This window comes from Kitasatospora sp. NPDC092286, assembly GCF_044755565.1.
Taxonomy (GTDB): Bacteria; Actinomycetota; Actinomycetes; order Streptomycetales; family Streptomycetaceae; genus Kitasatospora.
Window position 1 is genome coordinate 76,516 of record NZ_JBIVRD010000021.1, and the last position, 57,245, is coordinate 133,760.

At 69.8% G+C, this 57,245-nt stretch carries 49 protein-coding genes and 4 pseudogenes (1 of these 53 running past the window's edge); 26 read left to right on the plus strand and 27 right to left on the minus strand.

The window, feature by feature from the left end; genetic code table 11:
• Positions 1-161 precede the first annotated feature (161 nt).
• The gene (locus tag ACIQIB_RS22040; protein ID WP_400759901.1) at positions 162-2,906 is read right to left on the minus strand and encodes a M4 family metallopeptidase; all 2,745 of its coding nucleotides are present in this window, start codon (positions 2,904-2,906) and stop codon (positions 162-164) included.
• A 369-nt stretch (positions 2,907-3,275) separates the two neighbouring features.
• On the opposite strand from ACIQIB_RS22040, the gene ACIQIB_RS22045 reads away from it, so the two are divergent.
• The 3 genes from ACIQIB_RS22045 (at position 3,276) to ACIQIB_RS22055 (ending at position 6,598) form a co-directional block, all read left to right on the plus strand.
• On the plus strand, positions 3,276-4,310 hold the full coding sequence (locus ACIQIB_RS22045) for a DsbA family protein (RefSeq protein ID WP_400759904.1): 1,035 nt from the start codon (positions 3,276-3,278) through the stop codon (positions 4,308-4,310).
• A gap of 234 nt (positions 4,311-4,544) precedes the next feature.
• Positions 4,545-5,408, plus strand: coding sequence for a DsbA family protein (locus ACIQIB_RS22050; RefSeq protein ID WP_400759907.1), 864 nt, complete (start codon positions 4,545-4,547; stop codon positions 5,406-5,408).
• A gap of 626 nt (positions 5,409-6,034) precedes the next feature.
• Positions 6,035-6,598: a DoxX family membrane protein gene (locus ACIQIB_RS22055; RefSeq protein ID WP_400658166.1), complete on the plus strand. Its 564-nt coding sequence runs from the start codon at positions 6,035-6,037 to the stop codon at positions 6,596-6,598.
• A gap of 76 nt (positions 6,599-6,674) precedes the next feature.
• Here ACIQIB_RS22055 and ACIQIB_RS22060 read toward each other — a convergent pair whose 3' ends face one another.
• The 3 genes from ACIQIB_RS22060 to ACIQIB_RS22070 form a co-directional block, all read right to left on the minus strand.
• Positions 6,675-7,517: a hypothetical protein gene (locus ACIQIB_RS22060; RefSeq protein WP_400658164.1), complete on the minus strand. Its 843-nt coding sequence runs from the start codon at positions 7,515-7,517 to the stop codon at positions 6,675-6,677.
• Positions 7,518-7,799: 282 nt separating this feature from the next.
• A complete protein-coding gene (locus ACIQIB_RS22065; RefSeq protein WP_400759910.1) occupies positions 7,800-8,369 on the minus strand; it encodes a DinB family protein in 570 nt (189 codons plus the stop codon).
• 95 nt (positions 8,370-8,464) lie between these two features.
• Positions 8,465-9,118, minus strand: a complete 654-nt coding sequence (locus ACIQIB_RS22070; RefSeq protein ID WP_400658162.1) for a TetR/AcrR family transcriptional regulator — start codon at positions 9,116-9,118, stop codon at positions 8,465-8,467.
• A gap of 191 nt (positions 9,119-9,309) precedes the next feature.
• On the opposite strand from ACIQIB_RS22070, the gene ACIQIB_RS22075 reads away from it, so the two are divergent.
• Positions 9,310-9,954: an SRPBCC family protein gene (locus ACIQIB_RS22075; protein WP_400759912.1), complete on the plus strand. Its 645-nt coding sequence runs from the start codon at positions 9,310-9,312 to the stop codon at positions 9,952-9,954.
• Between the two features lie 167 nt (positions 9,955-10,121).
• Complete coding sequence (locus tag ACIQIB_RS22080) at positions 10,122-12,158, plus strand: transglycosylase domain-containing protein (protein ID WP_400759915.1); 2,037 nt, start codon at positions 10,122-10,124, stop codon at positions 12,156-12,158.
• A gap of 55 nt (positions 12,159-12,213) precedes the next feature.
• On the opposite strand, the gene ACIQIB_RS22085 is transcribed toward ACIQIB_RS22080, so the two are convergent.
• Complete coding sequence (locus ACIQIB_RS22085) at positions 12,214-13,476, minus strand: hypothetical protein (protein ID WP_400759917.1); 1,263 nt, start codon at positions 13,474-13,476, stop codon at positions 12,214-12,216.
• Positions 13,477-14,032: 556 nt separating this feature from the next.
• Between ACIQIB_RS22085 and ACIQIB_RS22090 the strand changes: the two are divergent.
• From ACIQIB_RS22090 to ACIQIB_RS22115, 6 genes and pseudogenes are all read left to right on the plus strand, one after another.
• Positions 14,033-14,308, plus strand: a pseudogene (locus tag ACIQIB_RS22090) (hypothetical protein); the annotation flags it as partial.
• A gap of 605 nt (positions 14,309-14,913) precedes the next feature.
• The gene (locus ACIQIB_RS22095) at positions 14,914-15,459 is read left to right on the plus strand and encodes an AAA family ATPase (RefSeq protein ID WP_400759920.1); all 546 of its coding nucleotides are present in this window, start codon (positions 14,914-14,916) and stop codon (positions 15,457-15,459) included.
• A 95-nt stretch (positions 15,460-15,554) separates the two neighbouring features.
• Positions 15,555-16,175, plus strand: a complete 621-nt coding sequence (locus tag ACIQIB_RS22100; protein ID WP_363612130.1) for a DJ-1/PfpI family protein — start codon at positions 15,555-15,557, stop codon at positions 16,173-16,175.
• A gap of 496 nt (positions 16,176-16,671) precedes the next feature.
• Positions 16,672-17,676 carry a trypsin-like serine peptidase gene (locus ACIQIB_RS22105; protein ID WP_400658142.1) on the plus strand — a complete coding sequence of 335 codons (1,005 nt, stop codon included), beginning with the start codon at positions 16,672-16,674 and terminating at the stop codon, positions 17,674-17,676.
• 993 nt (positions 17,677-18,669) lie between these two features.
• On the plus strand, positions 18,670-19,230 hold the full coding sequence (locus ACIQIB_RS22110) for a hypothetical protein (protein WP_363612134.1): 561 nt from the start codon (positions 18,670-18,672) through the stop codon (positions 19,228-19,230).
• 326 nt (positions 19,231-19,556) lie between these two features.
• Positions 19,557-19,631: a hypothetical protein gene (locus tag ACIQIB_RS22115; protein ID WP_400760002.1), complete on the plus strand. Its 75-nt coding sequence runs from the start codon at positions 19,557-19,559 to the stop codon at positions 19,629-19,631.
• Positions 19,632-19,654: 23 nt separating this feature from the next.
• Here the strand turns inward: ACIQIB_RS22115 and ACIQIB_RS22120 are convergent, their stop codons facing one another.
• The gene (locus ACIQIB_RS22120) at positions 19,655-20,527 is read right to left on the minus strand and encodes a glycosyltransferase (RefSeq protein ID WP_363612138.1); all 873 of its coding nucleotides are present in this window, start codon (positions 20,525-20,527) and stop codon (positions 19,655-19,657) included.
• Positions 20,528-20,702: 175 nt separating this feature from the next.
• Between ACIQIB_RS22120 and ACIQIB_RS22125 the strand changes: the two genes are divergently transcribed.
• From ACIQIB_RS22125 to ACIQIB_RS22135, 3 genes and pseudogenes are all read left to right on the plus strand, one after another.
• Entirely contained in the window at positions 20,703-21,026 is a 324-nt protein-coding gene (locus ACIQIB_RS22125) for a hypothetical protein (protein WP_400759924.1), read from the plus strand.
• A 306-nt stretch (positions 21,027-21,332) separates the two neighbouring features.
• Positions 21,333-21,767 carry an NUDIX domain-containing protein gene (locus ACIQIB_RS22130; RefSeq protein ID WP_400759926.1) on the plus strand — a complete coding sequence of 145 codons (435 nt, stop codon included), beginning with the start codon at positions 21,333-21,335 and terminating at the stop codon, positions 21,765-21,767.
• A 126-nt stretch (positions 21,768-21,893) separates the two neighbouring features.
• Positions 21,894-22,526: pseudogene (locus ACIQIB_RS22135) on the plus strand (helix-turn-helix domain-containing protein); the annotation flags it as partial.
• Positions 22,527-22,530: 4 nt separating this feature from the next.
• Here the strand turns inward: ACIQIB_RS22135 and ACIQIB_RS22140 are convergent.
• The 3 genes from ACIQIB_RS22140 to ACIQIB_RS22150 all read right to left on the minus strand — a co-directional run bounded on the left by ACIQIB_RS22140 (position 22,531) and on the right by ACIQIB_RS22150 (position 24,073).
• Positions 22,531-22,947, minus strand: a complete 417-nt coding sequence (locus tag ACIQIB_RS22140; RefSeq protein WP_400759929.1) for a VOC family protein — start codon at positions 22,945-22,947, stop codon at positions 22,531-22,533.
• Positions 22,948-23,134: 187 nt separating this feature from the next.
• Complete coding sequence (locus ACIQIB_RS22145) at positions 23,135-23,518, minus strand: ASCH domain-containing protein (RefSeq protein ID WP_400759932.1); 384 nt, start codon at positions 23,516-23,518, stop codon at positions 23,135-23,137.
• Between the two features lie 144 nt (positions 23,519-23,662).
• Complete coding sequence (locus ACIQIB_RS22150) at positions 23,663-24,073, minus strand: GNAT family N-acetyltransferase (RefSeq protein WP_400760003.1); 411 nt, start codon at positions 24,071-24,073, stop codon at positions 23,663-23,665.
• On the opposite strand from ACIQIB_RS22150, the pseudogene ACIQIB_RS22155 reads away from it, so the two are divergent.
• Positions 23,975-24,337 (plus strand): annotated as a pseudogene (locus ACIQIB_RS22155) (threonine/serine dehydratase); the annotation flags it as partial. The gene ACIQIB_RS22150 and the pseudogene ACIQIB_RS22155 sit on opposite strands and share 99 nt — an antisense overlap.
• 121 nt (positions 24,338-24,458) lie before the next feature.
• Here ACIQIB_RS22155 and ACIQIB_RS22160 read toward each other — a convergent pair.
• From ACIQIB_RS22160 to ACIQIB_RS22220, 13 genes and pseudogenes are all read right to left on the minus strand, one after another.
• Entirely contained in the window at positions 24,459-25,628 is a 1,170-nt protein-coding gene (locus tag ACIQIB_RS22160; protein ID WP_400759934.1) for a JmjC domain-containing protein, read from the minus strand.
• Positions 25,628-26,677: a hypothetical protein gene (locus ACIQIB_RS22165; RefSeq protein WP_400759936.1), complete on the minus strand. Its 1,050-nt coding sequence runs from the start codon at positions 26,675-26,677 to the stop codon at positions 25,628-25,630. Before ACIQIB_RS22165 ends, ACIQIB_RS22160 begins: the two co-directional genes overlap by 1 nt.
• Entirely contained in the window at positions 26,670-28,547 is a 1,878-nt protein-coding gene (locus ACIQIB_RS22170; RefSeq protein WP_400759938.1) for a hypothetical protein, read from the minus strand. The genes ACIQIB_RS22165 and ACIQIB_RS22170 overlap by 8 nt, the downstream gene beginning before the upstream one ends.
• A 116-nt stretch (positions 28,548-28,663) precedes the next feature.
• Positions 28,664-29,035: a hypothetical protein gene (locus tag ACIQIB_RS22175; protein WP_400660182.1), complete on the minus strand. Its 372-nt coding sequence runs from the start codon at positions 29,033-29,035 to the stop codon at positions 28,664-28,666.
• Between the two features lie 446 nt (positions 29,036-29,481).
• Complete coding sequence (gene valS, locus ACIQIB_RS22180; RefSeq protein ID WP_400660185.1) at positions 29,482-32,034, minus strand: valine--tRNA ligase; 2,553 nt, start codon at positions 32,032-32,034, stop codon at positions 29,482-29,484.
• Between the two features lie 130 nt (positions 32,035-32,164).
• Positions 32,165-32,845 carry a GNAT family N-acetyltransferase gene (locus ACIQIB_RS22185; protein ID WP_400660188.1) on the minus strand — a complete coding sequence of 227 codons (681 nt, stop codon included), beginning with the start codon at positions 32,843-32,845 and terminating at the stop codon, positions 32,165-32,167.
• A gap of 426 nt (positions 32,846-33,271) precedes the next feature.
• Positions 33,272-33,616, minus strand: a pseudogene (locus ACIQIB_RS22190) (hypothetical protein); the annotation flags it as partial.
• A complete protein-coding gene (locus ACIQIB_RS22195) occupies positions 33,510-34,316 on the minus strand; it encodes a GNAT family N-acetyltransferase (RefSeq protein ID WP_400658122.1) in 807 nt (268 codons plus the stop codon). The pseudogene ACIQIB_RS22190 and the gene ACIQIB_RS22195, both read right to left, overlap by 107 nt.
• Positions 34,317-34,439: 123 nt before the next feature.
• Entirely contained in the window at positions 34,440-34,799 is a 360-nt protein-coding gene (locus ACIQIB_RS22200; protein WP_400658120.1) for a hypothetical protein, read from the minus strand.
• On the minus strand, positions 34,796-35,182 hold the full coding sequence (locus ACIQIB_RS22205) for a pentapeptide repeat-containing protein (RefSeq protein ID WP_400658118.1): 387 nt from the start codon (positions 35,180-35,182) through the stop codon (positions 34,796-34,798). The genes ACIQIB_RS22200 and ACIQIB_RS22205 overlap by 4 nt, the downstream gene beginning before the upstream one ends.
• 446 nt (positions 35,183-35,628) lie before the next feature.
• Positions 35,629-35,862, minus strand: coding sequence for a DUF397 domain-containing protein (locus ACIQIB_RS22210; protein WP_400759939.1), 234 nt, complete (start codon positions 35,860-35,862; stop codon positions 35,629-35,631).
• 65 nt (positions 35,863-35,927) lie between these two features.
• Positions 35,928-36,161 (minus strand): DUF397 domain-containing protein, encoded by a 234-nt coding sequence (locus ACIQIB_RS22215; RefSeq protein ID WP_400759941.1) that lies wholly within the window; start codon positions 36,159-36,161, stop codon positions 35,928-35,930.
• The gene (locus ACIQIB_RS22220; RefSeq protein ID WP_400759943.1) at positions 36,158-37,018 is read right to left on the minus strand and encodes a helix-turn-helix domain-containing protein; all 861 of its coding nucleotides are present in this window, start codon (positions 37,016-37,018) and stop codon (positions 36,158-36,160) included. The genes ACIQIB_RS22215 and ACIQIB_RS22220 overlap by 4 nt, the downstream gene beginning before the upstream one ends.
• A gap of 222 nt (positions 37,019-37,240) precedes the next feature.
• Between ACIQIB_RS22220 and ACIQIB_RS22225 the strand changes: the two genes are divergently transcribed.
• The 8 genes from ACIQIB_RS22225 (at position 37,241) to fxlM (ending at position 46,937) form a co-directional block, all read left to right on the plus strand.
• Complete coding sequence (locus ACIQIB_RS22225) at positions 37,241-37,687, plus strand: ATP-binding protein (RefSeq protein WP_363612172.1); 447 nt, start codon at positions 37,241-37,243, stop codon at positions 37,685-37,687.
• A gap of 5 nt (positions 37,688-37,692) precedes the next feature.
• Positions 37,693-38,115, plus strand: coding sequence for a hypothetical protein (locus ACIQIB_RS22230; protein WP_400759947.1), 423 nt, complete (start codon positions 37,693-37,695; stop codon positions 38,113-38,115).
• A gap of 30 nt (positions 38,116-38,145) precedes the next feature.
• Positions 38,146-38,868, plus strand: coding sequence for a hypothetical protein (locus ACIQIB_RS22235; protein ID WP_400658106.1), 723 nt, complete (start codon positions 38,146-38,148; stop codon positions 38,866-38,868).
• Positions 38,869-38,971: 103 nt separating this feature from the next.
• Entirely contained in the window at positions 38,972-39,781 is an 810-nt protein-coding gene (locus ACIQIB_RS22240; RefSeq protein ID WP_363612178.1) for an alpha/beta hydrolase, read from the plus strand.
• A 464-nt stretch (positions 39,782-40,245) separates the two neighbouring features.
• Positions 40,246-40,404: an FxLD family lanthipeptide gene (locus ACIQIB_RS22245; RefSeq protein WP_363612180.1), complete on the plus strand. Its 159-nt coding sequence runs from the start codon at positions 40,246-40,248 to the stop codon at positions 40,402-40,404.
• Positions 40,405-40,556: 152 nt separating this feature from the next.
• On the plus strand, positions 40,557-43,577 hold the full coding sequence (locus ACIQIB_RS22250; protein ID WP_400759950.1) for a lantibiotic dehydratase: 3,021 nt from the start codon (positions 40,557-40,559) through the stop codon (positions 43,575-43,577).
• Entirely contained in the window at positions 43,574-44,854 is a 1,281-nt protein-coding gene (locus ACIQIB_RS22255; protein WP_400759952.1) for a lanthionine synthetase C family protein, read from the plus strand. Before ACIQIB_RS22250 ends, ACIQIB_RS22255 begins: the two co-directional genes overlap by 4 nt.
• Before the next feature lie 13 nt (positions 44,855-44,867).
• Positions 44,868-46,937: a methyltransferase, FxLD system gene (fxlM, locus tag ACIQIB_RS22260; RefSeq protein WP_400759955.1), complete on the plus strand. Its 2,070-nt coding sequence runs from the start codon at positions 44,868-44,870 to the stop codon at positions 46,935-46,937.
• A gap of 236 nt (positions 46,938-47,173) precedes the next feature.
• On the opposite strand, the gene ACIQIB_RS22265 is transcribed toward fxlM, so the two are convergent.
• Complete coding sequence (locus ACIQIB_RS22265; protein ID WP_400759956.1) at positions 47,174-47,806, minus strand: HEAT repeat domain-containing protein; 633 nt, start codon at positions 47,804-47,806, stop codon at positions 47,174-47,176.
• Positions 47,807-47,851: 45 nt separating this feature from the next.
• Between ACIQIB_RS22265 and ACIQIB_RS22270 the strand changes: the two genes are divergently transcribed.
• Positions 47,852-48,406: an HNH endonuclease gene (locus ACIQIB_RS22270; protein ID WP_400759959.1), complete on the plus strand. Its 555-nt coding sequence runs from the start codon at positions 47,852-47,854 to the stop codon at positions 48,404-48,406.
• 223 nt (positions 48,407-48,629) lie between these two features.
• Here ACIQIB_RS22270 and ACIQIB_RS22275 read toward each other — a convergent pair whose 3' ends face one another.
• The 4 genes from ACIQIB_RS22275 to ACIQIB_RS22290 all read right to left on the minus strand — a co-directional run bounded on the left by ACIQIB_RS22275 (position 48,630) and on the right by ACIQIB_RS22290 (position 56,489).
• Positions 48,630-49,265, minus strand: a complete 636-nt coding sequence (locus ACIQIB_RS22275) for a hypothetical protein (RefSeq protein ID WP_400759962.1) — start codon at positions 49,263-49,265, stop codon at positions 48,630-48,632.
• 6 nt (positions 49,266-49,271) lie between these two features.
• Positions 49,272-53,825 carry a polymorphic toxin-type HINT domain-containing protein gene (locus ACIQIB_RS22280; protein WP_400759964.1) on the minus strand — a complete coding sequence of 1,518 codons (4,554 nt, stop codon included), beginning with the start codon at positions 53,823-53,825 and terminating at the stop codon, positions 49,272-49,274.
• Positions 53,826-53,928: 103 nt separating this feature from the next.
• Positions 53,929-54,171 carry a hypothetical protein gene (locus tag ACIQIB_RS22285; protein WP_400759967.1) on the minus strand — a complete coding sequence of 81 codons (243 nt, stop codon included), beginning with the start codon at positions 54,169-54,171 and terminating at the stop codon, positions 53,929-53,931.
• A gap of 194 nt (positions 54,172-54,365) precedes the next feature.
• On the minus strand, positions 54,366-56,489 hold the full coding sequence (locus ACIQIB_RS22290) for a trypsin-like serine protease (protein WP_400759969.1): 2,124 nt from the start codon (positions 56,487-56,489) through the stop codon (positions 54,366-54,368).
• A gap of 222 nt (positions 56,490-56,711) precedes the next feature.
• Between ACIQIB_RS22290 and ACIQIB_RS22295 the strand changes: the two genes are divergently transcribed.
• Positions 56,712-56,867, plus strand: coding sequence for a hypothetical protein (locus tag ACIQIB_RS22295; protein WP_400759972.1), 156 nt, complete (start codon positions 56,712-56,714; stop codon positions 56,865-56,867).
• Positions 56,868-57,241: 374 nt separating this feature from the next.
• Positions 57,242-57,245, plus strand: the 5' portion of a protein-coding gene (locus ACIQIB_RS22300) for a GNAT family N-acetyltransferase (RefSeq protein WP_400759974.1). Its footprint extends 506 nt past the window's final position; only the first 4 of its 510 coding nucleotides appear in the window; the start codon lies at positions 57,242-57,244; its stop codon lies off the right edge, out of view.

The following is a 57,245-nucleotide window of genomic DNA, read 5'->3' on the forward strand; positions in this document are numbered from 1 at the left end:
GGGCGGTGGCTCCGCACGGGCGGTCGCGGCCCGGCGCCCGGCGGGGGGGGGGGGCCCCCGGGGGGCGGGGCGGGGGGGGCCGCGGGGCCCCCCCCCCCCCCCCCCCCCCGCCCCGGCCGGCCACCGGAGGGGTGGCGGGCCGGGCCGGGGGGTGAGGGGGATCAGCAGGAGCCGGCCGGGCGGTTGCGGACCACCAGGTCGGTGCGGCCGGCGGTGGCGTCCAGCCAGATCACCCGGGTGCCCTGGTCGGCCGCGGCCTTCTCCTGGCCGCCGCGGTTGCAGGAGAGCCGCTCGGGGGTGCCGCCGGTGAGCGGGAGCTGCCAGAGCTTGGGCAGCGCGGCGTTGGTCCAGCCGCCGGCGGGCTTGCTGCCCGGCGCCGCGAAGGTGACGGCCCGGTCGGAGGCGGTGATGGTGGTCCACGACGGGGCGTACGGCGAGGTGCCGGACAGCACGTCGGTCACACCGGAGCCGTCCAGGGCGCCGGAGCGGATGGAGCTCCGCTTGGTCCGGTCGCCGGGTGTCTCCACCCAGAGCAGCCGTCCGCCCGCGAGCACGGTGGACGTGGCCTCGGTCCCGGTGCTGCCGCTCGGGTCGCCCACCAGGTACTGGGCGGTGACCTTGCCGGCGGCGATCGAGTAGACGGTCGGTGCGGAGACCCGCTTCTCGCCGACCGTCCAGGTCTCGGACCAGCCGAGGACGCCGTCCTTGAGGGTGACGCCCGACAGGTCGTGGCCGTCGGGCAGCGGGAGTTCCACCGCCGGGGCGCCGTTGTGGGAGAGGTGGAGCCTGCTTCGGCCGGTGGCGAAGTCGGTCACCTTGTAGGCCACGTCGTCGCCCGAGATCTGGACGTCGCTGGGCTGCTGGGTCGAGGAGCGGAACAGGCTGCGGACCGGGCCGCCGGACAGCGGGCGGGTCAGCACCTCCATCCCCCACGCGCCCTGGGCGTCGGGGCCGATGGCCAGCCACGCGGCGGACCTGCCGTCGGTGGCGGCCCAGCCGTGCAGGCGGCCGTCCTCCGGGCTGATCCGGGTGGGGGCGTCGGGGGCAGTGGTGGAGCCGGTGTACAGCGCGGTCGGGGTCTTGCCGGCCGGGTCGCTGTTGGTCATCACCCAGCGGCCGTTGGCGGCGGCGGGGGCGACCGGGGTGGAGGCGTCGCGCAGCAGCGTGCGGCTGTCCAGGCCGAGCCGGTTCTCCCAGCCGGCGCGGATGCCGTGGGCGTCGAACGCGGCTGCCACCGTGCGGAGTTGGTCCCGGGTGAGCTTGAGCGAGTGGCCGGCGGCGAGCACCGCGTTGCGGCCGTCGACGAAGTCGTCCAGCGGGGTGAGGTAGTCGGCGAGCGCGCGGTAGACCAGCCGGTCGGCGGTGAGCGGGTCGAGGGTGCGCCGGATGTCCCACAGCGCGCCGCCGATGATGGTGGAGTTGAGGTGCACCCCGCCGTTGTCGACACCGCCCCCCGCGCCGAGGTAGTCGTCCACGGTGGTGCGGCGGTCGTCCAGCCGGCGCTGCGCGCAGTCCTCCGGGGTGCCGGTGCGGCAGAGGCTCTCGCCGAGCAGGGCGGCCTTCGGGTCGCTCATCGACATCCCGTGGGTGGTCACCTCGATGGCGTTGCCGAAGTAGTCGGCCAGTGCCTCGTTCATGGCGCCGGGCTGGCCGACGTAGACCAGGTCGGCGGTGTGCTCGATGACGCCGTGGGTCATCTCGTGCCCGGCCACGTCGAGTGCGACGGAGAACGGGTGGTACGTGGTGCCGCCGTCGCCGTAGACCATCTTCTTCCCGTCCCAGAAGGCGTTCGGGAAGGGGGCGCCGCCGTTGGTCACGTTGACCACGGAGGTGATCGGGCCGCCCTTGCCGTCCAGGCCGTCCCGGCCGAGCCGGTCGCGGTAGAAGTCGTACACGGCGGCGGCGTTGAGGTGGGCGTCGGTGGCGCCGCTGCTGCCGGTGGAGGCCGGGAAGTCCGGGCCCGGGGAACGGGCCGGGAGGCTGTCGGCGGGTATGCCGCCCCGGAAGTCGTTGTAGTCCCGGCCGGCCGCGTCGTGGGTGGCGATGGTGGCGGGGCGGGTGAGGTCGGTGAGCTGGTAACTCCCGTCCGGGAGACGGCCGATGTTCACCTTGACGGAGCGGCCGAAGGCGTCCGGGGCGGTGCCGGTGGCGGGTTCGGTCCCGGCCTCGGCGCGGGCGGTGGCGGCCGCGGTGGGGGCGGTGGTGCCGTCGCCGGCCGTGTACGGGGTGCGGGCGTCGTGGGCAAGGGCGATCGCGCCGGCGGTGGCGTCCAGGTAGACCTCGCGGACCAGTGGGCCGCCGGTGTCCGGGTCGGTGCCGCGCAGGGTGAAGTGCTGGGCCAGCCGGCCGGTGCCGCCGGGCAGGATCACCTGGCCGTGGTCCTCGGCGGTGGCCCCGGCCCGGGCGCGCCGGTCCGTGAGCGAGCCGAGCGCCAGGTTGCGCAGTGTCCCGGCCGGGACGGCGGGAGTGGTCGGCGCGGTGAGGCCGGTGAAGTACTTGCCGCCGACCGACTCGACCCGCTGCTCGGCGCCTTCGCCGGTGAGGTGGACCAGGTACTGCGCGCCGAGCACCGGTATACCGCCGTGGTACTGCTGGAACCTGACGGTACGTCGGCCGTCGGCGGTGCGCTCGGCGCCGATCTCGGCGAGCTGCCCGGGGTCGATCCGGTAGCGGTCCGGGTGGGCCGCGAGATGGGCCAGGGCGGCGGCCGCCGGGTCGCCGGGGGCCGGCTCGGCCAGGCCCGTGACCAACTGCGGGGCGGCGGTGTCCTGGCCGGACACCAGGCCGGGGACGGGGTCGGGGTCGGCGGCCGGTCCGGCCAGGGCGGGCGGCGCGGCCAGGACCAGGCCCAGGACGGCGGTTATGCCGACGCCGAGCACCTTGGGCGCGCGGGAACGATGGTGCACTGCGGTCCTCCCATGGAACACGGAACACGGAACACGGAATGCGGAACATGGAACGCGGAGTACTGGATGCGGGATCGGCGGTGACGGCACGCGAGGGAGCCGATGGGCCGTCCGATGGCGTCGACGAGCACCTTGGTCCGGCCTGCGGAGACGGCAGGGACCTTGCCGAGGGCAGCGGCTGACGCAGCATACGACGCTTGCCGACTCCTGCGGCCGGCGTCCCGCCGTGCAACGACCATAGGTCATCGACCGAGATATGTCGATGACCTGTCTATGGGTGCGCGGGGGAGGGGCCGGCCCCGACCGGTGGCCCGGGAACACCCTGTTCCCGGGCCACCGCCCTGTCGCGGCGTTGCTACGTTCGCATGATTGCTGATTGACGATCGGTACGGTGAGAAACCCATCGCTCGGCTCGTGTCTATAAACGGGGGAAGCCGACAATCACTCGACAGCCAGCCGGCGAGTGCCGACCCGATTGGAGCGAATCCCATGGCCTCCTGGGGCGACGAGGATTTCCCGAATCCGACAGATGACTCTCCCGCGCCGTCCGGTCGGAGGCGATTCCTCCGGACCGGGTCCACGCACCGGACCCGCAAGCGCCTCCTGCCGGCCGTCACCGTGGTGGCCGTGGTCGTCGGCAGCGGATTCCTGTTCCGTTCGGGGTTCGGACCCGATCGCGTCGAACCCCCGTCCGGGTCCAGCGGAGATTCGATCTCGGTGGGCTATCAGAAGGCACCCGCCACGCTGGTGGTCTACGAGGACTACGACTGCGCCGCCTGCCGGAAGTTCGCCGAGGGGTTCGGCCCGACGCTTCGCCAGCTGGTCGTCGAGAATCGCCTGATCATCCAGTACCACCCGGTGGCGACCGACGGCCGCAAGACCTCGGCCCGGGCCGCCAACGCGGCGGCGTGCGCCCAGGACGCGGGAAAGTTCACCGCCTTCCGCGAGGTGCTCGTCGCGGCCGGCAAGCAGAACCCGGACACGAAGCAGGACCTGCTCTCGCTGGCCGACCGGGTGGGTGAGCTGCGGTCCGCGGCGTTCGACCGGTGCGTCGACGACGGCGCGCACGCGGGCTGGGTGACCCGCGGGACCGATACGTTCACGAAGCAGTTCCACGCGGACGCGCCGGTGGTCGTGCTCAACGGCGACCGGGTCGACATCGACGGTGACGGGGCCGTCACCAAGCTGTGGAAGACGGTCGAGGACCTCGCGCTGAAGGACCCGGGCTTCCACCCGCCGGTGAACACCCCGCCGCACCCGCCTGCCTCGACGGGCTCGGCCGCCACCGTCTCGCACTCGGCCTCGGCGTCCGCCTCGCCCAGCAGGGTGAGGGCGGCAGAGGCGTCCGAGCGCACGGCTGCGGCTTCCGGCACCAGGGAGCCGGCACACGCTTCCGGCGGCTGACGACCGGTCGGCTCGGCCGGGGCTCCGCAGCGGGGACTCCGGGCAGGCCGTCCACGTCGGCGGGTGCGCGCAGGACCGGCCCGGGGGCTGAGGGCGGCTGGGAAACGGCGGCCCGGGGCGAATTCGGCCGTGGGCGCAGAGGGGCGGAGAGATATTCCGTGTCGTCGACGGAAAAAACCCGTACCGAATACTGCGGGGCCAACGCGCAAAAAACAACCAGCGAACGAGGGGAACATGAGCCGGGCGAATCGGAATGGAAAGCTGGTCGCACATGAGCGCAGGCGCGCGGAACGCGCGGCGCGAGAGATTCTCGCGAAACGTCGACGCCGTTTCATGGTGTTCGGCCTCGTGCCCGCCGTCGTGACCTCTGCGGTGATCACAGGGATCGCCGTGCAGACGTACCGCTCCCAGGACGACGGACCCGCACTGGCGCCCCTCGGAACCGTGGCCGACAGCAAGGCCATCGAGGTGGGAGCGGAGAAGGCTCCGGCAGTCCTGGAGGTCTACGAGGATTTCCGCTGCCCCGCCTGCCGGGCGGCCGAGGCGCGCCTCGGCGAGGTGCTGCAGAGGTACATCCAGTCCGGCCGGCTGCGCCTGGAGTACCACCCCCTCGCGGCCATCGACGCCGGCCTTGGCGGAAAGGGGTCCCTGCGAGCGGCGAACGCCGTCGCGTGCGCGCAGGACCTGGCCAAATTCGCCCATTACCATGCCGTCCTCTTCTCCAACCAGCCCGAGGAGAAGAACGACAGGTTCGCCGACCGGGCGGAACTCCTTCGGCTCGCCGAAAATGTCCCCGGACTGCGGACGCCGGCTTTTGAGCAATGCGTCAACAAGGGAACGCACGAGGCTTGGGTGCGCACTGTCACGGAGGAGTTCCGCCACCACAAATTCCAGGGGACGCCGGCCATGCTGCTCAACGGCAGGCAACTCGACCCGCACGCCGGTGGGGCCATGGCCTCGAAGGAGGCGTTCGAGGGCGCGGTGCTCGAAGCCATCGCCGAGGCCGACCGGGCCTCGCAGGCCCCCTCGCCGACGCCCTCCTCTTCGCCGGCGCAATCGCCCGAGCACGCGGCGTCGCCTTCGGCCCAGTCGTCCTGATCCGTACCGGGGGGAAGTGAGGTTTCCCCGGGGTGCGGAAGGCTGTCGGACCTGGACTGCCCCGCTGCTTCAGGAGGTCGCCGACCGGCCCTGCCCGTAGCCGGATCCGCCACGCGCACGTCCGTGATCGTGACCCTGCTGGGGCCGGCGGCGTGATCTGTCCTGGATGTGAAAGACACCTTTCAAGGTGGCATCGGAGGGGTGTGCTTCGCAAGCCCGAGTGGGCCGTGAACCGGAGTGAACTGGGGAGATCAGGCCCCGGCGGTTGAGGGGCCGCAGGTGGGGGTGAGGGTCCTTCGGAACTCATGAAACATAGTTTTCACGATTCCGGCCGCTGCGGCGCCCCTAGCGGCAGCCCGCACGGGAGGTGCGGGAACGGATGGCGGAGACCGCCCCCCCGGCCGCTGCGTAGAGTGGATACAGACGGTGCTGGATCACGGCTTCCCTTCTCGGAGGGTTACCGGTGAGACGTGCGGATGCCTCCGGTGAGGCGGTGTCGGTCCGGCTGTTCCTGGACCAGGTCGACGGCGGCGCGAGCCGCGCCCGGCCGACCCGATCTGCGCGCCGACGCCTCGGGAGGCGACCCTGCTCGCGGCGGTGGCGGCGCGCGGGAGGTGAACCTCGCCATGAAAATGACCGCCGAGCGGCTGCGGGCCTCTGCCCGCTGCTCCGCCCCGGCCTCCGTGCACGCGCCGCCGGTGTCCGCCGCCGATGTCGGCCTGCTGGTGCTCCGGCTGGCCGGTCTGCTGCTGGCCGGCCACGGCGCCCAGAAACTCTTCGGCCTGTTCGGTGGCGCCGGTCTGAGTGCGACCGGCAAGGGCTTCGAGGCCCTGGGCTACCGCCCCGGTACCCTCTTCGCCGCGCTGGGGGGCGCCTCGGAACTGTGCGGCGGCCTGGGCCTCGCCCTCGGGCTGCTCACCCCGCTGGCGGCCGCCACCGTGGTCGGGGTGATGATCAACGCGATGTCCGTCAGTTCGAGCGGCGGCCTGTGGGCCGACAAGGGCGGTTTGGAGTACCCGCTGTGCCTGTCGCTGATCGCGATCGCGGTCTCCGCCCTCGGCCCCGGACGCCTGGCGCTGGACCGCCCGTTCCGCTGGGGCCGGGGCGGGTGGTGGAGTATGGCCATCGCCCTGGGAATGGGTGGCATCGGCGCGGCCATCGTGCTGTCCCTGAAAGGGGTGACCCTCTGACCGAGGGGCAACAGGCTGAGGGGACGTCCGGAGTCGGACGTCCCCTCAGCCTGTGGTGCGCGGTCGCGTCGGGCGGTTACTTCAGGAAGTGCAGGCAGAGCGTGAACTGGTCGCTGCCCTGTTCCTCCGTGTAGTAGCCGTCGGCGTCGCTGAACTGCCTGCAGGCGGTCTCGCCGTTGGAGCTGTCCTTCACCTTGCCCACGATCCTGGCGTCGGCGTCAGGGTCGGAGCAGGAGAGCACCACGACGTCCGGGTGGTTGTCCGTGACCCCGGTGACGATCGCGTTCTTGTTGTGCACGCAGTCGCCGACCGAGGCGAACGAAGGGTCGGACTGCACGTTGTAGACGATCGCGCCGATCACGAGCAACGGGACCAGCAGGCCCAGGACGGCGACGCGCTGGAAGAGCGGCTTGCCCGGGTTCATCGGCTGGCCGGGGGCGCCCGGCAGTGGTGGGGCGAGCTTGTTGATCTTCGCGCGCTGCGGCAGGTTGAGCAGCATGGTGGCCGGGTTGATCAGCAGGGAGGCGATGCCCCACCAGCCCTGCCAGAGGCTCTTCGCGGTCATGCTGCGGTGGGCGGCGATGCCGCAGCTGCGGCAGAACGGGCCCTGGAGCTTCAGGAATCGCATGATCACCAGGAAGCCCTGGTGGCCACGGATGGTCGCCTCCACCGCGGGGACCGAGCCGCAGAAACGGCAGGAGAGCGCCGCTTCGCCGTACCCGGGGTAGCCGGCCGGACCCGCCGCGGCATAGCCGTCGGGGCCGGCGGCGGGGTGGCCGTAGGCCTGCTGGCCCGGGACCGGCCCGGCCTGCGGCGCACCGCCGTTGGGGCCGGCATACGCGTACGGGCTGGGCGCGGTGGGAGCCGCGGTCCCGTCGGCGTACGGGTTGGCGCCGACCGGGCCGGCGCTTTGGGGCACCTGGGGAGGCACAGTGGACAAAGGGATCCCCCGGAGAAAATCGAGATCGGTTTCGTGAAGGCTGAAACCTATCGGTCCCGGGGTTTGAAGCGAAAGTCAGTTCGAGTCAGGTGGAAGGATGGTCGCCCAACCGTGATGGAAGGCCGATCCTGCCGAGGGGCGTCCGGCGGGTCGGTGACGGTGCGGGCCGGGGGCGTTGATCGCCTGCGTCGACGACCGCTCAGGCGCACCGTCCCGGGTGCGGCTCGGCGCGCCAGGGCTCGTCAGACAAGCCCTGGCCCCTTACTGGCCCACCCGTCCGTCGATGCACTCGCGCAACAGGTCGGCGTGCCCGCAGTGACGGGCGTACTCGTCGATCCTGTGCACCATCAGCTCCCGCGCGACGATCCCGTCCTTCCCCAGGCGCTCGCCCAGATCCGGGTGTTCGGCCAGCGCGGCGTCGGTCGCGGCCTGCTCGCGCGCCAGATCGGAGTACGCGGCGTCGACCTCGGCCTGCTCGGCGACGGCTCCGTCGAAGTCCGCGTCACGTTTGCCGTACAGCTTCGGCAGTGGATCGCCGGGGCTGATCCAGTTGCGCCAGTCCCGTTCCACTTCGGCGAGGTGCCGAACCAGGCCGAGCAGCGACATCGTCGACGGCGGAACCGACCGACGGGCCAGTTGCTCCGCGTCCAGGCCCTCGCACTTCATCCGCAGGGTCATGCGGTAGTTCGTCAGGAAGTCCTGCAGCGTCGCGAGTTCGCCGTCCGGACTGACTCCTTCGCTGTTGCGGGGGTCGTCGTCCGGGTCGGCCCACATGTCGGGGTGGACGGTGGCCTGGCTCCATCGCGCGGGTTGATCGCTCATGCGTTCCATGGTGGTTCGTGAGGGCCCGGGCTCGCCAGTGAGTTTCTCCACGGTGATCGCTTCGGGCCGTTGGCGGGGGTGGCCCCGTCGTGCCGCGTGCGACCTCAGGCCCGGGGTGCCAGCAGGTCGTCCAGTTCGGCCGCGAAGAGCAGGGCGGGGTCGAGGCCCATGCCGGTGAAGTGGCCGGCGAGCTCCAACGACAGGACGCCGTGCAGGCGGGTCCAGAAGGTCAGGAACCGGTGGAGGGCCTCGGGCGGGGCGGAGTGGCCGGCGGCCCAGTCCCGGTGGTCCTCCAGGTAGGTGCCGAAGGGGGTCACGGCGCTGTCCGGGGCGAGCGCCGCGCACGCGTCGACCAGGGTCGTCATGATCTCGGAGGAGATGGCGGTGATGTCCGCGGGCGCGTGGTAGCCGGGGACGGGGGTGCCGTAGACGAGGAAGTACCGCTGAGGGTCCGCCAGGGCCCAGCCGCGCAGGGTGTGTGCCAGCCCGGCCAGGTCGGCACCGGTGGCGGAGGCCGTGCGGAGGGTCTCGGCGAGGCTTCGGTACGCCTCCCGGACGAGTTCGGTGATCAGGTCGTCGCGGCTGGCGAAGTAGCGGTAGAGCGCTGGTCCGCTCATGCCCATCTGCTTGGCGATCGCGTTGAGGGAGAGCGCGGACGCCCCCGCCGTGGCGATCTGCTCCCAGGCGCGTTCCGTGATCTCGGCCCGGACCTGGGTCCGGTAGCGCTCCCGCGAGGCGTTCGCGCCCTTCGTCGCCATGGCCTGCCACCGTCCCCATTCATTCGGCTACACCCTCAAGGGTTCGTTAGAGGCTATCACGCAACCCATTGACCCGCCGTTCCGCATCGCGTTATAACTTCTAACGAACACGTGAGCATCTAACTCGGTGCGGCCGCGCGGTGCGGCCGACCGGTCGCGCTCACACCCCCCGACCGACGGAGGAGAACTCCATGTCCGGCATCCGTGGCACCGGCGTCCGCGCCGCTCTGTTCACCGTCCCGCTCGTCCTCGGCCTCCTCGGCGCCGCTGCCGCGCCCGCCGGGGCCGCCGGCTCCCACACCCCCCGGCCCGGCGCGTCCCTCACCTGCCGCGGGAAGGGCGTCGACCCCGACGCCCTCGTCCGTCACCGGGCCGAGATCGTGATCAACGCCCCGCTGCGCACCGTCTGGAAGCTGCAGACCGACGTGGAGCGCTGGCCGTCCTGGCAGGCCCCCGTCGAGACCGTGGAGCGCCTCGACCATGGCCCCTTCCGCAAGGGTTCGGCATTCCGGTGGACGACCCCGGTGCCCCCCAACCCCTCAACTCCCGCCACCAGGCTGGAGATCACCTCGACCGTCCGGCAGATCGAGCCCAACTCGTGCATCCGCTGGACCGGCCCCGCGATCGGCGAAGGACTGCGCATCGACGGCGTCCATGTGTGGAACTTCACCGAGGTCAAGGGTGGCGTCCGCGTGAGCACCGAGGAGACCCACACCGGCGCCCAGGTCGAAGCGGACGTTCCCACCGCGACCAGGATCCTCCGCGAGGGCCTCGAATCGTGGCTGCGCGACCTGAAGTCCGCCGCCGAAGGCCTTGCCCACAACCAGACTCACTGACCCGAGAACTGGGTGTACGTCAACTGAGCAGTCGTCAATGACTGGCCGCAGGAGGGCCGTCTCGCGCGGTATGACCATGATCACACCAGTCTCCGGTGACCGTGGTGCAGCTCCCATCGCGTCTGTGTGTTCGAGGGGTGTCCCACGAGCGAATCGGAGACCGGACTGTGCGTGCTCACGAAGGTGGCGGGGCCCAGGAGGAGAAGACCGGACGGCGGCGGTGGCGCCCGTTGCGGCGGATCGACTACCCGCGCAGAGGGCGGCACGGTGTCCGCCGCTGGCTTCCGTCCTGGCGGCAGCTGCTCCTGGTGGCGGGGCTCGGGGCGATGGTGCTGACGGGATGGCTGGCCCGGTTCTACATGATCACCGAGGTCCCGGACGACCTGAACTCCTTCGCCACCCAGCAGAACAACGTCTACTACTGGGCGGACGGCACCGAGATGGCGCGGATCGGTGAGATCAACCGGCAGGAGGTGCCGCTCGACCGGGTGCCGCAGCCGGTGCAGTGGGCCGTGCTGGCCGCCGAGAACGAGACCTTCTACTCGGATCCGGGGATCTCCATCACGGGCATCGGCCGCGCGGTCTACCAGATGGGCTCGGGCGGCGACACCCAGGGCGGCTCGACCATCACCCAGCAGTACGTCAAGAACATCTACCTGAACCAGCGTCAGGACATCTCCCGCAAGCTCAGTGAGATCGTCATCGCGATCAAGCTGGACCAGCGGATGAGCAAACAGGACATCCTGGCCGGCTATCTGAACACCAGTTGGTTCGGACGCGGCAGTTACGGCATCGAACGTGCCGCGGCGGCGTACTACGGCAAGGACGTCTCGCAGCTCGATCCGAGCGAAGGGGCCTTCCTGGCGGCCCTGTTGAAGGGGGCCGGGCAGTTGGACCCGGCGATCAGCGCGGACAACCGCCGGCGGGCCGAGGAGCGGTGGTCCTGGATTCTGGACCGGATGGTGGAGGTCGGCAGGCTCTCCGCCGCCGAACGCGCCGAGTACACGGTGTTCCCCGAGCCCAGGCCCCAGCCGAAGGCGGCGGGGCTGAGCGGCCAGGTCGGGTACCTGGTGGACATGGCCAGGGCCTATGTGGAGAGCCACAGCGACATCACGTCGGCCCAGCTCGACCTCGGCGGCCACCAGATATACACCACCTTCGAGAAGCCGAAGGTCAGTGCCCTGGCCGCCGTGGTGCAGGATGCCACCAAGGGGATCGACCCCGGCAACCGTGACGCCGACAGGTTCCTGCGGGTCGGTGCCGCCTCGGTGGCCCCCGACGGGAGGATCGTCGCACTCTACGGGGGCCCCGACTATCTGAAGCAGGGCTTCAACAACGCCAACACCTCCACGGTGCCGGTCGGTTCGGCCTTCACCCCGCTGGTGTACGCCGCCGGGCTCAGCCAGGGCGTGCAGCGCCAGCGGGGCGGCAGCCGTACCCCGGTGCTGCCCACCACCACCTACAACGGCGACAACGGCGTGAACGTGATGACCCCGGAGGGGCCGTACTGGGGGCGTGACGGGAAGATCGTGAAGACCGCCAACGACGGCAAGCGGGACTGGGGCACGGTCACCCTGAGGAGCGCGGTGGAGCAGTCCGTCAACGGGCCGATGATGCAGCTCGGTATGGACGTCGGCCTGGACCGGGTGCAGAAGACCGCCGCGGACCTGGGCCTGCTCCCGGTCAGCATGGGTGAGCTGGCGCCGGCCTTCGGGGTCGGGAACTCCACGCCGAGCGCGATCAGGACAGCCGACGCGTACGCCGCCTTCGCCGCGGGAGGCAGCCACACGGACCCCTACTCGGTACTCAGGATCACCCGGAACGGCGCGCCGCTCGCGCTGCGTCTGCCGACCGCCGTACAGGCGCTGACCCCGGCGGTCGCGGGGGACGTGGACGCGGCGCTCAAGGACGCGGTCCGCACCGGGAGCGCCAAACCGGCGGCGGAGGCGGGCCCGGACCTGGCCGGGAAGCCCGGTACCACCGCGGACCGTACGGCGGGGTGGTTCGTCGGCTACAACGGGCAGATGTCCACGGCCGTCACGGTCTTCCGGGCGGACCTGAAGGACATGAAGCTGCTCTCGCTGGAGGGGCTGGGCGGCGCCGCCCCGGACACCCCGGACTCCGCGCTGCCCACCCAGATCTGGACCTCGTACATGAAGACGGCCGGTGGCCAGGACGGCCGGGGAGAGGCGCGCGGCCGGTAGGCCGGGGCGGCCGGCGGGCCCGTGACACCACGGGCCCGCCGGCCGCCCGGACCGGTCACTTGACCAGGCGCGACCAGTCGGCCGGCTGCCCGGGGTCCAGCTGGCGCAGCTTGTCGAGCACCTTGGGGTCCTGGGCGTCCAGCCAGTCGGCGACCTGGCGGAAGGAGACGCAGCGGACGCCGTCCCGCTTGCAGACGCTCTTCATCACGTCCTCGATGGCCTGCATGTAGATGCCGCCGTTCCAGGTCTCGAAGTGGTTCCCGATGAAGAGCGGGGCCCGGCTGCCGTTGTAGACCCGTTCGAAGCCGCTGAGGTAGCTGTCCCGGGTCTCCTTCTCCCACGCGGCGTACTTCTTCGGGTCGCCCTTGGTGCTCTCCCCGGACTGGCTGGCGAGGAAGTTGAAGTCCATCGCGAGGCCCTGGGTCGACTTGCCCGGGTAGGGCAGCATCTGGAGCGGGAAGTTCCAGATGCCCTCCTTCTTGCCGGGCCAGACCTGGAATTCGCCCGGTGAGCTGGCGTCGTACCGGAAGCCGTCCGCCTTCTCGGCCGCGAGCAGGGCCTTCTGGCCCTCCAGGCAGGGGGCGCGGCCGCCGACCAGCTCCTTGGTGTAGTCGAAGGGCAGCGGCGGGAGGTCCTTGAAGCCGGTGTTGGTCTTCCAGTTGGTGACGAAGGAGATCGCCTGGTCGAGCTCGTTCTTCCACTCCTCGGTGCTCCAGTCGCGGCCGCCCTTGGCGTCGCAGAAGTGCCCGTTGAAGTGGGTGCCGATCTCGTTCCCGTCCTGCCAGGCCAGGCGCAGCTGCTCCAGGGTTTCCTTGATGTGGGCGTCGGTGGGGAAGTCGATGGCGGCGGCGCCGGCGTCGTGCTGCGGCGGGTGGTAGAGCGTGCTCCTGGACTTGGGCACGGTGTAGATGCCGGTCAGGAAGAACGTCATCTGGGCGTTGTTCTCCGCGCCCAGCTTGCGGAAGCGCGAGAACAGGTGGTCGTCGTTCTCCAGCGCGCCGTCCCAGGAGAACACCACGAACTGCGGCGGCTTCTCGCCGGGCTTCAGTTTCTCGGGCTTGGGCTGCCTGGGCTGCGGACCGGTGTCGGAGGTCGAACCGTCACCGAGCACCTTGACCACGCCGTCCCAGGTCGGCGAGGGGCTGGAACTGGGGCTGGGGCTGTCGGACGGTGTGCCGCTCGGGCTGGGTTCGGTGCTCGACGGAGCGACGTCGGCGGCGGACGGTCTGTCCTTCGAGTCGGAGCCTCCCGTGGTCAGGGCGAAGGTCGCGACGACCCCCACTGCCAGCAGGGCGGTTGCGCCACGAGCAGCCCGCACCGTTCCTCCGTTTCTCCGACATACAGTCAGATAAGTTTGGAAAGTAAGCCATACAGTGCGATCATCAGAACATTTTTGATCGGTAGGTGTCGAGGCGGAGACCGAACGGTGGCCCGGCGGGTGATCGCATAACTGCCCTACCGTGCAGGGTTCCTGACGCAAATCCGGCCACTCGTTCGGACCTCCCGGCCCCGGAGTCCGAGTCGCCTGAGTTGCTGTCAGGAATGAGGGTCGTGTCGGGCTCGGCCCCTTGACCGCTCGTGTGGCGCTTGTATCGGCAGCGCATGGCGGTGGCCCGGTCCCGGCGAGTGCGATGTCGTCGCCGCGACCGCATCCGCTACGGCGCGACATCACCGGCAGCGCGCGGTCTGCCCGAAAGCGCAGACCGCATCATGGCCCCGTCGAGGGGGTGCGGGAGGAAGCCCGCGCCGACCTCGCCGCGGTCCTGGGGGAGGCGCTGCGGCTGCTGCCGCCCGCGTGGATGCTGTACCGCAAGGGCGGGGACGTGTACACCGGACCGCACCCTGAGATCCGTCCTGAGGGCGACGTCGCGCCCTTCCTTCAGGCGGTCTCCGCCGGACTGCTGCTGACCTCGTCCTACGGAGAGACGCTGCACGGTGTCGGCGCCCGGGTGATGTACGGGGCGTCGATGCTGTACGTGCTCGCGGCGGTGCCGGCGTGGAAGCCGGGCGGTGGCTCGCCCCGGCCCGTCTGGCACGCGTCCGGCTTCCTCGTCCTCGCCTCGGTCCAGGTCGTGCTCGGCATCGCGCACATACCGGCGGTCCAGCTCCCCCTGGGCGTCCTGATGTTCGGACTGAGCGTGCTGGCGCTGACGCTGGAGCCCGTCGCGGAGCCCGTCGCGGAGCCGGAGCTGCCGAGGTCGCCACGGCGGCCTCGGCAGCTTCCTGCCGAATTGGTCTCGACCATTGCTCCGGGTCCGGGAGTGGGGGAGGCTCGCGGCGAAGCGCCGGGCTGCGGACTCCGGTGCTCTTTTCAGAGGGAAGAAGGTACCGGCATGGCGATGCGTAAAGCGGTTTCCACCATGGCCCTGGCTGGACTGTTGGCCGCGGGCGGGTTGATGGCCGCTCCGGCTGCTCAGGCGTCCACAAGGGTGACGACCGGATATGTCTATGTCGGTATGTACCCGAGCGGTGCCGCGTGTGAGGCCGCGGGCCAGGCCTACGTGGCCCGGGGGGAGGCGGTCAGCTACTTCTGCGATGTCGCCCCGACGACGGCCCGGCTCTCCATCTGGGCCTGAGTCGACAGGCACGCGGGAGCGGCAGGCCGCCGGCCCGGCGGCCCGGCCTTGAGCGGGCCCGGCGACGAACCTCGTCGCCGGGCCCGCTCGTTCGGCCCGTTCGCGGGCTGAGCGAGTGTCTCCGCTGTGGTTGGGTGTCGGATGACTTCTGGCGATGGTCTCGACACACAGGGGCATTGATGAAGCGCTACATCCTGACCGGTTCCCCCGGAGCCGGGAAGACGGCGATCCTGCGTTGGCTGGAGCACGACGGCTACACCGTGGTCGAGGAAGCGGCGACAGATGTCATCGCCCTGCGACAGGCCCAAGGCGAACCGGCGCCATGGACGAACCCGTCCTTCGTGGACGCGATCACCGACTTGCAGCGCCGACGGCAGGAGCAGGCCGCGTCCCTTCAGGACGAGGTGCAGATCTACGATCGATCGCCCGTCTGCACCTACGCCCTGGCCAGGTATCTCGGCCACCCGGTCTCTTCGGCCCTGGCCGGCGAGTTGGAGCGCATCCAAGCCGGGGACATCTACGACAAGAAGGTCTTGTTCGTCCAGAACCTCGGGTTTGTCGTACGGACCGACGCGCGGCTGATCACTTTCGAGGAGGCACTGCGATTCGAGCAGGTTCATCGGGACGCCTACGCCTCACTCGGATACGAGTGCGTGTCGATCGCCCCGGGCCCGCCGTCGGAACGGGTGGCAGCGGTAAAGAAGCGGATTGAAGCCGCGCCGTGAACCACCAGGCCCCATCTCGGACGACCGCACTCCCGGACCCGCCGGTTTCACCGGTCCCGGCGAGGTCCGGCCGGGTGGTGGCTATGCTGCGGCGCATGGACATCGTGATCCCGCTCTTCGACAGCTTCGAGCCGCTCGACGCGATCGGGCCGTACGAGATCCTCGCGTACGTGCCCGGTGCCACCGTGCGGTTCGTCACGGACGAACCTGGCCTGGTGCAGGACGTGTTGGGTTCCCTGCCGGTGCACGTGCCGACCGGGTACTCCGAGGTGGAACGCTGCGACGTCCTGCTGATCCCGGGCGGGGGCAGCTTCCAGACCATGGTGAACGACCCCGGGTTCCTCGGCTGGGTGCGCCGGATCCACGCCGGCACCCGCTTCACCACCTCGGTCTGCACCGGTTCCCTGGTGCTCGGCGCGGCCGGCCTGCTGGACGGCCTGACCGCCACCACCCACTGGGCCGCGGCCGCCGAACTGGAGTCGTACGGCGCCGTCTACACCCCCGAACGGGTGGTCCGGCACGACCGGCTGATCACCTCGGCCGGGGTCTCCTCCGGCATCGACATGGCCGTCCGGCTGGCCGCCCTGCTCACCGACGAGGTGACGGCCCAGGCGATCCAGCTCTACACCGAGTACGACCCGCAACCCCCCTTCGACACCGGCTCGGTGGCCAAGGCCCCAGCCGAGGTGCTCGAACGGGCCCGCACTCTGGGCTAGCCGAGCCGCGCGTCCAGCCGGGGGCGCCCTGGGACTCGGCATTTCGTTGCTCGTGGCAGAGCCCGCACGCCCGACCGGCCGCCGGTGACGCGGGAGGCCGGTGGGGTGTTCCGCCCGGGGCGAGCCGCAACTTCGCAACTGAGGGCGGCGTCCATGGTCGGGCTCCTGTGACGGGTTGACGGCCTCGCCCATCCTCCATGCCTTTGCGGCGCTGTATCGCCGAGCGGGACGACTGGGGGCGCGGTGACGCTGGACGGACGGGTAGCGGTGTTCGATGCCGTCGTGTCTGTTACCGATACAAGGATGAAACGCTCTTTACCGGAACCTGATGGGACTGACGAAAGGATGAAACCCTCTTCAGACAGGAATCTGACGTCCCGTCCCTACAGTGCCACGCATGCCACATACACATGGTCGGATCAACGGTCACCACCACAGGATCCACAGCCGAGCGTGCACACAAGCCGTCCTGACGGCAGTCGTGTTGGCCGCGGGCATGGCGCTGGCCGCGCCCGCGGGGGCCGCACCGCAGGACGGCGCCACCGCGGCCCTCGCCGCGGGGCCGGATTCCGTCACCACGCATTCCGGCGCCACGACCGCACAAGAGCGCAGCCGGATCGACACCTACTGGACCGCCACGCGGATGAAGCTGGCGGGCGCCCTGGTCCCCGAGATCACCCCCGTGCCCGAGGATGACAACACGCCTGACGATCCGCGGCCGCTTCCCGCGAACACGCTGGATCCCGGGGCCACATGGACGCACGGCGGAGCGGTGAACGAGAGCGTCGGCCGACTCTTCTTCACCTTCTCCGACGGTTACGACGGCAGTTGCACCGCAACGGTCGTCAACAGCGCGAACCGCAGCACCCTCATCACGGCGGCGCACTGCCTGAGGGGCGTCGGGGCTGCCGCTGCCGACGACACGTGGCACCACAACCTCTACTTCGTGCCCGGTTACCGCAACGGAACGAAACCGCTCGGCGGTTTCAGCATCAAGAGCATGGCCACCTCATCCCGCTGGGACGCCGATCCGGGCAGGACGACCTCGGAGGAGGTCGCCGTCGCCGGCTACGACACGGGAGTCCTCGTGGCGAACCCCTCAGCCGGGGGACGACGGATCGCGGACGTCACGGGAAGCCAGAAGATCGCGTTCACCAAGCCCGCCAAGGGCGAGTTCATCCACACCTTCGGGTACCCGAAGAACCGACTCAACGACCCCGGCGCCAAGTACGCCGGATCACGCATGATCCATTGCGCCGGACCGGCCCAGCCCGGCCCCAAGGCACCCCTCCTGTGGGGTGAGCCCTGCGACATGTCGCACGGGGCGAGCGGCGGTCCCCACCTCGCACAGTTCGACACCCGGACCGGCGCCGGCACCGTCGTCGGCGTCACCACCACCAGCGAAGAAGTCGCGGGCGGGCAGGCCAATACGCTCTACGCCACACGCCTTGGTGACAGCGCCCACCGTCTCTACAACTGGGCGCAGACACGCCTGGCCTGACGTCATGTCAGGCTCCTGCCCGGCCGGCACCTCCTCCCGGCCGGGCAGGACCCGTGCCCGACGTGCGGCGCCGTGGGGCCTGGGCGGGCCGTCGAGCGGCCTCGGGCCGGTGCCGGGTCGGTGGCGGCCGGGCCGGCCTCCGGGTGCTCGCCGGTCGTGGCGGGACGCTCTCGGGAACGCCCGGGTCAGTGGACCCTGATCCCCTCGCGGCTCGCCCGGACACCGCAGGCGGCCGAGCGCACTGTGCCCGGCCGCCGCGGTCTTCTCCGGGAGAGCCTGGCCCAGCGCCCCGGCAGGCGCGCCGACCGGCCCCGGCTGCCGGAGACCTGTGACGGGTCCTGCCCTGCGGCCGGGGCCAGGGCCTCGGATGTCGAGCACGAGCCGTAGGCGGATGCGGATGTCGGTGACTTCCTTGTCGGTGACGGCGTCGCGGGACCACCCGACAAGGCGCTGTTCGGAGATGGTGCGGACGTCATCGGTGCGGTGCGGCGTGGGACGGTGCCGGCCCGGCCTGCGCTCTGCTCGACTCCCTTGGCCACTGGACGGCCCTTCAGAGCCGCGACAGCCAACCACCCTCACCACGGGCCCCGACCGCCCACACCGGCCATCAGGCCAGAAAGACACCGCACAGCGTCTCCCGGCGACCCGGACCAGTTCCTGGACGGCTGTGTCGAGCGGCGCGTAGGCGAGGTGGTAGGCGGTCCCGTCGGGCTTGCCGAGGCTGTGGCGGGCGAGCGCTCACCGTCGGCGGACAGGGCCTCGCCCTGGTGGTCGACGTCCCAGGTCAAGCCGCGAAGTCCTGCCGGAGTACAGGAGTGGGCGCCTTGCGAGGCGCAGATGTTTCATCGGTATGCGAGGTGTGCTGCATTTCCACCTGGCTGGACTCCTGGCGTCACACCTAGGGCACGTCTGAAATGACAGCTATAGGGGCTGTCGTTACGTTCGTCGCAGGTCGGTCGCCCGGCTGACGTCCGTATGACAGAGGGAAGTGAAATGCGCACGCGTACATTGGGTGTGGCCGCTGCCGGAAGCGCGGCGGTCCTTGCCGCCGCTGGTATCACCTATGCCTCGGTTGACGAATCCACCCCGACGTCCCCGTCTGTCCAGCTGGCGGCCCCGCCTGCCGAGCCTGTCCAACCAGCCGCCCCTGCCGCCCCTGCCGCCCCAGCCGTCCCTGCCGCAGCTGCTTCGGGCGGCGGCAGCACAGGCGGGGAGAGGGACGAGGGCCGTGACCACGAGGGCGGCGGACGCGGCTACGGCCACAAAGAAGAGGGAAGGATCTACTTCAACGAACGTACGTACTCCGCCTCCACCGAGGGCTGTATCACTGCGGCCAGCGGACTGGGCTCCAGTAGCTTCAGTGTTTTCAACGACAGCCGGAAGACCATCGAGGTCTTCCGCGGCTTTACCTGCGACAACGGCGCTCCGGTAGCCACCGTGGGTCCCCGCGGCGAAACCAACGGCATTGTGACCCGTACCGTCCACGGGGGCGTGTTCGGTGACGAAGGCGTCGCGGGCAGCTTCCGGGTGATCGGCGACTACGACGAGTGGTGACAGCGCCGGTCTCCAGTTCGGCGACCAGGGCCTGGGCGAGGACAGATAGCCGTCGTCGAGGCCGGGCAGGGCGAGGGCGACGCGGCGGAACGCTCCGTTGCCTACGAGCCGCAGCAGGTCGTCCCGACCGCAATGTGGCGGGGCCCTCGGGGAATCCGAGGGGCCCCGCCACACTCGCATCATCGATGGCGGTTTGTCAGCGGGAGGCGAGTTCGGTAGCGCGCTGAGCGAGTTCGACGGCGCCGGGGATTCCCCGCCTCGCTGCCTACCGGTACCTGGACTGCCACCTGCCCGTCACCGAGCAGATCGCCGCCCGGCAGCTGTCCCTGCCCTGCTGCCCGGCCATGACCAGCACGGACGTGCAGCGCGTCATCGACGCCCTCCGTGTCATCCGGTCCTGACCCGCAGGCTGCCGGGCCGGCTGTCAGATCACCGGCGGCCGGCCCAGCTTCGTCATCCGCCACACCGTGCTCCACCGCATCGGACGCCGCGGCGGACACGGCGTCCGGACACCCTCGAAGAACCCGGACCACCATGCCCTGAGACCGGCCGACGGCGGCCTCCGCACCAGCGTGTACAGCGCCCAGGAGGTGAGGTAGACCGGCACCAGAACCGCAGGGAGGTGACGCTTGGCCAACCACACCCGATTGCGGGCCGTCATCCGGTAGTAGGTGGCGTGACGGGCCGGGTCGGTACGGGGGTGCTGCAGCACCATGTCCGCGCGGTACTCGATCCCCCAGCCGGCGTCCAGCGCACGCCAGGCGAAGTCCGTCTCCTCGTGCGCGTAGAAGAACGGGGCGGGGAAGTCGCCGACCTGGTCGATCACACTCATGCGGATGGCGTGGCCGCCGCCGAGGAAGGTGGTGACCTCGCCCGACAGCAGCGGGTCCGAGGCACCGAAGCGGGGCACATGCCGGCGCTGGGTGAACCCCGTCTCGTCCGCGATCCGGAAGCTCACCACCCCAAGGCGCGGGTTCTGTTCGAAGGTTTCCCGGATCAGCCGGAAGGTGTCGGTCCGGGGAAGCAGGCCGTCGTCGTCCAGGACCACCAGGACGTCGACACCGCCGAGTTCGCGCAGCCGGTCCACCCCGGCGTTCCGGCCGCCCGGGATGCCGAGGTTCTCCGGCAGTTCCACGGCATCCACCCACGCCGGAAGTTCCGGGAGCTTCACTCCCTGCCCGAGCACCACGGCCTTGACGCTCTCGCCCTCCTGGGCCGCCACCGAGTCCAGGAGCGCGTGCAGCTCCTTCTGCCGGTCGCCCATCGTCAGCACCACCACGCCCAGCGTGACGTCCATCGCACCCGACCCCATCGAGGAACCCTTCATGATCTCGCCGACACCGGAACCCGCGGATGTGTCGTTGCGCGTACTCGCCGAGACAGGGCGGCTCCCGGACCACCAGTACATGGACCAGCACACCCTGACCTGGATTGCCCGTGGGCGGCCTGCCGGTCCGAGTGCCCGAGTCACGATGCCACACCGGCCGGTCCTGCTGGTACCGGACGCCTCCTGGTTCGCGGGCCCGGCCGTGATCGATTCTATCCACGGCGCCCGGCACAACGCCCGCGTCAGCCTCCTCGTTCAGCTCCTCGCCCGCCACCACGGGCTCGACCACGACTCGGCCCTGGCCCTCGCAGCCGCGGCGGCCTGCCACGACTGCCACCGCCATCACGACCGCGACGACCGGGGTCACGGCCGGCGCGCCGCCGGCTGGCGCGCCTCGCCCTCGCCTTCGCCAGAGGCCACCACGTTTTCCTGGAAGGCGTCTTCGGCACCGAGCGGTACGACGCTGTGAATAACACGCGGCGCGCGAACCGAAGTGGGAGTGTTCGCCTGTACCGGTCAGCGGCTACTCGCTCTCGCCACTGCCATCCGGCACAACTGGACCACCGCACCACGATCGGGCGATCAATCATCGCAACTGAGCACCGAAGACACCGGACTCATTCATCCAGTCCTGTCGACCGAAGATTAGTTGACGACAGGTCAGCGCATTTAGAATCGTGGACCCCTTGGATTCGCCCCGTCGGCTGGGCCCATGGCGCGTGGCCCGCGGTCCTGCGGGCTTCCGCTGATCATTCATGACCAAGTGGAGGTTTCGATGCCCGAGAAGGTCGTCAAGGAGAAGGTGCTCGTCTACGTCGTGCGGGACGGGCGGCTGCTGGTGTTCCGGCACACCGACTACAGCTACGAGGAGGTCGGTATCCAGGTCCCGGCCGGCAGCATCCGGCCGGGAGAGGGCCCGGAGGCCGCCGCGCTGCGTGAGGCCCGGGAGGAGACCGGCCTCACGGACTTCAAGATCGTGCGCAAGCTCGGCGAGACCGAGTACGACATCAGCCCGTACCGGTTCGAGATCCAGCGCCGCCACGTCTTCCACCTGGAGCTCACCGAGCCGACCCCGGAGCGGTGGATGAGCCAGGAGGACCACGACGGCGAGCAGGAGCCCACGTACTTCGAGTGCTTCTGGATCCCGCTGGAGGCCGCACACATCCTCCAGTCCGGCCAGGGCGCCCTGCTGGGACGCCTGTTCGGCTGACCACGTCCGCGCACCCTCGGCAAGGGCGGAAGCCGATGAACCGCCGCACCGAACGGCGCCCCCTGATCGAGCAGTTGTACCGGGGCCTGGATTCCGAGGCGGCCAGGACGGCTTCCGCGGGCGCAGATGGCCGCCCGCGTTGCGCGAGCACTTCACGCTGTCCGACGCCTCACGTCGCGGGAGCCGGCGGATCCGCTCGCCGGCGGCGATGTTGGTGAACGTGCCGGAGTGCTCGAACACTCCGGCCATCAAGCCCCGTGGGCGGGCATCCGGTTCTACCCCGGCACCGCCCCTGCCCTGCTCGGCGTGCCCGCGCACGAGCTGCGGGACCAACGCGTCGACCTCGCCGGCCTCTGGCCGGGTGCCAAGGTGCGCCGTCTTACGGAGCAGATCGACGCGGCGCCCGACCCTGCCGCCGCCCTCGAGGATCTGGCGCTGTGCCTCGCAGCCGAAGCTGAGCCCCGCGACCCGCTCCTGCGTGCGATCGTGGTGTCCCTGGCGGCCGGCCACTCAATCACAGCGACCGCGAAGTCAGTGGGCCTGGCCACGCGACGACTCCACCGCTACTCCCTGGCTGCCTTCGGCTACGGCCCCAAGACCCTGGCCAGGGTCCTTCGCCTGCAACGTGCCCTCGCCTTGGCCCGCGCAGGCGTCCCCTTCGCGGAGACGGCTGCACGGACGGGCTTTGCGGACCAGGCTCATCTGGCAAGCGATGTGCGGGAGTTGACGGGGGAGTCGCTGAGCGGCCTGGTGGGACGGTGGCTCACGCTGAGGCGTTCGGCAGGGGTGCGAAGAGGTCGACGCCATTGCCGTCCGGGTCATGGACCGTGGCGTAGCGCTGGCCCCAAAAGGCGTCCCACGGCTTCAGCTCACCGTGATAGCCGGCACCGGCAAGGTCCTGGTACACCACGTCGACGTGCTCGGGGTCCGTACACCGGCAGGCCAGCGTTACCCGGCCACCGCCCGCTGGTGGACGCCACGTCGGGTGGAACGAGCGGATGGTGTCTTCGGTGTCGAGGACGAGGCGGAGCCCGCCCGGAAGTACGGCCTCGACGTGCGGCTGGTCTTCGGATCCATCGGGAAACCCGATCCCGAGGCGCCGGTAGAAGGCGAGCGAGGCGGCCAGATCGGAGACGACGAGGCCGATGGAGTCGAACAGCGGTGCCGGTGTGCTGTTCATGATCGGCAGCGTAGGCAGAGGACGGGCGCCGGGTCTTGAAGAAAACGGACGCCCGTGTCCTGATCCCGGGTGCCGGCCGACCGCACGTCGATTGTGCCGCCGGAGCGTTCGGCGATGACGAGCGCCGCGATCGGGGAACGGCAGTGGTTGCCCTTGCAGATCACCAGTACCTTCCGGCGGTCCCTGGTCATTCGGCACTCACCCTCTCGATCTCGAAGGTGATCACGCCCAGTGCTTCCTTGGCGGGCGGGAAGATGGCGTGGATGGCGCGGAGCTGTTCGGTCTCGGTGGCGTGGGGGTTGAGGGCCTCCACCTTCTCGGTGCCGAACATCTCCTTGAAGGTGCGGTAGGTGCCGATCCGTTTGACCCGCGTCAGGCAGCTGTCCTGGCGGCAGGTGAAGCGGATCAGGTCTCCGACCCTGATTCGCTTCATCGACTCGTAGGCGACGCGTACTTCGACGGTCTTCTGGCCGCTGGCGATGAGGTCGAAGTACTGCTCGTAGATCGGCATGTTGCGGGGGCGGTGGCCCGTTGCCCGGGAGTTGTGCGTTGCGGGCCGGGGGGTGCTCATCAGGGATTCCAATGCGGTCGTGGTGCAGGACCGGTAGAAGTGCCGGGGGTCGCTCAGTATCAGCTCGCCGAGGTCTGAGGTGGTGAGTTACGTGCCCCGAGTCCGTCGGGGGCTGTTCGTGCTTTCGGCCTGTTCGTTCTGCGTTCAGACCACAGCGGTACAGACGAATCCGAGATCCGACAGGCCCTCGCTCTGGCACAGGCGGTCGGAGGCGCCGCCGGCGGCGGTCTGCAAGATCTGGTAGTCGGCACCGGCCTCCTGGCCCCAGTGCATTGCGGCCCGCCACAGGAGGCGGCCGATTCCCAGGCCCCGGTACTCGGGGAGCACTCCGAAGTACTGCGGAAGCAGACGCATTCGGCCGATCGGGTCGGCCATGGTCTCCATGGGGCCGATGGCTCCAGCCACCTGGCCCTCCCGGACGGCGGTCAGGACCGGGCCGACAGTGTCGACCCGGTCCTGGTCGCCGTCCGGGAGGACTCGATCGCCGCCGATTCCCTCGGGGCCCGCCGCACCTCCGCCATGGCCCTCGCCGCCGCCCAGCAGGACGGCGTCCACTCCGTGCTGGTGCCGGATGACGAGATCGTCCGCGCCCGCCGGGCGCTGTGGGACCATCGCAAGGTGGCCGTCGAGCACGGAGCTGCCACCGCCTTCGCCGCGCTGACCTCACCGGACCAGCATGTCCCCGACCGCGATCTGCCGACCCGCCCCGCCACGGCGAGCCGCAGCTACCGGCCCGGAGGCGGCGAGAAGGTCTGTGTGGTCCTGTGCGGGTCCAACACCGATCCGGCCGACCTGGTGCACCGGGCCACTGGGGACTGACCAGCGCCCCGAAGGGGCAGTTGAGTTGATCCGCCCGACTGCCCCTTCGGGTGGGGCGATGGTTACTCCCTATCGTCGTGCAAGGCCGCCGGACAGGGCGAAGGGCCGCGGTGCGCTGGATCTAGGGGACACAGGCGATCAGGCCAGCCTCGATGAGGCTGGCTGCAATCGTGCTGTCCGCTTTCTCGGCTGGGTCGGACTTCGCCGCATGAACGGTGGTCGGGGAGTCTGCGTGGAGGTCCGCCAGGAGGGCTACAGCCTGCGTGCTGGCGCCGAAGACACCACCGGCTGCGGCGAAGACGATCTCTCCGCTTGACGCCGATCCGAGCAGCTCCACGCCACCTGGGATCAACGAGCGGACCCGGCCGACCTTGGTCGATGGAACGGGTTCGGCTGACGGTCCGGTTCGAGAGCGAAGCAGCTTCCGGTACGCCTCGTCGCTCGGGGGGAACTCGGCCGCGCCCAGATGGATCGGGACCTGGTCACGGGAAATCCAGTTGTGGCGGCGGAGCAGCGCGATGGAAAGCAAACCGCTGTCCTCGCCGAGCGGAACTGCCTGATGCGGATGTCCTTCCGGAAAGAGGAGACAGTCTCCTTCGTGAAGGACCTCGTCCAAGACCACTTGGCTGGGCGGGCCTCCCTCGGGGGTGTCCCAGTCTCCGAGCTGGAATCGCTTGCTGCCCCAGAGCATGAAGGCGATGACGTCCTGACGGTCCGAGTGCCAGCCCGTGATGCTGGTGCTCCCGGCGGAGACGAACAGCTTCGTGAAGACGTCGGCACCGGACACGGCGATGATGTCGTCCACCAGCTCGGCCAGTGACGGGATGCAGCGATCGAACTGGCGGATCCCGAGCGTGATGCCTTCGGTGAGAGCCCGCCTTACTCGGTGGATGTCCATCTGGAAGGTGTCGGAGTCGGGTTCCAGCCGGTTCCCGAACCGTTCTCCCGGGAGCTTGCCTTTGGCATCACGGAACTCCATGTCCGCGTTCGCCCCGGTTGTCGCGTTGGCGACCAGTCGGGGCTCCGCAGTGAGCCACCACTCGTACTGCGCACGCCCGCACGGCAGCGCAGCGGTGTCTCCCTTGGCAGTGCCGAGGGCCGGCTCGGTACAAGGCGCTGCCAACGCGGCCACCACGCGGTCGCCGAGCCGCGCCCGGAGCCGTGTGGCGGCATGCTGGACGGCGGCCTCGTTGGCTGTCCGTACTCGGGCGACGAGCTGAGGCGGGAGGTCGCCTTGCTGGACGGCAAGGCGGTCTACCTCGTCGAGTCGACGAACGGCGTGCGACGTCATCAGGATTGCTCCAGCGTCTTGAGCAGGGGGGCGAGACCGGCCGCGAGGTCCGTTTGCAATCCGGGCCAGGGCGATACACCGAGGCGGTGGACATGGACTCGGGAAACCAACTCCCGCACGATCCGGCGCGTGGCTGCCGGATCGGCTCCGGCGTCGCGCATGTGCTCCGCAAGCCAGGCCATGGACTCCTTTTCCGTGCCTGCCGCCTGCAGGAAGCCGGCGGGTACCGCTGGGGCAGGTGTGAGTACTACCAGTCCAATGGGAAGCGTCGCACCGAGATGAGTGGCCGAGCCGGCAGGGAGGGGAACGGTTGTGCGTTGGTCTCCCTGCCGGACGGCTTGGGCCAGCGGGACGCCAAACGCCACACCGGTCATCGTGTCGAGCAGCACGACTTCATCTGTGGCTGTCGCGGCGAGCCCTGTGTCTCGAGCCCAGCGGGCGGCGGTGGTCTTGCCGGCCTTCTGGTTTCCACACACGATCACGCTACGGCCGGACGGCATCACCAGAAGGGCCGCGTGGAGCGCGGAGAACCGTCTGCGGTAGGGAGGAGTGAGCAGCGGCGGCAGAGCAGGCAACATGCCGGTGTAAGGGCGCCATCGAGGGTCGCGGGGCATCCGATACTCGACGCCGGCCCGGTTGCCGCTGACCGAGCGGTGGAGCAGGTCGATTCGGACCCCCGGACGTAGCCGTAGAAGCACATCCGCGGTGCCCCGGAGTCGCGGGCGCGCGACACCGAGGTTCACCTGGAGGGTGTCTCGGTGGGCCTTGTCGTCTGCCAGGTATCGCACCGTCACGCCCCCCACTTCGACGTCGAGGAACGGGAACAGCCCCTCGTCGTCGAGATTGGACGTCGGGTGTGTCTGGATCTGCGACACAGTCACGTCGAATGCCGCTTGGAGAGGGATCGTCCACAGCTGGTCGTTCTGCCAGAGACGAGCACCGAGGGTCCCGTCGATGACGTACAGCATGCTTGTCCGGTTGTCGACCACCTCCCATGCCCCGTCCGACCGTTCCGCAGCGGCCCAGAGGGGTGAGGTCCTGTCAGCCATTGACGTTCCCCTCCTCAAGCCCGTCAGCGCTGTGCGTGGACATCCGCGAACGGAGAGCCCCGACACCGACCAGATACGCACCGTCGACCGATGCATCGAGGTCGGTGAGCGGTACGAGCAGGTCGTCGACGAGCGCCGGGCTCTGGAACACACCGACGGACCGATCGGTCGCCAGCGCCACAGCTATGCGCTGGGCGTCCCGGCCACACTGGATCAGAGACTCCTCCCATGCGGCAGGGCCCTCCCCGTGCTGCTCCGGCACGAGCCAGACAACCAGGGAGATGCCTGCGGTCCAGGGCTGGCCGATGGCGGCACGCTGAATGTCCTCAGAGCTGGGAGCTTCCCCTGTGCGGAGCAGCGTCCCGGCCCCGTCTTTCCGGTAGGCGCCGGCGTCGAGATTCCCGCAGGGCAGCAGGAGGCTCAGCCGAACGCCGCAGCGCGAGTCGCGCAGAATCGGCAGCAGGGTGTCCAGGATCCTGGCCGGCACTGCCTGGTGAGTGAAGGAGCGGCTGGTACGACGCGCGGCCAGAGCTGCGGGTAACGCTGACCAGGGCAGTGGTCCACCGGACGTGCTGGTGCTCGCCTTGTGTGACGTCGTCCGGGCCTCGCAGGCTGCGTCTGCGTGAACGAGCAGGGAGGGAAACCAGCTGGCGTTGATCCACGGCTGCGCTGCTGTCCACAGGGCCTCGGCCTGAGTTGCGGGGACGAGTGCACGCGCTGCAACCAGCACGGAGAGTTCGTCCTGTGATGCGCCGCTCTGGTCGCGGATGTGCGCGAGGGACGAGGGCCGGTCACCTCTCGCGCTCGGGTTTGCGTAGGCGAGCGCGGTTACCGCGGCCGGTGAAAGGGCGACGAGTGTCACGGGCTCCGAGTGGACCTGGGCGTACAGGCCGGTTGCCGCAGGGACAAGAGACAGGAACGGGTTGGTGCGGTACTCGGAGTCCGCGGGTGCGATGGAACCGGTTGTCGGCACCGGCCGGGCAGACACCTCGGCCGGTGCCGGCGTGGCAAGCAGCAGTCCGAGAATCGGATCAGTGCCGGTGAACGCTGGAATCGGCAACCAGGCCGTGCTCCACCCTGTTGCCTGAACTGCCATGTTCAGGGTCTCCACCACGTGTCCTGCGTCGATGAGGACTGGGCGGAGCGCCCGCACGTCGCGGTAGCGCCACATGGCGCGCTGGACATGGCTGGAGACGACGAAGGCGATGCCGAAGGGTGGCACCTCCGCCTCCATCGGGATGTCGGAGCCTGCAGGGACGAGCGTGTGCCGATCGCCGTCGTACCACCATGCGCCTTGCAGTTCGGCGGGCCATCCAGTACCGATGAGCACACCAAGATCTGTGGGATGCCGGGCCCCGCCGGACGGGCTGGTCTTGAGCACGATCGGTCCGTGCCGGCCCTCGCGGCGACCGGTGATCCGTCCGGCGGTCCCCAGCCAGGCCGCAAGAAGATCGACACCTGCATTCGCGGCCAACTGGCCAACCGGTAGCTCAGCCTTCGGCAACGTGGTCTGTGGTCCGGAGCGCGGTGTTGTAGCTGGAGGCGGTCCTGCGTGAGCCGCGTAGCCGTCCATGAGCGCGCGGTCGACCTCGTGGCTGGCCTCCACGCTGTAGTCGAGGAACGGGTAACCGAGATTGAGGCGGCGGTAGAAGGCGAGGAAGTCCTGGGCCGGTGCGGCCCCAGTCTCGTCCAGCGTCATTCCGAGGTGCTGGACCGCCGTGGTGAACTCGTCGCTCGCCTCGCGGCCGGGGCCTCGGGCGATCCACGAGAGCAGCGTGCACTCCCGGTCCTTGCCGGAGAGCATGTAGGCCTGGCGGGTGCCCGCGTCAACGGAGATCCACCGCGAATCGGCCTGGATCTGGGGGGCCATGGCTCGTGCCGGGAAGACTCGTACTCTGTCCATTGATCACGTACCTCGAGGGTCGCAGAAACAGGACCGGGCGGGAGGGCCCGCGGCGGGGATGCCTGTCGCGGGCCGCCGCATACTCAGGAGCTGTTCTGGACGAGGGCGCGACGGAAGAGCGGAACCGCCGTGTAGATGCCGGCGGCCGTTCCCGGCATCGAGAACCACACGGCCTCGTTGGCCGCCGAGCTCGTGGGGGCGGCGAACCGCTCCAGGTCTGAGCGGGTCAGCAGCCACCGCCGGTCACTGTCAGGGTCGGAGATCAGGATCGACTGATCGCCCGAACCAGCGCCCGGCACCACCGGCACCTGGTCGCACAGGGTCTGGGACGGCAACACGAACACGATGTCGGCCCCGTCGCCGGATTGGGCGTTGCTCAACTCGAAGTCCGCCAACGAGGACGGGTCGAGGATGTACGTGGTGTGCTTCTCGGGGTCCTGCACTGCGATTTGCACGGGCACCTCCCGTGGATCGGCCGTGGGCCTGGTGGGTCCAGGCGCACTGGGGTGTGGTTCTTGTGACGCGCCAACAGAGGGATGAACGACATCTCTGGTGCTCGATGAAGGCATGACGGGAAGCGTGCGGAGAGTCTTCAGGTCGGCCGTCGAGTGGGACCGCTCCGGTGGTTGGCCGGCCAGGCCGTTTGCATGGAGCAGGCCGTGGCGCTCCCTGGAGTGCCTACGTAGAGGTGGTCGATCGTCACTCTGAGGTTCAGACTCTAGTACGACCCGGGAGGCTCCGCGCAACCTTTTGGGCTCCGGCGTTCGCGTTGTCCGAAACTGCGTTGCTTCGCCGCGAAGTTGGTTCGACCCATCTACCGACTGCCCGCCAGGAAAAAGCAGAACGGTGGCGCCTGATCATCGCCGGGATGAGCAGGCGCCACCGCCATGAACTGTCCTGGCTACAGGAAGATTTCGTACGTAATGTCTTCCGAGTCAGCCGTCTCGAAGGTCACGTCGAGGACATGCCCTGCCGACTGGACGTCAGGGAGCACCTGGCGCAGTAGCGCCAACGCCGGTTCCGCCCCACGGGCGACTACCTTCGCCACGTCCGCCCGCATCGACAGCTGGGCGGCACTCTTCGCCTTCCGGACAGCCGCGATCGCCTCGGCCGCCACGCCGAGCAGTTGGGGATCGCCGACCGGCGCACGCTCCCGCAGCTCAACCGCGGTGGGCCACTGCGCGCGGTGGATCGAGCCGGTTTGCCACCAGCTCCATGCCTCTTCGGTTGCGAACGGCAGGAACGGTGCCAGGAGGCGCAAAAGTACTGAGAGCGCATGGGCGAGGGTGGCTTGGGCCGACGCTGCGGGCCCCTCTCCACTCTCACCATAGGCACGATTCTTGACCAGCTCGACGTAGTCGTCGCAGAACGCCCAGAAGCACCGCTCGACGGTCTCCAGAGCGCGGGCGTAGTCGTAGCCTTCAAGTTGCTCGGTGGCCTCGCCAACCACCTCGGCGAGGTGCGCGAGGAGCGCCTGGTCGAGGGGCCGGGTCACCAAGGCGTCCGGCTGGTCGGCGCCGAGGCCGAGGACGAACTTCGACGCGTTGAGGATCTTGATGGCGAGGCGGCGGCCGATCTTCATTTGGGCGATCTCGAAGGCCGTGTCGGTGCCGGGTCTGGCGCTGGCGGCCCAGTAACGCACAGCGTCCGAGCCGTGCTGGTCCAGGAGGTCGAGCGGGGTAACGACGTTCCCCTTCGATTTGGACATCTTCTTGCGGTCCGGATCGAGGATCCAGCCGCTGATCGCCGCGTGCCGCCAGGGCAGCTCGTCGTGCTCCAGATCCGCGCGGACTACCGTGGAGAACAGCCAGGTTCGGATGATCTCGTGTGCCTGCGGGCGCAGGTCCATCGGGAAGACCCGGTCGAACAGGTCGTCGTCGTAAGACCATCCGCCGGCGATCTGCGGTGTGAGGGAGGACGTCGCCCAGGTGTCCATCACATCGGGGTCTCCAGTGAAGCCGCCCGGAGCGTCACGCTGGTCTTCGGCGAAGCCGGGCGGTACCTGGCTGGTCGGGTCAACAGGCAGCGAGCCTTCCGCCGGAAGGAGCAGCTCATCGGTGGGGTTTCCAGCCGAATCAAGCCGGTACCAGACCGGCACCGGGACGCCGAAGAACCGCTGACGGCTGATCAGCCAGTCGCCGTTGAGGCCTTCCACCCACGCCTGATACCGGTGCTGCATGTGGTCTGGGTGCCAGCTCAGTTCCCTGCCGCGGCCCAGCAGCGTTTCGCGAAGAGCCTCGTCCCGGCCGCCATTGCGGAGGTACCACTGGCGGCTGGTGACGATCTCGAGAGGCTTGTCGCCCTTCTCGTAGAACTTCACCATATGGTTGAAATGGCGCGGTTCTCCGGCCATCGCACCGCTGGCACGGAGCATCTCCACCAGTCGCTCACGGGCGGTGTGCGGCGTCGCTCCGGCGAGCTGCGCGTAGGCCGCCTTGGCCCCTGGCGTGTCGAGACCGGCCGGCGGGTCCGGGAGGAAGCGACCATCGCGTCCGAGAACCGGGCGGGTGCTGAGGTTGAGCTCACGCCACCACACCACGTCAGTGGTGTCACCGAAGGTACAGACCATGACAAGGCCGGTGCCCTTCTCCGGGTCGGCCAGGCGGTGGGCGAGCACCGGAACCTCGACCCCGAAGGCCGGTGTGCGCACCGTAGTGCCAAACAGTTTCTGGAAGCGTTCATCGTCGGGATGCGCCACCAGCGCCACGCAGGCCGGCAGCAGTTCGGGTCGGGTGGTCGCGATCTCTACAGCCTGCCCACCGGGCGCATCGAAAAGCAGATGGTAGTAAGCGCTCGGACGCTCACGGTCTTCGAGTTCGGCTTGGGCGACCGCGGTTCTGAAGGTGATGTCCCAGAGCGTTGGAGCCTCGGCCTGATACGCCTCACCGCGGGCCAGATTGCGCAGGAAGGCCAGCTGCGAGACTGCCCTGGAACGACTGTTGATGGTCTGATACGTGTGCCGCCAGTCAACGGAGAGGCCGAGCCTGCGCCACAGACTCTCGAAGACCTTCTCGTCCTCAACCGTAAGCCGCTCACACAGCTCGATGAAGTTCTGGCGGGAGACGGGGATCTGCTGCTTGCCAGGGGTCTCGGGCGGGCTGAAGCCGGGGTCGTAAGGGAGGGACGGCTCACACCGAACGCCGAAGTAGTTCTGGACGCGACGCTCGGTCGGCAGGCCGTTGTCGTCCCAGCCCATCGGGTAGAAGACGTTCTTGCCCCGCATGCGCTGGAAGCGGGCAATCGTGTCGGTCTGCGTGTAGGAGAAGACGTGTCCCACATGCAGGCTGCCGCTCACCGTGGGTGGCGGGGTGTCGATCGAGTAAACCTGCTCGCGCGTGGCGGTGCGGTCGAATCTGTATACGCCCTGCTCGTCCCAGGTCCAGGCCCACTTTGTCTCGAGGCCGTCGAGCGTGGGCTTGTCCGGCGTTCCTGGGCGAGGGGATGCGGTTGTCATGGCAGTAGATGGTATCGGCCTCCGGGACATCTCAAATCCCGTGCAAGCAAGTCCAGTTCTCGGGGTGGGAGACTACATTCCGTGAGGCATCGTCATCAAATATGACACTCAGTCAGGAAGTGGTGCGCTCTCAGATGCTCGCGGTGGATGAGAAGGTGCCATCCTCTCCTGCCGCTCCGAACAGTGGCAGACAGGGGGCTAGACCGACAGTGTCGATCTCAAGCGTACGGTGGGCTTCCCATTGCTCTCGGGTCAGTCGCAAGCGCCGCATGATGGTGGCCTGGCCTCTGACGATTCGCCGTTCTGTGCCGTCGTGTCGGTAACCTAACTTCCTCGACACCGCGAGAGACGCCGTGTTGTCAAGAAACGCACCAGTGGTGGCCTCAGCAGCACCCAAGCCGGCAAACGCCAGGAAGAGGACGGCGGCCCGCATCTCAGTGCCAAGCCCGCGCCCCTGGTGGGGAAGTCCGAGCCATGATGCGGTGTTGACCTCACGCACCAGATCGAACGACCTCGCCGCGAGTGCCTGAGCTCCCACCACTCGGCCGTTCTTGAAGACCGCCAGGTTGAGCGACCAGTTGTCCGGGGTCCAGCTGCCGACTCTGAGGCAGTGTTGCTGTATCACCGCGCGCGCTCGGCCGACCGGGGGAAGGTCCGTCCACGCGCTGCTGAACGGCATCATCTCAGGGCCATGCACACCCGCTGCGGCGAGGTCGGCCAGTTCTGCCAGCTCATCCGAGTGCGGCAAACGGAGCTCTAGCCTTGGTGTACTCAGCCGCAGACCGAACAGTGGCCAGTGATCGATCAACACGATCAAGTGTGTGCACCATACCGACGCGTTCGCACGTCGTGGCACGCCGTCCGAGGTACCGTCGCCGACACTGCCCCTATGCGGTAAGGGCGACCGTCGTGCCGCTCGACACCGAGGAAACGGGACTGCCGCTCGGTAGCCTTTTGGCGCTACTGGGTGGCGCAGTGAAGAAGTAACGGGCGGAAGCGCTTCGACGTAGTCCGCGGGGGTGCCGGGCCAGGCCGAGGGGTCGAACAGCCATGTGGAGGTGGTGGTGCCGTCCGGCGGGGCGCCCGCCGGCCTCGGCGGCCTCGCGCGGCAGGCTCTTCGAGAGCTTGCCGCCGTCGCTGCCGAGAATCTGGGGGGTGAAGATCCGGACGGGCAGCGGCCCGGGCGGCCGGCCGATCGCTCGCTGGTCGGTGCGATAGGCAGGAATCCGAGGCCGGCCAGCTGCGCCGCCTTGTCCGGGTTGTCGCTCAGCGGGTCGATGCCGGTGGCGCCGAGTGCGGTGAGTATCTGGGCGGCGGCGGTGTAGTCGCTCCCGTCCTCGGGCGGGCCGCGTGCGGCGTTGAGGGGCTGCCCCCTTCCGTCTTGTCCCCGACCTGTGGAAATAGTCTGAGATGGTGAGTTACGTGCCCCGAGTCCGTCGGGGGCTGTTCGTGCTTTCGGCCTGTTCGTTCTGCGTTCAGACCACAGCGGTACAGACGAATCCGAGATCCGACAGGCCCTCGCTCTGGCACAGGCGGTCGGAGGCGCCGCCGGCGGCGGTCTGCAAGATCTGGTAGTCGGCACCGGCCTCCTGGCCCCAGTGCATTGCGGCCCGCCACAGGAGGCGGCCGATTCCCAGGCCCCGGTACTCGGGGAGCACTCCGAAGTACTGCGGAAGCAGACGCATTCGGCCGATCGGGTCGGCCATGGTCTCCATGGGGCCGATGGCTCCAGCCACCTGGCCCTCCCGGACGGCGGTCAGGACCGGGCCGACAGTGTCGATCCGGGAATGCAGGAAGGCGAATCCCTCATCGGCCATTTTCTCCGCGAACGTGCCGAAGGTGGCGCGCACCTCCTTGGGCTGCTCGGTCAGGGTCTCGATGCCGTCGGCCGCAGGAGCGGGGCGGTCGAAACTGCGGAGCTGAACGCGAGTGGAGGCGGCGACGGTATCCGCGGTGGCCTGGAACCAGACGACGCGGGCCTTGGCCGCGTCGTAGGTGGCGGTGAGCTTCGCGGCCAGTTCCTTTGCTTCCGTCCGGCGTTCGGGGGCTCCGTAGAGGTGGATTCGGAGGAGGCCGTGGCCGGTGATGGTGGGGATGAGCGTCCGGTCCTGGTTTTGCACGATCTCGTGGAGCAGTACGGCTTCGTCTTTGCGGTCCGACCAGCGGCGGTCTTTGTCGTGGGCCAGGAAGCTGCCGGTGCCTGACACCCTCAGCACGTCGGCCATCAGGTCGGGAGTCACCGCGTCCGGATGGCTCGGGCCGAGTGTCGGCAGGTACGGCACGGTGAGGAGGGGCCGCATCCTGTCCCAGCGGAATCCCATGCACCCACGCTACTCGCCCGGCACAGAGGGCTCATGCCCAAGCGCGGGTTGCGCCAGGGCCTGAGCGTTAGTGATCGCCTGCGATCAGTGGGGGTTGTCGTCGCCCGCGTTGCACGAGCACTTCACGCTGTCCATACCGTGCAGCGCGGCGGTCGGCAGGGTCCGGGTCGGCACGGTCAAGAGGGGGCGGGGTGTCGGCTGAACGCCCCGCGAGGCCAGGGGCTGTTCGATGCCGGTGACGCTGACCAGCTCGACGAGTACGGGGTCGGGGGTCTCGGGTTCGGGTTGCAACTGCCGGCACATCTCGGTGGTGACCGGATGCCACGGTCCGGCAGGCACGACCGCTCCGTCCTCGTACCCGGTCCCGCCGGTGGTGATTCGGACGGTGGTGTACTCGCACCGCCTGCGAAGCTCCTGGGAGGGGAGCGCGATCTTCAGGCTCACCGGGGCCTCCCGGGTACGGGGTCTTCGAGCTCGTCGCCGAACACGGTCTCCAGCTCGGCGACCAGGGCCCGGGCGAGTTCGGCTTCCTGCCCCCGGTCGAGGATGACTTTCGCGAGGTTCCCGGCACCGCGCAGCTCGGTGAGGTCGTTGCCGCGCAGGTCCATCTCCTTGTAGGAGCCGCGTTCGAACTCGGTGCGGCGCAGCGCGCATTCGTCGATGACGGCCCGGCTCAGGTCGCAGCCGGTGAACGTCGCCTCTGTCAGTACGCATCTGGAGAACACGACGGGGCCGGTGGCCCTGATCTTCTCGAACGTGGCGAAGTCGAACTTGCAGGCGTCGAAGAGGACGTTGTCGAGGGTCAGGCCTCTCAGGGTGGTGCCCATGAGCTCGCAGTCGCGGAACACGACGCGGGAGAGCCTGCAGGCGCACCCGTTCGGCCCGCAGGCGGGTGATGCGGCCTGCGGTGAGGGTGGCGTGGGCCAGGTCCAGGGCCAGGGATACCGGTGGTGTGGCCGGGCACCCACTCCGTTTCGCTGAGCCGGGTCCTCTTCTCCGGGGTCAGGTTCCAGCCCTGGATCAACAGTTCCCGCTCTTCCTCGTCTACCCACACCGTCGGCGAGCCGCCGCCCCCGGTGTTGGGGCCGATTCCGATGAACCACTGATACCCCTCCTGTCACGTACCTCGCGCATTCTTGCGCTCGGAGTTGACGTGAGCACCAGCATCGGGCCTCCGAGGCCGCCTGTCAGGCGTTTTCAATTCTGACGAGCCGCCAGTGTGTCGTTCTCGTCGTGGAGATCAGGTGGGTCGGCTGTTGACCGGTGCTGGTGGTCAGGGGGTGAAGTGGGGGGAGCGGGCTTCGATGGCCTGGACGAAGGCGGTCCATTGGGTGTGGTCGAAGGCGAGGTGGGGGCGGGTGGGGTGCTTGTCGTCGCCGAGCCAGACGTCGCCGTTGGGGAAGCGGGCGATGATCACGCAGTTGCCGTTGTCCTCCGCAGAGAAGGGGGACTTGGTCCACTGGGCGTCGGCGGGGTTGTGGTCGTAGGGGTCGTGGTTCTTGGTCACGGGATCTCCTCCTACGCGCGCGATGGCCCTGCCCGGAGGGGGCAGGGCCGTGCAGCTGGTGCAGTTCAGGTGGTGAAGTTGGGGGAGTGGGCTTCGATGGCCTGGACGAAGGCGGTCCATTCGGCGTGGTCGAAGGCGAGGTGGGGGCGGGTGGGGTTCTTGTCGTCGCCGAGCCAGACATCGCCGTTGGGGAAGCGGGCGATGATCACGCAGTCGCCGTTGCCCTCGGCAGAGAAGGGGGACTTGGTCCAGTCGGCGTCGGCGGGGCTGTGGTCGTAGGGGTCGTGGTCTTTGCTCACGTTAGCTCTTCCAACCTGCGCTCAAGGGCGGTGATGGTGTCTTCCGGCGACAACGCGAATTGCTTGACGCGGGCAAACATCCTCTCGGCCCGCCGCACGTCGCGTCCCGTTCTCCGGGGGAGCATACCGCCGATGGCTTCGACGAAGACGAAGCCATTGTCAAGGTCGTCCGGAAAGCGCATGAGGGTAATTCCTGAGGCCAGGATGCCCGGTCGCCCGGCGCTCAGCGGGACCATGCGCAGTGCGATGTTCGGGTACTGGGACACCTTGATTGCATGCTGAATCTGCCCGGCCAACACATCCTGGTTACCCGCAACAAGCAGCGCGACCTCGCCGAAGTATGCCTCAAAATCGAGCACCGGATCCTCTGTCAGTCGACGCTGGCGGAGGATGCGAACCTCGGCTCCTGCTTCGACCAACTCCTCGTTGGGAGCGTCGACTCCTGCGGCGATCATCTCCTTTGCGTAGCCCTCGGTCTGGACCAGTCCGGGGAACGCTGAGGGGAAGTAGTTCAGTATGTGCGACGCGTCCGCTTCGAGGGCGAGGTACTCCGCGAAGGCCGGGGTGATGGTCTCGGCATAGTCGAGGTCGCGCCACCACTGCCTCGACGGACCGCTCCCGAGCAAGTTCTCGAAGTACTCGCGGTCTGCGCCGGCGACTCCGTAGTAGTCCAGGAGCGTAGTCAGGTCGGCTGGGCCGACGGGCTGGTCGGCCCGCTCCATCTTGCTGAGGCGAGCTGGACTCCAACCCTTCAGGCCTGTTGTCACATCGATGAGGGTCTTGTTGTTCTCCAGCCGCAAGGCGCGCAACTCGTCGCCGAGCCTGATCTGCCTGATCGCGGACCGGTCAGTGCTCAAGTGAGGCTTCTCCCTTCGGGTGTGGACGACCAGTCTTGCCGGAGATGGCGGCTCGACTCAAGCCGGTTTCATGATCCACCGATTTTCTAGGGCGTTCTTGTTGCGTTTTCGAATAGCCAGGCCCCACACTCAACGTGACCGCACGGACACGCTCCTGACGGGGCGTCGTCGCGTCGTGCGTGCTGCCAATTTCCGCCCGCAACCGAGGCGAAGGGGCGAACCATGTCCACTTTGAGCAGACCTGTCCTCCAGACCTGGGAGGCGATCCTCACCGAGCACGACCGCTCGGTCCGGACCGCCCGCCACCAGGTCCACCAGCGACTCACCGACTGGGGGTGGCAGGGCGAGCGTGTCGACGACCTCGTCCTGATCGTCTCCGAGCTCGTGACCAACGCGATCGTCCATGCCTGCCAGGGGCAGGGCGAAGTCCGGCTCTACCTCCAGGAGTTCGGCGGCGACTGCCGCCTGGAGGTCTGGGACCCGCGCTGCGACCTGCCGCTCCAGGAGCGCCGTCCTCGCCGGTTCGGCGAGGGCGGGCGCGGGATCGAGCTGGTCCGGCAGCTGGCGTTCGACTTCGGAGTGGTCATACGGCGTGGTGCGGGCAAGCGCGTGTGGGTGCGCGTTCTGCTCGCCGAGGGGGAGAACCGCCCGGCGCCACTCAGGAGTTGAACGCCATGACCACGGACTGCCGCCCCAAGCACCGGCGCCGTCCCAAGCACCGCCGCAGTACCGCCGGACGTGATCACGCCGCGCGCGAAGGTCATTCGGTCACCCCCACCGCCCGTCGGACCATCGGCCACCCGACCGCCGACCGCCCGGCCACCGACCGCCCGGCCACCGGCCGCCCCAGCACCGCCGAACTCGCCGCCCTCGCCGTCGTGTTCGCCCTCAGCCTCGGGACCGCCTTCGTCGCCTCCGCCCTCGTCGACCCCGGCGAGCCCGCGACCGCTCGCGTCGTCTGGTGGACGACCCTCGCCGCCGCCCTGATGCGCGGCGTCAGCTGGTCGGACACCTTCCTCGACCGCCGGCACCGGCGCCAGTACCGGTACCAGCCCCAGCCCCACCCCCACTCTCTGCACCGCAGCTCCGACCGCTGACCCCCTCGACTCGTCCGGAGAAACACCCCCATGCACCCCGCCGCCATCGCCTTCCGCGACCCCGCCGCCCTGCACGCCCGCTGTGAGATCGCGGGTATCCGCAGACTCGCCATCGAACCCGGCTACGAGACCTGCGCCGTCCTGCCCGACGGCCACTGGGAACCCCTCCCCGACGGCTACCCCGAGCGGTTCGCGCCCAGCATCTTCAGCCGGGACAGCGGTCTCATCGAACTGTTCCGGCTCCCCGAGACCGTCACCGGCCGGGACGCCCTCACCGCGCTCGTCGGCACCCTCGGTGACCCCGTCCCCGTCACCCTCGGTGAGACCGACGACCCGCCGGGCGAGCCCACCACCCACCTCAGCGCCGACACCGGCCTGCGCCCCGGCCTGCACGTCGACAACCACCAGAACCTGCCGTACGCCGCCCGGGAGACGGCCCGCCGACGCCTCTGCGTCAACCTCGGACCCGGCAGCCGCTACCTGCTCCTCGCCGACACCGACATCAAGTCCATCTGCCGCACCCTCCACGACCGGTACGAGACCCACCACCCGCGCACCAACGACCTGCGGTTCTTCGTCACCCTCCGCCGCCCGCTGCGCGTCCTGCGGCTGCGGATCGACCCGGGCGAGGGTTGGTTCGCGCCCACCGCCGTGCTGCCGTACGACGAGTCCACGGAGGGCCAGGACCAGCCCTCGGCCACCGCCTCCTGGCTCGGTCACTGGGAGCGAGGGGTGTTCGGCCCGCTGATCTGACCCCATCCGGCGTGGTCCTCAGCGTGGCGCACCCGGGCCCGTCCGGGTGTGCCACGCTGGTGGGTGGGGAGGACCGGGGCACGACGAGATCGGGAGGCCCGTGATGGCCGAGATCAGGGTGAACGGGGTGGCGCTGCACTACGAGGCCCGGGGTTCCGGGCCCGGGGTGGTGCTGGTCCACGGCTCCTGGAGCGACGCCGACAGCTGGGCGCGTGTCATGCCCGGACTCGCCGAGCGGACCACCGTGGTCGCCTACGACCGGCGCGGGCACAGCCGCAGCGAGGACCTGCTCACCCAGGGTTCGGTGTACGAGGACGCGGCGGACCTGGCCGGCCTGATCCAGGGGCTCGGCCTCGCGCCCGCCTTCGTCTGCGGCGACTCGTACGGCTCGCTGGTCGTGCTGCGGCTCGCCGCCGCCCGTCCCGACCTCCTGCGGGGCCTGGCCGTGCACGAGCCGCCGGGGACGTCGATGCTGCTCGCCGACCCTACTCTGCGGCCCATCGGCACGGCCTTCGCGGACCGGATCAACGCCGTGCGGGAGCTGCTGGAGCAGGCGGAGTCGGCCGCGGCCGCCGAGCTGTTCGTGGAGTCGCTCGCGTTCGGCCCGGGGGCGTGGGAGCAGCTGCCCGCGCCGATCCGGCACACCTACATCCGGAACGCGCCGACGTACCTGGACGAACTGCGCGACCCCGACGCGCTGGACCTGGACCTGAACGCGCTCGCCCGGTACACGGAACCCGCGCTGCTGACGCAGAGCGACGACAGCGCGCCGATGTACGGCGAGGTGCTGGACATGATCGACCTCACCCTGCCGAAGGCGGAACGGCACCTGTACACGGGTGCCGGTCACGCTCCGCATCTGTCGCAGCCCGAGGAATGGGTGGGGGTGACCCTGCCGCGCGTCTTGGCGTGAGGCGCGGGTTGGGGGCGTGAGCGTGTCAGTGCGCGCCGGGGCTCACGCTGGGGCGCACTGACACGCCCGGACATGGGCTGTCCGGTACGCCGGGGGCCGGTTGCGATCGCGGACCTGGCGTCACTTTCCGGATTCCAGTGCAGGCCCACGGTAATCGTCACTACGCTCCCACCGGGCCCGAAGAACCGGTCGGCGGGCCACAGGGCGGGGTCTACAGCCGGGCCCAGCTCTTGAACCGCGCGCATGCGGGGAGACGGCTGACGTGTGAAGACGACAGCTGCCGTGCCCGACAACTGCACCGAGTCGTCGGGCACGGCAGCAGCCCAGCGCAGGTACGGGCGGATCCATCAGCTCCCGGCCGGGTGGCCGGGGAGCGGCTGTGGCAGCGCCGGCAGGGCGCTGCCCGGCAGCCGCACGCACCACCGTCCGAAGCACTCCCTTGGTTGCGAAGGAGGAACTGCAGGATGAACACGACCAGCACCGCACGGACCCAGCCCCTGTCGGAGACCAACACCGTCGACCTGGACCTGGACGTCACCATCGTCACCGCAGGCCCGGTGGCGGCAGCTCTGCTGTCGAGCACCGACGACGGGTGCGACACCGTCCGCGGCAGCGACTGCTGACCCTGTCCTGACTAGGTGCCTGGGCGGGCCGAGAAACTCCCGCCCAGGTACCCCGGGCGACCGCCCGTTCCCGACCGAAAGGTAAGGACATGGCAGCAGGTGAACACGGTTCGCACTATCAGCCGTTGGGGACAGCGTTGTGGCGGGCGAGTGTGATTGGCGCTGCCGGTGATCTGCCTGCCTGGCCGGGTGAGAGCGCGGACGCGGCCGAGCAGCGGAGGTGGATCGCGCGGGTCTGGACGATCCGGCCCCTGGCGCAGGCCGTCGCCCTGGCCAGTCCGTCCCTGGCCGGCCGGATCGAGCAGCTTCTCGTCGGAGGGGGTGACTCCGGTATCCGGCTGCGCCGTACGACGATGTCCCTGGCCCGTTACCTGCTCCGTGCTCAGGGCCGGGCCACCCCGTTCGGTGCGTTCGCCGGGGTCGGAACCCTCCGGTTCGGTGAGGGCGCCCGCTTTCGGTGGAGCGGGGACCACCGACTTCGGGCCCGCCCGGACGCAGTGTGGCTTGCCGAGGTGATCGCACGTCTCGAAGCGTGCCTGCCCTTGCTGGAGCGGCTGCCAGTCGTCGCCAACGACTGTGCGATTGAGCGGGGTTCGAGGCTGGTGGTGGCGTGCCAGCCGCATCTGAGTACCGTCTGCGGTGGCGGCGATGCCGTCGAGGAGGTGTCGGTTCGCCTGACCCCGGTGGTGCGCGCGATCACGGTGGCGGCCCGGACACCCGTTGCTGCCGCCGCCCTGGTGGACGGGGTCGTGGCTCGGTTTCCCGGTGTCGCCCGCGACGCGCTGCGAGAGGTGGTGGGCGGCCTGGTGGCGTGTGGCGTGCTGATCAGCAGTCTGCGGGCGCCCGGGACCTGCACCGACCCCCTCGCCCACGTGCTCGGACAACTGGATACGGCGGGCGCCGACGCCGTGCCTGAGGCGGCGGCGCTGTGCAGGGACTTGCATGCCCTCTACCGCGAGCTGAACGGCACCGGCCGATCCGGGGAGCTCGGCCGCCTCCGGGTGGCCGAGCGGATGCGTGCGATGGCCCCGGGCGCTGACCAACCCCTGGCCGTGGATCTGCGGCTCGGCGCGGCACTGATGCTGCCACAGGCGGTCGCCGACGAGGCCGCCGCCGCAGCCGGAGCGCTGATGCGGCTCAGTCCGCAGCCCACGGCGAGCCCGTCCTGGTGCGCCTACCACCGGGACTTCCTGGCCCGCTACGGTTCCGGCGTCCTGGTGCCGCTCGCAGTGCTCACCGACCCGACCCGGGGGCTCGGCCACCCGCTCCACTTCACCGATCCGCAGGCCGGCGTTGGGGTGACGCGGCGGGACAAGGCCCTGCTCGCCCTTGCCCAGCAGGCCGCGTTGGAGGGCCACGAGGAGATCGCCCTCGACGACGCCGTCCTCGACCGGATCGCTCCCCTGACCGAAACACCACACCGGCCGGTGACAGCGGTCGATGCCCTGGCCGACCTGTGTGCTGTGGACCTGGGCGCGATCGACCGAGGCGAGTTCACCCTGACCGTGCGGGGGCTCGGGCGCCGAGGCGCGACCACCGGACGGTTCCTCGACCTGCTGGAGAACGGCGGCCGCCGACACGCTGCCCTCCACTCCGACCAGCCGACCAGCGTGCACGGCGCCATCGCCGCACAACTGTCCTTTCCCCCGAGGCATGTTCGTACTGAGAACGTGCTGCGCGTTCCAGCCGTCCTGCCGTGGGTGATCCCCGTGGGTGAGCACCGCGCCGACACGCGCGGAACTCTGCCGCTCGCGGATCTGGCCGTCGCGGCGGACGCGCAGCGCTTGTACGTGATCTCCCGTTCGCGAGGCCGGGTCGTGGAACCGATGCTGCCGCTCGCCGCGGCCCGGCACACCATGCTGCCGCTGGCGCGGCTGCTGTTCGAGATCCCGCGCGCCGCCCACCCGGCGGTCGCCGTGTTCGACTGGGGCATCGCCGGCTGCCTGCCCCGGCTGCCGCGTGTACGCCACGGCCGCAGCATCCTCGCCCCGGCCCAGTGGCTTGTCGACCCCGCTGACCTCCCTGGACCCGATGCCCCCACCGACCAGTGGGAGGAAGCCGTACGGCGGCTGCGCGCCACCCGAGCGGTGCCCGCCCGGGTGGCGCTCGGCAACGGTGACCGGCTTCTGCGGCTGGACCTGGACAACCCGATGGACGTGGCCGTCCTGCGACGCCATGCCACGCCCACAGCCGCCCCGCTCAGAATCTCGGAAGCGCCTGCCACGGCCGAGCTCGGCTGGTGCGAGGGCCGGGCCCACGAGATCGTCATCCCGCTGGCGGCCATCGCCCCGCCGCGCCCTGCTCCGGCGTTCCTGAGCAGCACCCGCCCTCCGCCGGTCGCCAACCCGCACGACGGCGACGGCGTGGTGTCCGCCAGGCTCTACGGACCCCCGCAGACGGTCGACGAAATCCTCACCCACCGCCTGCCGGACCTGCTGAACCAATGGCCGACGCCCCCGCTCTGGTGGTTCGTCCGGTACCGCACCCCCGTCCCCCACCTGAGACTGCGCCTGCACGAGCCCGACCACCGGCACGCCTGCGGTCAGGTGGCCGCCTGGGCCCGGGAGCTGCGGCACGCCGGCCTGGCCGACGAGGTCACCCTGGACACCTACCAGCCTGAGACCGGACGCTACGGGACCGGGCCGGCGATGGCCGCCGCAGAGCGGCTGTTCAGCGCCGACTCGACTGCCGTCCTCGCCCAGCTCTCCTTCCTCGCCGCGAACCGGAACATCCCACCGCAGGCGCTGACCGCCGTGAGCCTGGCTGCCCTGGCCGCCGCTGTCGCCGGGGGCCGACCAGCGGGAATGCACTGGCTGCTCCGGCACCCCGAACACACTGCCGGGGCCTCGGCACAGGACCGCGCCATGCGCCGCCACGCACTGATCCTCGACCAGGACCGCACCGCCTTCCGGTCACTGGCAGGCGGCCGGGAACTGGCCGCCGCCTGGGCGGACCGCGCCGACACAGCGGCCCGCTACGCCGCACAGCTCACCGCCCGAGGCGGTCGGCCTTCTCCCGACAGCGTCCTCGGCTCACTGCTGCACCTCCACCACGCCCGCGCGTGCGGTATCGACCCCGTCGGCGAGGGCACGACGTACAAGCTGGCCCGGGGCATCGCCCTGGCCAGCACCGCCAACCCCGTCGACCGGCCGAACCGGGAAGGGGACCGATGACCGTGGCGAAGGGGAACACGTCGTACCCGTCGGCGCTGCGCGAGCGTGCCGCAGCCGTCGCCGAACACCTCGCCGCCGCCCTCGCGGTTCCGCCTGACGTGGATTTCGGAGCCGACACCGCCCCCGGCAGTGCGCGCTGGCGCGACCAGTCCCTGTCCAAGGGCGCTGCCGGAGTCGCCGTTTTGCACGGCCTGCGGGCCCGCGCCCAACTCGCCGACACCGCGCCCGTGCACGCCTGGCTGGCCCGCGCCACCCGCGACGACCTGAGCGTCGGCACCGGAGCGGGGCTGTGGTTCGGCGCCCCCGCCGTTGCCTTCGCCCTTACTGTCGCCACACCCGGCCGCTACCCGGGCGCAGCCGCCCGCCTCCACCAGGCGGTCACCCGCCTCACCGCCGACCGGCTGACCGCCGCCGACCAGCGGATGGATGCCGCTCTGCGCCCCTCACCGTACGAGTTCGACCTCACGCGCGGCCTGAGTGGCCTCGGCGCCTACCTACTGCGGGCCGACCCTGGCAGCGGTCTCCTGCGGCGCGTTCTCGTCTACCTGGTACGCCTCACCCACCCCATCGCCGCCCGCGACACAGCCGGGACCAGGGCGCCGGGCTGGTGGACCGCCGAGGTGCCCGCCCGTTGCGACGATCCGGCCTTCGCCGACGGACACGCCAACCTCGCTATGGCCCACGGCATCGCCGGCCCCCTGGCCCTGCTGGCACTCGCCGCGCGCGAGGGTGTCACCGTCGACGGCCACCACGAGGCCGTGGACACCATCTGCCAGCACCTCGACGCCTGGCGCCAGGCCTCGCCCGCCGGACCCTGGTGGCCCGAACGGATCACCCTCGACGAACTCGACGACGGGTGCCCTCACCAGGGAGGGCCGAACAGGCCCTCCTGGTGCTACGGCACACCAGGCCTCGCCCGCGCCCAGCAGCTCGCCGCCCTCGCACTCGGCGACACCGCCCGCCAGCGCGCCGCAGAACACGCCCTCGCCTCCTGCCTGGCCGACCCCGTCCAACTGAACCGCCTCACCGACCCCACTCTCTGCCACGGCTGGGCCGGCGTGACCGCCACCGCCTGGCACGCGGCCGCCGACGCCGACACACCCCACCTCTCACACCAGGTGGACCACCTGATCCAACGCCTGCTCGACCACGGACACCACACCGCCCCCGATGCGCTGCCCGGTCTCATCGAGGGCAGCGCCGGCGTCGCCCTCACTCTGCACAGCATCGCCACCGCCGGCACCGACGGCTGGACCACCTGCCTGCTGATCGGCTGAGAGGAACGACCACATGCCCGGCCCCACGCACACCCCGTCCGCCGACTGGCGCCAGACCAACCTTCACTTCGACACCTGGCAGCACGCCGAACGCGCCGCCGCCGACCTCCTCCCGCTCCTGACCGAAGCCGAGGACACCTCCGCCCTCGTCGCCTGGTGGTTCATTCGGAAAGGCGAAACGTGGCGGCTGCGCCTGCGCTCCGCCCCGGGTCGCGACAACTCCGCCGCCGTCCTCCTTGACCAGCTCACCGCCCTGCCCGGGCTGCGCTCCCTCGCCCATGGCGTGGTGTACGAGCCGGAGACCCGCCGCTTCGGCGGACAGCCGGCCATGGAGATCGCCCACCACCTGTTCCACGCGGACAGTCGCCACGTCCTCGACCACCTCGCCCACACCGCCGAAACAGGCGACCACCGCACCGAGATCGGGGGACGGCTGGCCACCCGTCTGATGCGTGCGGCCGGCCAGGACTTTTACGAACAGGGCGACATCTGGGCATCGGTCGCCGAGCATCGCGCCACCGCCGGAAGCCCCCAGCCGTCAGCCTCGACCCTCGCAGCGGTCCAGACCCTCATCACCGCCGCCGCCGACCGTCCCGGCAGCCCGCTCTCCCGCGAGCCCGCGTGGCCGACAGCCTTCGAGGCCGCCGGCCACGCGCTCGCCGACCTCGCCCACCACGGCCACCTGGAACGCGGTATACGGGCCGTCCTCACAGACCACCTGCTCTTCGCCTTCAACCGGCTCGGCATTCCCGCCAACCGGCAGGCCGCACTCGCCACCGCCGCCCAGCACACCGTCTTCCACCACCGATCCGGCGCCGACCGCGACTCCCGCCGCACACCGACCACCCCGACAGTCAGGCCAGCATCCATGAACGCCACCAGCCCGGCCCCCGACCCGCAGGCCCTGCGCGACGCCCTCGTCACCAGGATCGACAGCCTCCACACCTTCCGTACCAAGGCCGTCCGCGACGCCTTCCTCGCCGTGCGACGGGAGCTGTTCCTGCCCGAGGTCGACCTCGCCACCGCCTACCAGCCCAAGCAGGTGGTCACCAAGCGCGCCGCCGACGGCACCGCACTCTCCTCAGCCTCCAGCCCCAACATCGTCGCCACCATGCTCGAACAGCTCCAAGCAGCCCCCGGGCAAAGCGTTTTGGAGATCGGCGCGGCCACCGGTATCAACGCCGCCCTCCTCGCCGAACTCACCGGCCCCACCGGCACCGTCGTCACCATCGAACTCGACGAAGACCTCACCGAAAGCGCCCGCGCCCACCTGGCCGCCGCCGGATACCACCGCGTCATCGTCCTGTGCCGCGACGGCGTTCTCGGCGACCCGGACCGCGCGCCGTTCGACCGCATCATCGTCACCGCCGGAGCCTGGGACATCCCCGCCGCCTGGTGGATCCAACTCGCCCCCACCGGACGCCTCGTCGTCCCACTGCGCCTGCACGGAAGCGGCCTGACCCGCTCGCTCGCGTTCATCCGCACCGCCGACGACCGCATGGTGGCCACCGACGCCGCAGTGTGCGGATTCGTCCCGCTGCGAGGCGCCGCCGAGATGGGCGAGATCCACGTTCGCCTTGCCGACGACGCCATCCTCAAGGTCGACGCCGACGACCACCCAGACCAGGAGACTCTCGCCAGGGCCCTGACCCACCCCGCACACCTGAAGTGGACCGGCATCCACGTACGGCACGACGAACCCGCTGCCCACCTCGATCTCTGGCTCGCCACCACCGACACCGGGCTCCACTTCGGCAAACTGTCCGTCGGCCCGGCCACACGCGCACTCCTCCCGGCCGACCCCGCCGTGCGCTGGTCGGGCGCCGCCCTCCATCAAGGCGCGGCCTTCGCCTACCTCACCACCCGAGCCGTTGACGACGACACCGACGAACTCGGCATCGCCGCCTACGGGCCGGACGCCGACAAGCTGGCCGCTCTCACCGGAGACCTCCTGCACCACTGGAGCCGGAAGCGCCCCGCCCAGCCCACCGTCACCGCTCACCCGGCCGCCACCCCCGACGACCGGCTCGGCCCCGGAACACGCATCACCCGCCCGCACACCAGGCTGACCATCAGCTGGTGAAGACCGTGTACGAGGAGGTCGTACCGCGGCGATCTGTCCGACACCCGATGGGTCTTGGTCGAGCCCGCAGTGGTCCTGATTGCCCGTGGGCTCGCAGCGGTGTTCAGGAACGGTCGGCGTTCCCGGCCCGTGTGGCCGCGTGCGGCGGCCTTCTCCAGGTCGAACAGGGAGAGCCGGGTGCCCCGGGCGGGGCGTTCTCGCGCCGGACGATGATCCGGGTGTCCCCGGTCCAGGGCTCAGCTGCTCTGCCCAAGGCTCCTTGGCTGGTCGGCCGCGACCAGTTCGGCAGCGTGCGCGAGGTCGCCGCCCGCCCGCCGGAGCAGCGCCTCGACGTCGTAGCCCGGTGAACCGAAGCTGGCGCCGAGGCCAAGCCGGATACCGGAGTCGAAGCGCCCCATGTGCACAGAGGCCTCCAGGTCGGGGCGGAGCCGGTCAAGCGCGCACAGCAGGTCCCAGGCGGATGCATCCAACCGGGCCCGTTCCACCGGGTCGCAGGCGTTGACGACGGCGGTGACTCCGGCGCCGTCGGGCTCGTACTCCAGTAGGTCCGGCAGCAGTTCGGGGATGCCCATGATCCGAGCCGCACTGAAGGTGAGGGCGGGGACGCCAGTAGGGTCGTTGAGCAATTCGGCCAGCAGCGGGACGACGCGCCGGTCATGCCGCCGGGCGAGTCCACGGATGCCTTCCTCCCGGGTATCCGCATGCTCGTCGGTCGTCCGCTCCCAGAGCGCGGCCCGGATCCCGGGGCTGTCGACTTCGACCTGGAAGCCCAGCGTGAACGTTGCCCGGTTACGAACCTCCGGATCCTCGTCACGGGTCAGCGTGATGAGCGCGCGGATGTCCGGCCCGTCCGGCAGTCCAGTGGCCACCCCCGCAAAAGAACTCGCCACCCGCCGGCGAACATCGGCGCCGGGATGTCCAGCGAGAGCGGCAAGGACGGGGACGGCACGCTGCAGGACAAATGGGTTTTCGGTAGCCGCGATAGCGGCGCATTCCTTCCCAAGTTCGCCTGGACACGAATCGTCCGCCACCAACTCGTCAAGGGCGGAGCGTCCCCGGACGACCCAACCCCGACCAAGCGCTGGAGGGAACGCCGCCGATGCAAGGCGCCACCGCTGATGGGCAAGGCCAGTCTCGTCCTGGCGGTGCGGCAGCAGGGGCTCTGCCCCTTCTGCAAACAAGCGCTGATCGCCGGAGCCGAGTACGAACCGGACAGCTCACACGAGCGGATCGACTGGTTCGCGGCCTCGAAGAAGATGCTCCACAAGCATCATTTCACCTACCGGCGCGACGGCGGCACGGACGAGTGGAACAACCTCCGCCTCGTGCACTCCGAATGCCACCGCCAGCACCACGCGGGCGACGGCAAACGAACCACACCAACCTGCGAAGCCCTCGGGGCTTGCTTGAGCCGGATGCCTGGAAATCGGGCAAGTCCGGTTCTGAGGGGCCGGGTCACGGCAATGTGACCCGGCTACCCGACCACTCCGGATCGTCCGGTTCACGCGGTATCTGAAGGCGATGCGCTTTTGCGGCCGACGACCCACCCGGCCGTGACGAGGATCTTTCCGACGGCGTCGGCCATGGTATTGAGCGTCATGCCGACGAGTAGATGGCTCCGTCAGGCAACCGCAAGGGCGCGCAGTGGGTACGTGATCCTTACCCACTGCGCGCCCGTGACCGTCGACGGTCTCAGACCGTCAGGTGCTCGTAACCTCCGACGAGGAGTTCCCCGTACTCGAATCGACGCCCGAGGTCTATGTACCGCTCGTATTGCTTCCGGGTGATCTGCGGTCCATAGGTGAGCGCGCGCAGGAGGAAGCGGAACGCCAGGTCGGGGCAGGCGTGGAGGACGGTGTGGCTGAGTGCGGGCACCACACCGGGGATGGACTTCCAGGACGAGTCCTGTACCAGCTCCAGGAGGCCGGGAGTGACGATCATGATCTCGTCCAGGACGGCTCCTGTCAGGTGCTGGTACGGGCTGGGCGGTACCTCTTCCGGGGGAGTGAGGCCCTCCGCGCGGAGTCGCTCCCGGCACAGCCGGATGACTTCGAGGATCCAGTCGCGCGGGTCGATCCCCTCGTTCCTGAGCTCCAGGCGGCGCTCGCTTCCCACCGCCCAGAGCGTTTCGAACACCCAGGTCGGCACGGCTGGAGCGGCGACCCGGAGAGCGTCGACGAGGAGCGCCTCGACGAGGTGTGGCGGCATGCCGTCGGCGTAGTACGCCAGTGCCTGCGCCTCGGTGGCCCATTCGTCCCGCCAGCTGTGGTGGAACACCTGCCCCAGGTGAGGCAGCCCGAACTCGTCTCCGCCGTATCTCTCAGTCATCACGCATCACCGGCCCAGCGGGAAGATGGAACCAATGATCCACTTCTTGCCATTGTGCTTGTCCGCCCTCAGCAGCCGGACCTTGACCCTGGTTCCAGCATCAGCAGCGTCGAGACTGCCACCCGGAGGGTACACCTTGCCCAACGAGGTCAGGCGTTGGCCGCTCCTGATGACATCGACATCGACGGTGATCTCCTTGAAGTCCGGCTGGCCCGGCTGTCCCCAGGTGCGAAGCGCGTCCTGACTCTTGTCGAGGGCCGATCGCAGTGCATCCTCAGCGATGCTGAGGTCGGCGAACACCCCGTTCGGGTCGGTGGCGGTAGTCAGCGCTGCCGCCTCTGCGGGCGTGACCCCTGCGAATTCGCCGTTCGGGCCGTAGGCGCCATGGGCCACGTGCTTCTTGATGGTGTGGGCGCGGGCGTCCTGGTTCCTGCCCAGTTCGTCGCCCCACAGGTCGAAGCAATTGTGGACGAGAATGCCGCTGCCGGTGTTCTGCGGCCCGCGCACGTAGAAGGTGTGCGTGCCGTCGACGGTGAGGTCGTACACCGCCTGGGTGGCGTCCGTCCGTTCGTGGAGACCGGTCACCAGGTTGTGCGACCCGTCGCTGCCGACCAGGACGTCGCCGACGTGGAGGTCGGAGACCTCGCGCCAACCGGCCCGGTCGACGTAGAAGCGGTGTCCGGCCGTGCTGGTGATCCGGCCCTCGCGCTCGGTGTCGATGTCGATCAGGCGGGTGGTGGGGTGCCCGAAGGTGCTGGTCACCGGCTGGGACCCGGTGGAACCCGTGGCGGGATCGGTGGCCAGCACCTGATCGCCTGCCCGCACCGTCTCGATGGCCCGGCTGGTCCCGTCGGACATGATCACGCTCGTGCCGGCCGGGAAGCTGTTGTTCCGGCACGACGTGCGGACCCCGTCCGCGATCTCGGCTTCAAATTCGGCCTGTTGCACCAGGCCTCGGTCGATGTTGCGGTTATCGCGAAGGGCCTTGAGCGCTGCATCACTGCCCACGCCGTCCTTGAGGGTGTTGCGGAAGGCTGTGATGGCGTCGGCGGTGGCGAGCAGTTTGCTGGTGACTGCGTCGCTGTAGCCGTTGAGGGTTGCCTGGAGCGCGAGCTTGGCCTGTTCGAGCTCGACACCCGTTTCGAGGGCGAAGCGGAAGGCGACGACGCCCTTGACGCCTGTGAGGAGGGTTTTGTACGGGATGAAGTTGGATGCGGCCCAGGCACAGGAGGCGTTGACGCCGGGACTCTTGTAGCAGTTGACGAAGTCACTGGTGACGGTGTCCACCACGAACCGGCTGGCGGCGCCCTGCGGTGAGTACTTCGTGCGGTAGTCGAACTCTGTGATGTCGACGGTGGTGTCGTACTGGGAGTTGATCGGCTCGCTGCGGAGGAGGAGGGTGTCCCAGGTGCTGTATTTGCCCTGGCAGGCGGCGATGGAGAGGTTCGGCTCGGGGCAGGTTTTGAGGAAGTAGTCGTGGGTGCCGGTGACCTTGACCGTGACGGTGATCGTGCAGATGGAGTCGCCTGCGGCGTTGGTGTGCCAGGCCTTGGACTTGGGGAGGGCGACGGGATAGCCGTTCGACGTCGTCAGGTGAGGGTCACTGAGGACGCACGTGGCCATGGTGTCGCGGACGTTCTCGTACTTCACGTCGGGCCGGGGAATGACGTCGATGTAGGTGACGCGGCCGTTGTTGTCGACGGTGGCCGTCTCGTGCTGCATCTTGCCTTCGGCGGTGTCGGCCTGCTGCTTCTTCGCGACCTCGGCCAGCGCCTCCTTCGCCGCCTGGTCGGCCTCGGCGGCACTCTTGTCAGCGGCGATCTTTGAGGCCCGGGCCTCGTCGGAGGCGGTCTTTGCGGTCGCCGCGTACTTCTTGGCCTGCTGGGCGTATCCGGCTGCCGCGTTCGCGGAGATGCCGGCGGTTCGGGCCGATGCCTGCGCGGCTGCGGCTGCGGTGCGGGCCTGCTTGGCGTGGGCGGCTGCCTGGTCGGCGGAGGCCTTGGCCTGTGCGGCCGAGTTGGCGGCCTTCGTCGCCCAGTCGGCGGCCTGTGCGGCGGAGGCCTGGGCCTGGTTGGCGTAGCCGGCGGCTTCGTTGGCGGCGCCGCGGGCGGTGGCGTAGGACTGGGCGGCCTGGGCCGCGTATTCGCGGGCCAGGGCGACGGAGCCGTCGATGGCGGCGAGGTAGGAGTTGATGGTGGCGACGTGTGCTGCGGTGAAGGCGTCGCGCTGGCGGGCCAGGGGCAGGCCGGTTTCGAGGAACGGCTTGAGGCCGGAGGCGGGGCCGGCCATGGCGGCCTGGGCGGCGGCCTTCACCTCGGGGCCGCCGGAGGCGATGGCCTGGGTGATCAGGACCCGGTTGTCGTGTTCGCGTGCAATGTACTGACCCTTGGTCAGGAACGCGCGGACGTCGGCGTGGGTGCCGCCCATGGCGGTGTTGGCGGCGTCCTGCACGCCGGGGCCGCCGGCGGTCATGATCTGTGAGAGCAGGACCCGGTCGTCGTGTTCCTGGCCGGGGTAGGCGCCGGTGGTCAGGAAGTCGCGGACCTGCGCGGCGGTGCCCACCGAGGCGGTCTCGGCCGCGAGCTTGTGCTCCAGGTTCGTGGATCCTTCGGCGATGCCCATGACGCTGCCGCGGTCGTCCTGTTCCCGGGCCTGCGCGAGGTCGGAGCTGAGGAACGCGAGGACGGCGCCGTCCGATCCCTCCAGTGCGGTCTGCGCCGCGGTCTGGGCCCAGGGGCCGCCCGCGTCCAGCAGCCGCACCGCGGCCTGACGGCCCTTGGCCACCGCGGCCTTCTGGTCCACCCCGGCGGCAGTGGCCTCGGAGATCAGCCGCTCGGTGTCGGCTGCGAGCTGGGTCGTTTTCCCGGCCTCCCAGGCCGCCCTTCGGTTCTTCAGGTCCTCGTCCCGGTAGGCCTGCTGCGCGATGGCCACCTCGGCGGCCTGCTGCGCGTCCAGGCGCTCCTGGTCGGAGGCGCGGGCGATGGCCGTGATGTCGTGGGCCTGCTTCGCCGCGTTCTCCGTGGTCACTGCGGCTGCCTCGGCAGTGGTGGCCGCGGCCTGCGCGGTCGCGGCGGCTCTGGCCGAGTCGCCGGCGTGCGCGGCCGCCTCCTCCGCTGCCGCCGCCGCTGCGTCGGCATGCGCGGCGGAGGAGTTCGCGGCCTGCTTCGACGCACGGGCGGCCGCGGCGGCGTCGTCGGCGATCTTGGTGGTGGCCTTCGCCGCGCGGCTGGCTTCCGCGGCGGCGCTCCTGGCCCGGGCGGCTGCGTTCCTGGCCCGGTCCGCGGCGTCCCCGGAGACGCCCGAGGCAGCGGCCGCGTCGGCGGAGGCCTGCGCGGCGGCAGCGGCGTTGGCGCCCGCGGATTCGGCGTCCAGCGCCGCTGACTTGGCCTGGGTCGATGCCCGTTCCGCCCAGCCGCTGGCCTCGCCGGCGGTGCGGGCGTCGGCCGCGGCGTTGCGGGCCGCGACGGCCGCCGCGCGTGCCTGGTCGGCCATACGAGCGTCGCCAGCGGCGCCGGCGGCCGCCGACAGCGCCCGGGTGGCGGCCTTGCCCGCCTTCATGGCGGCGGCCGCCGCGTCGGCTGTGGCGGCCGCGGCCTGCCGCGCGGCCTCGTTCGCCGCCTTGGCCGCGGTCGTTGCCGCCTGGACGGATTTGGCCGCCCGAACGGCGGCGTCCGCCGCCCGGTCGGCCGCGTTCGATGCCTTCGCGGCGTCGGCCTGGGAGGCCCGGGTCTCATCCGCGGCGCGCTCCGCCGCCTGTTTGGCCAGCGCGGTCGCCTGGAGCGCCTTGGCGGACGCGTCCCTGGCGATTCTCGCCTGCTCGCCGGCCTGGGCGGCGGCGTTCTTCGTCAGGTCCGCCAGCTGTGCGACGGTCAGGGTTTCCTGGTCGTGGGCCGCGGCGGTCTGGTAGCCGTAGCGCAGGAAGTCCTGGACGTCCTCGGCGCCGCCGCCCATCGCGATGTTGGCGGCCTGTTGCACCTGCGGGCCGCCCGCGTTCATCAGCTGGGACAGCTTGACCCGGTCGTCGTGCTCCCTGGCGTTGAACTGACCGACGTTCAGGAACTGGGTGACGTCCTCCAGCGTGCCGGCCATCGCCTTGTTCGCGGCGTCCTGCACCGCCGGGCTGCCGGTCGACATGATCTGTGACAGCAGCACCCGTTGGTCGTGCTCGTACGGGTTCTGGATCCCCTTGTCGAGGAAGGTCTGCAGGCCGGCCGCAGGGCCTGCGAGTGCGGCGGTTGCGGCTTCGCGGACCCCCGGACCGGCGATCGCGATCAGTTCCTCGACGCGCGCCCGCAGGTCGTATTCCGCGGCGATGGCCCTGCCGGTCAGTACGAACGCCGTTACGTCCGCGTCGGAGCCCGCCAGCGCGGTCTCCGCGGCCCGGCGCACGGCCGGCCCGCCGGTCTGCCACGCCGCCACCGCCTTCATCCGGTCGGCGACCGGTCCTGTCGCCGGTGGGGCATCGGCCGCCGCCGGAATCGTCAGCAACCCCACCAGCAGGCTGCCGGCCACGAGCCCGGTGGCGACTTTGCGCCGCCCGGCCCGTGGTATCGAAGACATTTTCATTGAACTCGAGATTCCTTCCTGTTCAGGTACCAAGCGATCGCCAGCTGTCGGCACCCGTGCCGACAGCTGGCGATCGCTTGGTACCAGGGCGGCGCGCTCAGAGCGCGCCGCCCGTGACATACAGCAGATGTCGATCGCCGACGGGCCGGGGGTGATGTCCGGAGCCGGACATCACCCCCGGCCGCTGCGGGGTTGGCCGCTCAGCCGGTGACGGTGGCGGTGATGTTCTGGATCCTGCTGGGCCGGTGAGGGTGGTCCAGGAGGCGTCGGGCTTCTTGTCGGTGGTCCAGATCTGGGTGTCGGTGCGGGTGGCGAACAGGCGGGTGGTGTCGCTGATCATTTTTGGGTGCCACGACCACGGCGTTACCGGGCCGATCGTTCGGACAGCACCGGATACAAGCGCGCCGGGCGATATCCGTTCCCGAACCCTGCCTTCGACCGTGATGTGGTTCCGTGGCGTGGGCTGCTGCCGCGTCTGGCGGCTGGCCCCGGTGTGGTGGGACCAGCCTTCGGCATACGGGTGTTGACGTCGAGTCAGGGAGCTGACGGCCCACCGTGGTACTTGGTCCAGCCTTCGCCCTGCGGGTCCACGGCCCACAGGACGTTGCGGGTGTCGCGGACGAAAGTGACCAGGTGGTTGTCGGCCGGGTCCACGACCGTGTGCGGCACGGTGTCGGCCGCCAGAGCGGTGTCGTCGGGGGTCTTGTCGAAGATGGTCCAACCGACGCCCAGCGGGTCGACCATGAACAGGCGGTTGTCGGGCCCGTTGACGTAGGTGATCAGGTGGTGCTGGCCGGAGGGGCTGGCGATGGTGGTGGGGTCAGTTGCGGCCATGGCACCGAAGTCGACCCAGCCTTCCCCCTGCGGGTCCACCGACCACAGGTGGCTGGCGGTGTCGCGGATGTAGGTGACGAGGTGACCGTCGGCCGGGTCGATCACCGTGTGGGGAACGGCGTTGGGCGCCAGGACCGTGTGGGAAGGCGTCTCGACGAACGTCGTCCAGCCGTTGCCCCGCTGGTCAACGGAGTACAGCAGGTTGTTCGGGCCGTTGACGTAGACGACGACGTGGCCGTTGGCCGCGATGGCGGTCGGGGAGGTTGCGGCCATGGCGCCGAAGTCCGACCAGCCTTCCCCCTGCGGGTCCACCGACCACAGGTGGCTGGCGGTGTCGCGGATGTAGGTGACGAGGTGACCGTCGGCCGGGTCGACCACGGTGCTGGGCACCGAGCCCGGCGCGAGGACGGTGTTGGAGGAGGTCTTGTCGAACTTCGTCCAGCGCTGGTTCTCGTTCGCGCGCTCGTCGAAGGACCACAGTCTGTTGTCGGGGCCGTTGACGTACACGATGACGTGGTTGTTCGCCGGGTTCACCACGGCGACGGGGTCAGCGGCCGCGTACGCTCCCCAGTTCTTCCAGCCCTCACCCTGCGGGTCGACCGACCACAGCTGGCTGTTGCTGTCCCGCAGGTAGGTCACGAGGTGACCGTCGGCCGGGTCGACGATCGTGAACGGCGAGCCGGTGGTGACCGTGCCCGACGGCGTCGAATTTGCCGTCCGCGTGATCCACAGGGCGATGTCGTCCACGCGGGTGCCGGCGGCGCCGGTGCGGGTCTCGGATGCGGGGGTGCCGAGGCAGCCACCCTGCCAGGCACGGCTGTTGACTGCGGCCAGTTCGTAGCCTGTATCGGTCTTGCGGATTGCCGGGCCACCCGCGTCGCCCTGGCAGATCGTGTCGGCCGGAGCCTTCGCCACGATGTCGGTGCCGGTGGCGGCGACGGCGGCGACCGTGAAGACGGAGGTATGGAGCTTGCCCGGCACCCATGCGGTCTTGGTACGGCCGTAGCCGGCGGCCGTGAGATCCTGACCAGCGACAGGCGCGGTGGTGGCGACAGGCATCGGTGTGACGCCGGTGGCGGGCACCTCAAGGCGGGCCATGACGAGGTCGCGGTCGGTGCGGGGTACGAGTTCGACGACGGCGGCGCTCTTGCCGCCGATCGTCACGGTGCTCTTGGTCGCGGGTGCGCCGGCGGTGAGGGTGGCGGGGTTGTCGGTGAAGCAGCCGGCCGCGCTCAGGACCCAGTACGGGTCGACCAGGGTGGCGGTGCAGGCCCGCGCGCCGGTGCGGCCGGGCTGCCCGATGTTGAGGGCGCCGACCGCGGGATACTCGCTGGTGGCGGCCGGTGCGGCCGGCCCGTCGGTGGCGGACAGCTCGAGCAGGGTGGTTCCTTCGGCGGAGGCACCCTCGCCTACCGGCGTGTAGTAGTTCTTACGGACGTCAAAGCTGCTGACCGAGCCGTCCGTGTTCAGCGTGGCCTTGACCGCGTGGTCGTCGCCCTTGATGCTGTAGACCTTCGGAAGCTCCAGCGCCAGGTAACCGACGGGCCCCGTGACGCGGAAACAGACCTTGGCGGGACCGGTGTTCAGGGTCCGGCTGAACACCTCCAGCAGGTTCTCCGTCGAGGTGCAGTCGGCCAGCTGGATGTTCCCGTCCCCCGACTTCAGGGTGATGTGCTGCTCCGCGAGGATCTGCGCGGCCCCCGGATAGGAGAAGCCCTCCACCGCCAGAGGCGCCGTGGCCTCAGCAGCCGAGGCCGGAATCGAACCGGCCATCACGGGTATTGCCAGCACGGCGGCGAGCGGCCATACCGTTCTACGAACCATACGCACAAGAACTCCCAGAAAATGACGTGGCAGGGAGGCGCTGATACCCCCCCATCGCACGTGAATTGCCGAGCGGACGCTACCGGCTTACGATCTTGAGCGTCAAAAGCCGTCCAGCGCACGGCATCAGAGCCCCCGGTAGTGGGCATGCCGCCTTCGAGCGGCATGGGCGGTCCCTGAAGTCAAATGAGATGATTCGGGAATCCCTCCCGAAAGGGAAAAGTGCTGGTATTGCATGAGTACTGCTCACATGCCCGTGGTCTGCCCTCGACGACCACGTTCGCCAGGCCCTTCAGCGAGCGGACGCAGCGGTGGAACGCGGGCACCACCAGCGTGCAGGACACCGTCACCCGGATCATCGCCGCCGTCCGGCGGTGATCCGCGAGGTCCCCTGCACCGTCGAGGCGGCCGCCGTGCAGTGCACCGCGCACGACTTCACCTGTCCGGGCCTTGGCGCAACCCGCTCAACGAGCAGGCCGCATCAAAGTTTCCGGTATTGGGCCTGGCGGTGGACCTGACGGTATTTCGGAATCCCTTGCCAGGAGTGCGATTCGCCGTTTCGACGGTCCGGTCGTCCTGTGTCACCGTTACAACGGAATCCATAACTTCCCCAGTTTTCCCTGCACTTGTCCACCGAAAAGCGGGATGCGATCGTGGCGCCGGATCCGATTCGTCTCCTGCCCAGGAGTGGCATGCGGTGCAGTCCGCGAAATTCCCTGGCATGCCTCTTCCTGCCCTGCTGAGATGAGAGCATGA

What these genes read in the sequence shown, in the direction of transcription:
- ACIQIB_RS22050 (WP_400759907.1), top strand. Translation starts at nt 4,545, where the DNA reads ATGAGCCGGGCGAATCGGAATGGAAAGCTGGTCGCACATGAGCGCAGG.
- ACIQIB_RS22110 (WP_363612134.1), top strand. Translation starts at nt 18,670, where the DNA reads ATGCGCACGCGTACATTGGGTGTGGCCGCTGCCGGAAGCGCGGCGGTC.
- ACIQIB_RS22170 (WP_400759938.1), bottom strand. Translation starts at nt 28,547, where the DNA reads ATGGCCCCCCAGATCCAGGCCGATTCGCGGTGGATCTCCGTTGACGCG.
- ACIQIB_RS22130 (WP_400759926.1), top strand. Translation starts at nt 21,333, where the DNA reads ATGCCCGAGAAGGTCGTCAAGGAGAAGGTGCTCGTCTACGTCGTGCGG.
- ACIQIB_RS22070 (WP_400658162.1), bottom strand. Translation starts at nt 9,118, where the DNA reads ATGGCGACGAAGGGCGCGAACGCCTCGCGGGAGCGCTACCGGACCCAG.
- ACIQIB_RS22205 (WP_400658118.1), bottom strand. Translation starts at nt 35,182, where the DNA reads ATGGGCACCACCCTGAGAGGCCTGACCCTCGACAACGTCCTCTTCGAC.
- valS (WP_400660185.1), bottom strand. Translation starts at nt 32,034, where the DNA reads ATGACAACCGCATCCCCTCGCCCAGGAACGCCGGACAAGCCCACGCTC.
- ACIQIB_RS22285 (WP_400759967.1), bottom strand. Translation starts at nt 54,171, where the DNA reads ATGATCAGCGACACCACCCGCCTGTTCGCCACCCGCACCGACACCCAG.
- ACIQIB_RS22225 (WP_363612172.1), top strand. Translation starts at nt 37,241, where the DNA reads ATGTCCACTTTGAGCAGACCTGTCCTCCAGACCTGGGAGGCGATCCTC.
- ACIQIB_RS22125 (WP_400759924.1), top strand. Translation starts at nt 20,703, where the DNA reads ATGCCACACCGGCCGGTCCTGCTGGTACCGGACGCCTCCTGGTTCGCG.
- ACIQIB_RS22270 (WP_400759959.1), top strand. Translation starts at nt 47,852, where the DNA reads ATGTCCAGCGAGAGCGGCAAGGACGGGGACGGCACGCTGCAGGACAAA.
- ACIQIB_RS22290 (WP_400759969.1), bottom strand. Translation starts at nt 56,489, where the DNA reads ATGGTTCGTAGAACGGTATGGCCGCTCGCCGCCGTGCTGGCAATACCC.
- ACIQIB_RS22075 (WP_400759912.1), top strand. Translation starts at nt 9,310, where the DNA reads ATGTCCGGCATCCGTGGCACCGGCGTCCGCGCCGCTCTGTTCACCGTC.
- ACIQIB_RS22240 (WP_363612178.1), top strand. Translation starts at nt 38,972, where the DNA reads ATGGCCGAGATCAGGGTGAACGGGGTGGCGCTGCACTACGAGGCCCGG.
- ACIQIB_RS22255 (WP_400759952.1), top strand. Translation starts at nt 43,574, where the DNA reads ATGACCGTGGCGAAGGGGAACACGTCGTACCCGTCGGCGCTGCGCGAG.
- ACIQIB_RS22100 (WP_363612130.1), top strand. Translation starts at nt 15,555, where the DNA reads ATGGACATCGTGATCCCGCTCTTCGACAGCTTCGAGCCGCTCGACGCG.
- ACIQIB_RS22275 (WP_400759962.1), bottom strand. Translation starts at nt 49,265, where the DNA reads ATGACTGAGAGATACGGCGGAGACGAGTTCGGGCTGCCTCACCTGGGG.
- ACIQIB_RS22095 (WP_400759920.1), top strand. Translation starts at nt 14,914, where the DNA reads ATGAAGCGCTACATCCTGACCGGTTCCCCCGGAGCCGGGAAGACGGCG.
- ACIQIB_RS22280 (WP_400759964.1), bottom strand. Translation starts at nt 53,825, where the DNA reads ATGTCTTCGATACCACGGGCCGGGCGGCGCAAAGTCGCCACCGGGCTC.
- ACIQIB_RS22105 (WP_400658142.1), top strand. Translation starts at nt 16,672, where the DNA reads ATGGCGCTGGCCGCGCCCGCGGGGGCCGCACCGCAGGACGGCGCCACC.
- ACIQIB_RS22165 (WP_400759936.1), bottom strand. Translation starts at nt 26,677, where the DNA reads ATGGCTGACAGGACCTCACCCCTCTGGGCCGCTGCGGAACGGTCGGAC.
- ACIQIB_RS22230 (WP_400759947.1), top strand. Translation starts at nt 37,693, where the DNA reads ATGACCACGGACTGCCGCCCCAAGCACCGGCGCCGTCCCAAGCACCGC.
- ACIQIB_RS22235 (WP_400658106.1), top strand. Translation starts at nt 38,146, where the DNA reads ATGCACCCCGCCGCCATCGCCTTCCGCGACCCCGCCGCCCTGCACGCC.
- ACIQIB_RS22160 (WP_400759934.1), bottom strand. Translation starts at nt 25,628, where the DNA reads ATGACGTCGCACGCCGTTCGTCGACTCGACGAGGTAGACCGCCTTGCC.
- ACIQIB_RS22245 (WP_363612180.1), top strand. Translation starts at nt 40,246, where the DNA reads ATGAACACGACCAGCACCGCACGGACCCAGCCCCTGTCGGAGACCAAC.
- ACIQIB_RS22145 (WP_400759932.1), bottom strand. Translation starts at nt 23,518, where the DNA reads ATGAGCACCCCCCGGCCCGCAACGCACAACTCCCGGGCAACGGGCCAC.
- fxlM (WP_400759955.1), top strand. Translation starts at nt 44,868, where the DNA reads ATGCCCGGCCCCACGCACACCCCGTCCGCCGACTGGCGCCAGACCAAC.
- ACIQIB_RS22140 (WP_400759929.1), bottom strand. Translation starts at nt 22,947, where the DNA reads ATGAACAGCACACCGGCACCGCTGTTCGACTCCATCGGCCTCGTCGTC.
- ACIQIB_RS22120 (WP_363612138.1), bottom strand. Translation starts at nt 20,527, where the DNA reads ATGGACGTCACGCTGGGCGTGGTGGTGCTGACGATGGGCGACCGGCAG.
- ACIQIB_RS22055 (WP_400658166.1), top strand. Translation starts at nt 6,035, where the DNA reads ATGAAAATGACCGCCGAGCGGCTGCGGGCCTCTGCCCGCTGCTCCGCC.
- ACIQIB_RS22065 (WP_400759910.1), bottom strand. Translation starts at nt 8,369, where the DNA reads ATGGAACGCATGAGCGATCAACCCGCGCGATGGAGCCAGGCCACCGTC.